This window comes from Bradyrhizobium vignae (assembly GCF_900324035.1).
Taxonomy (GTDB): domain Bacteria; phylum Pseudomonadota; class Alphaproteobacteria; order Rhizobiales; family Xanthobacteraceae; genus Bradyrhizobium; species Bradyrhizobium vignae.
In genome coordinates this window covers 5869411-5926421 of record NZ_LS398110.1, presented here as the reverse complement: position 1 = coordinate 5926421, position 57011 = coordinate 5869411, and the positions used below count along the sequence as shown (strand labels likewise).

Below are 57011 nucleotides of genomic sequence, written 5' to 3'. Positions count from 1 at the left end.
TGCGCGCAGGATCAAGAAGGCCTCGCTGAAGCGTGCGAGCGTGAAGACGATTCCGACCGCCACGACACGCCAATAGATCCCTCCGAGCTGCTGCATCGCGGCGAGATTGAGCGGGTTTTCTGCAGGTTTCCGGCTCGGATCCGGCTCCGGCTCGTCCACCGCGAACGCGATCAAGCCAAAGGACAGGAATGCCGGCAGCACCGCCACCCAGAACACGAGGGCAAAATTGTCAGCCGTCCTCCACATCAGGCCGATCGCCACGAGCGGCCCGACGAACGCGCCGATGGTGTCGAGCGATTGCCGCAGGCCAAAGCTCGCACCGCGCAGGCCGACGGGGGCGATATCGGCGATCAGCGCATCGCGCGGCGCGCCGCGAATGCCCTTGCCGACACGATCGATGAAGCGCGCAGCGACCAGCCATCCGACGCTGGGCGCGAGTGGGAACAGCGGCTTGGTGAAAGCGGCAAGCCCATAGCCGAGCGCGGCGAGCAGCTTGCGGCGTCCGAGCCAGTCCGACAATGCACCGGAGAAGATTTTCGTGATCGAGGCGGTCGCCTCCGCGATGCCCTCGATGAAGCCGACGGTGAGCGTGGAAGCACCAAGCACGGTGACGAGATAGACCGGCAGCAGCGCGTGGATCATCTCGGAGGAGATGTCCATCAGCATCGAGACGAAGCCGAGCACCCAAATCCCCCTGGGCAGCGTGGCGCGTGCAGCCTTCGATGTCGTCATCGTCACGCTTTGCCTTCTCCCTCTCCTGGCCCTCGCCACCAGGCAACAAAAAACCCGCCATCGGCGGGTATGTCCATGCTCCCGCCAAAGGCAGAGGCCCAAAGATTACCTCTCCTCAAGCAGGAGTCATCAGCCCACGAGGTCATCGACCGCCGGGCGGTTGTCGGGGGACTCCATCCCCATCTGTGCAGCCAACCCTAGCATGGAAATCGTGCCGGACAAGTGGGCGGGGTGCGTGTCTCCACTGGCACCGTCATTGCGGGTTCTCGCTTTGCGAGTCCAGGAATGACAGCCCGCGAGATCGCGCGTGTTCCGGTGACGCAAGCGCGGCAACATGGCGGCAGCTTTGCGTGACGCGCGCCAATTCCTTAACTCGAATGTGAAGCGGAAGCGATCTTCGGCCTTTGCGGCAAGCCGATTGCATGTCACCATCGCGTCATACGACGGGAGACTGCGATGCGTTTGCTGTTCTCGATCGGGGCTGTGCTGGTGGCCGGCATCATAGCCGGGGGGGAAGTCGCGGGCATCGCGGCACCAGGACCCAAATTCGAATCGTCCAAGAATCAACCGCAGCGGCTTGCGGCTGACAAGGACGCGCAGACGGTCGATATCGAGCTGATCCTCGCGGTCGATGTGTCCTACTCCATGGACATGGACGAGCTCGCGATCCAGCGCGAGGGCTATGCGCAGGCAATCCAGTCGAAGGAGTTCCTGCAGGCGCTGAAGCTCGGCCCGAACGGCCGCATCGCGGTGACCTATTTCGAGTGGGCCGCCTCCAGCGACCAGAAAGTCATCATTCCCTGGCGGCTGATCGACGGACCTGAGACGGCGGATGCGGTCGCCGCCGAGATCATGAAGACGCCGATCCGGCGCGCGTCGCGCACCTCGATCTCCGGCGCAATCGCCTTCGCGATGCCGCTCTTCGACGAAGATCCCTATCGGGGCTTGCGCCGTGTCATCGACATTTCCGGCGACGGTCCCAACAACAATGGCGGTCCGGTCACCGTGGCGCGCGATGCCGCGCTCGAGAAGGGCATTATCATCAACGGCCTGCCGATCATGGTCAAGGAACCGTCCTATTCGACGATGGATATCGACAATCTCGATTTCTATTACGAAGACTGCGTCATCGGAGGTCCCGGCTCCTTCGTCATCCCGATCAAGGACCGCGACAAGTTCAAGGAAGCGATCCGCACCAAGCTGCTGATGGAAGTCGCCGGCCGCACGCCGGAGCGTCCCGTGATGCGCGTTGCCGACAAGGAGCCGCGCGTCAACTGCCTGATTGGCGAGAAGATCTGGTCGGATCGCTGGGGACGTTAGCGCAACCCGTTGGGACGTTTCGCCTCATCTCGCCCGGCGGTTGAATTTAACCGCTCGTTAACCGGTACATGGCCCTAATCCGGTCGATTCAGTTCGTTTCCGATCGCTGTTTTGACTTTGCTGTCGGACGCGCGAATGAGAGCGGGGTCATCGCACCCGTCCACCGAGCAATCCAATGGCCATCGTCACCTCGAGCACCAGCCAGATTTCTCCCGCCAACGAGCGGCTGTATCACCAGAGCGCGCTGATCGGTGACTGGAAGGGCAATTGGGTGGGCAACAACCAGCCCGTCGGCTTCAAGGTCGTGAACATCCGCGGGGCCCGGGCGCAGGTCGAGTACACCCATAACGGCCACACCGAACGCGGCTTTGGCGAGGTCAAGGGGACGCTCATCACCTTTGGCGGGGTCACGGTCGGCACCAAGGACGGCAAGAACATGGTGCTGCTGTTCTCGTTCGGGGGCGCTGGCAAGCAGGCCGCCAATCTCGAGAAGCAGGACCCGCCGGCTTCTGACAGCCGCCTCATGGGAAGCTGGGGCGGCTATTCCCCCGACAACGGCAAGAGCGCCAGCTTCAAGGTGCTCTCGGTCAACGGCAAGGAAGCGCAGGTCAGCGTCACCACCGACGGTGTCACCCGCCAGGGCACCGGCATCGTCTACAAGAACGTCATCATGTTCGGGCAGACGCAGATCGCAACCGACGACGGACAGAACGGCAAGGTCATCTATCAGGTCGGCTCGAAATCATTCATGGTCCCGGTGACGAAATATCCGCCGGCGGATTCGTCGTCCTCCGTCGACAAGACCGCCTGAGGCTGCCGTCCTCACCATTTCGGCGGCCGCTTCTCCACGAACGCCTTCAGGCCCTCCTGCGCCTCGTCCGACGTCGCGACATTGCAGAAATCATCCACCGCGCTTGCAATGCTGCGCCGGTAATCGAGATCGATCTGGCGCATGAAGGCGGCCCGGCCCATCCGCAGCACGGCGGCCGATTTTTCTGCGAACTGTGCGGCGAGCTTCACCACCTCGGGCTCGAGCTCCGCATCGCCGACGACGCGGTTCACCACACCGAGCTCGCGCGCTTCCATGGCGCTGAAGACGCGGCCGGTGAACAGCAGCTCGAAGGCGCGGTGACGTCCGACGATGCGCGGCAGATGCGCATAGTGGATCGCCGGGATGATGCGGGCGATGTTGCCTGCGCGCTCGTAAGTGACGGGACTATCGGATGTCACCGGGTTCTCCATGCTTTCAAGCTGTCAGCAGCTTCAACTGCCGGTCGATCCTGCGCAAGATCTCGCAGGCCGGCGCCAAGGCGCCGGTGCCGATCAGCCGCCAGACCTCGTTGGTCTGCTGTGCCAGATGCGGGATCGTCAACGGCAGGCGGGCGGCCTCCTGAAGCGCGCCCTTTTCGTTGATGAGATAGCGTTGGTTTAGTGCGAACAGGACCTGTGCGATGCAGGCGAGCGACCTGTAGAGGCATCCCGCGACATGAGTCTGCTCGCCGCGCGCCGCCGCAAGCTCCGCATTCTCGACACCGAACGAGATTTCCCACTGGAAGCGCCGGATCAACGCCGCACGCAGCGCCGGCGGATAGGGCAGCGCGATTGATTTGAGCCGAGCGATCACGCCGTTCGGATCGTGCAGAGGCTGACAATACGCGATCTCGCCCATCCAGATCGCCGAGCAGAAGCCGTGCGGATGGCCGGGCTGGTAGTCCATGGTGACCACCGCGGCGCAGCAGGATTCCATGACGGCCTCGACCGCGTCGGCGTCACGGTAGAGCAGGTCGACCTTGCGGCCCTCCACCGAAAGCCAGGCGCCGCCGACGATCCACTGACCCCATTCTCCGACCGGCGTCACGGTCGTAGTGGCGGGATCGTCAGCAATGTCCTTCGCGGCGGCCAGCACCCGTTCGGTATCGAGCGGAATCGCCGTCTTGAAATAGAGGCCGATATCGTAGTCCGACGCAGCGTGTGCACTGCCCCGCGCGCGCGAGCCGCCGAGCACGACAGCCTGAACGCCCGGTACGTCGGCAAGAGCGAATGTCAGGCGGGTGAGCAAGGGATCAGGCGGCATCAGATGCGGTTCCCCGGAAGACCTGCGGCCGCGACGCCGGCACGGTCACTCTGCTGGCTTTGATGATGGTCGAGGAGTATAATTTGCGAAATTCTCGACGGTCATCTGAATGTTCAACCTTGCACGTTCATCTCTCCTTGCAGCTCTCGCGGTGCTCTGTCTCGGCGGAGAGCTGGTTCATGCGCAAGTCGCGCCGCTGAGATATTGGATACCCGGCGGGCCCTTCGGCCTCGGTGGAGGCGCCGGCCAGAGCTCCGATTTCCACTATGGCAATTTTCCGAGCTTCAACGCCGGCGATGCGGCTTGGCGTACCAGCTATGCGAACGGTTTCTTCGTCGGCAGCGAGCGCGGCAATTTTGGCTCGAGCGGCTTCAATCAGGCCGGTTCGGCCGGCAATTTCAGCGCGCTGTCCTATGACAGCACGCAGTTCGGCTACAACATCAAGACGGCCGGCGGCATGCCCGTCACGTTCTTCGCCGGTTTCGAGACACTGAAGTTCGGCAACGGCATCGGCAGCTCACTGGCGCCGCTCACCTCCAGCGCTTCGCCCGGCTATGGCGGGTTTGCGGGTGTCGAATTCAAGCCGACCTCCAACCTCAGCCTGTCGTTCGGGGTCGGCTATACCCAGCAGCAATCGGGCCGCATGGACAGCGACATCAACTCCTCGATGCTGCCCGGCGAGTCTCCGGCGCTGGGCGGCTTGCGGCGCTAGAGCATGATCCGGAAAGTGTGAAGCAGTTTTCCAAAAAGGTCGTGCTCCGAAAAAGACCTAGAGCGCGCGCGAGCGCCTCCGCCTCGTTGAAGCGGATCCAGCTGACGAGCTCGCGCATGAATGCTTTGTCGCGCATTTGCGCCGAGTTGCCTTCGAGCACATAGTTGGCGACCCCAGCGATCGCGGCGCGTTCGGTTATCAGGATCGCCGCGACGTTCGGCTCATGACAGCGTGCCGGGTAATTTCGGTTTGAGCATCACGACACGCCCGCCACCAGCGGGCGTTGCAAGTGCCTGGCCATCAGGTCCGCCGCCTCGGCGTAGCGTCGGGTTTCCAGAACGTCGAGCAGGCGCAGATGCTCGCGCACATGGCGCCGCATGCCGTCGCGATCGGCGAAGCTGCGATAGGCGAACAGGCGCCTGATCGAGTTCACGCGCTTGAGCGCTTCGAGGAAGAATGGATTGCCGGCGCCACGGACGATCTCTTCATGGAATTCGCAGCCGGAGTGAAAGATCTCGCCGATCGTCATCTTCTCGAGTTCGCCGTCGAAGACGCGCTGTTGGCGTTCGCGCAAGCGAATGATCACCTCCTGCGGCAGCGCAAAGCCGGGCTGCAAGATCGCCGCCGGCTCGATCACCGCGCGAAAGGCCTTGGCCTGCGCTTGAGCTTCGGGACTCGAGACCGTCTCCGCGAAGCGCCAGCCGTAGCCGGGCAGGCGTGCGATCCAGCCCTCGGCGGCGATGCGGTCGAGCAGCCGCTGCAGCTCGGCCCGGCTCAGACCGTAGCGGCGCATCAGCTCAGCCTCCGTGACGTTGGCCGGGAGTCGGCTCGCGAGCACATCGCCTGCAATGGTCGCATATACCTGCTCGTTGCGCCTGACGGCCGCGAGCGCCGGCTGGGCGGCGCCGCTGGTGGGATTCTTGGCCAGCACGAAGCCGCGATGCGGTTCGCCGCGCGCCAGCCCCGCCGCTTCCAGGGCCTTCAGGCCGAGCCGGATCGGCGCGCGTGAAAGGTCCAGCGCGTCCGCAAGCCGTTGTTCGATCAGGCGGTCGCCGGCTTTCATGCCCTCGCGGCGGGCGAGCGCCATGATCAGGCCGGCGAGATGTTCGGCGCGCTCGGAACCGTTCTTCTCGTTGCGCTGTCGGGAACCGTCGGATGCGATCATTGCAGTGCACGCAAGCTTTAGGGCTTGACAGACTGTCCCACGGATTGTTCTTTTATGCAATAATATACAATCTATCAGGGGAGAGCCCAGATGGCGAGCACGCCCGATGTCCACATTTGCGAGGTCGCTCCCCGCGATGGTCTCCAGAACCTGGACACCTTCGTTCCGACCGAAGCCAAATGCGCGCTGATCGACACGATCGCCGCTGCGGGCGTACGCGAGATCGATGCCGGCTCCTTTGTCCCGGCGAAGGTCGTGCCGCAATTCGCCGACGTCGACGTGGTGATGGCGCATGCGCTCACGCACAAATCGGCGACCATCGGCGCGCTGGTGCCGAACCAGAAGGGCGCCGAGCGCGCCATCGCGGCCGGCGTCAACGCCGTCTATTTCGTCATCTCGGCGAGCGAAACGCACAATCGCGCCAACGTACGCCGCACGATAGAAGAGCAGATCGAGGGATTTCGCGCGGTCCGCGCCGCGATCGACGCCCGGCCAGCGGATCAGCGGCCGTTCTTGATGGGTGCGATCTCCACCTCCTTCGGTTGCTCGCTGGAAGGTGAGGTGAGCGAATCGGCCGTATGCCGTGTGGCACGCGGTTTTGCCGAAGCCCAAGCCGATGAGATCGGGCTTGCCGACACCGTAGGCTATGCGACGCCCAAATCGATCCGGCAGATCGTTGCTGGCGTGCAGCGCGAGGTCGGGTCACAAATGACGCTGCGGCTGCATCTGCACGATACGCTCGGGGCCGGCCTTGCCAATGCCGTCGCCGGCCTCGAAGCGGGCATTCGCCGCTTCGATGCCGCAGTGTCCGGCCTCGGTGGCTGTCCCTTTGCTCCCGGCGCGCGCGGCAACATCGTCACCGAGGATCTGGTGTTCATGCTGGAGCGCATGGGACTTTCGACCGGCATCGACCTCGATCGCCTGATGCAGACGCGCGAGATGCTCGCCCGCCATATCCCGGCAAAACATTTGACCGGGCATCTGCACGAGGCCGGTGTTCCCAAGGTCCTGCGGAGCGCGGCATGACCATGGCTGCGCGTGAGACCGCATCGGAGCTTCGTCCGCTGGCGGGCATTCGGGTGATCGAGTTCAGCCAGATGGTGATGGGGCCGAGCTGCGGCCTGATCCTCGCCGATCTCGGCGCCGACGTGATCAAGGTCGAGCCGCCCAAGGGGGACCGCACCCGCACCTTCAAAGGGCCCGCCGCCGGCTTCTTTGCGACCTACAGCCGCAACAAGCGCAGCATCGCGCTGGATACGTCGACTGCGGAAGGTCAGGACGTGGCGCGCAGGCTGATCGAGAACAGCGACGTCCTGATCGAGAACTTCCGGCCGGGCCTGTTGAAGCGGATCGGCCTCGACTACGAGAGTGTCGCGGCCTTTGCACCACGCCTGATCTATTGCTCGCTCAAGGGCTATCTGCCCGGCCCGTACGAGAACCGCCTGGCGCTCGACGAAGTCGTGCAGATGATGGGCGGCCTCGCCTATATGACCGGCTTGCCCGACCGTCCCATGCGCGCCGGCGCCTCGGTCAACGATGTCATGGGCGGAATGTTCGGCGTGATCGCGATCCAGGCCGCGCTGGCCGAGCGGCAGCGCACCGGCCGCGGCCGCTACATCCAGAGTGCGCTGTACGAGAACAACGTGTTCCTGATGGCGCAGGCCATGATGTGCGAGGTGGTCAGCGGTCAGCCCTCGATCCCGTATTCGATCAAGGATAGCCCGTGGCCGGTCTACGATCTCTTCGACACCCGGGACGGCTCTAAACTGTTCGTCACCATCGTCGGTGAAGAGCAATGGGAAGCGTTCTGCCGCGCCTTCGATCGCGAAGCCTGGCTCTCTGATCCGCGCTTTGCGACGAGCAACGACCGCGTCGATCATCGCAGCTGGCTGATCCCCGAGATCGCGAAGATTTTCGAGCAATGGGACAAGGCCGATCTCGCCACGCGCCTCGAGCAGCTCGATCTGCCTTATGCACCGGTGAACAAGCCCGGCGATCTCTTCGAGGATCCGCATCTCAACCGTTCGGGTGGCCTGACCGACATTCGGCTTCCCGACGGTCGCGAGGCCAAGACGCCGCTATTGCCGATTTCCATGGATGGAAGGCGCCTTGCCAACCGCTACGATCCTCCCGGGATTGGCGAACATAGCGGTGAGATCCTGAGCGAGATCGGCATGTCGCCGAATGAGATCGAAGCACTGCGACAAGCAGGGACGGTCAAGGTCGCGCCGCCCTGACCGATCGGCGCGATCGAGCAGAACCAAGGGAGGAGGAGCACATGAGCATGACAAGGCGCCAGGCGCTGATCGCGGGCTCAGCATGGGCCGGCGCATCGCTGCTGCCGGGGCAGCTGCGCGCCGAGGCCAAGCAGGTCTCGCTCGCCTTCGGGCCGGTGTCGCCGGTCTATGCCATCGGCATGATCGCGGAGCTGAAGGGGTACTTCAAGGACGAAGGGCTCGATTCCAAGCTCGTTACCGGCAATGCCGGCACATTCGGCCGCCAGACGTTGGCGGCAGGGCAGGCGCTGTTCGCCCACGGTGACGCCAGCCATCCACTTCAGCTCGGTGCGCGCGGGAAGCCGTGCAAGATCCTGCTCGCGACCGAGATGGTATGCTCCTACGCCAACATCATGGTCCGGCAGGACCTCTATGACAGCGGCATCAATTCGGTCGAGAAGCTCGCGGACTATAAGCGCGCGGATGGCGCCAAGCCGATCGTCGCCGCGACCGCCATCGGATCCGGCACCTGGGTGTTCGGCACTTATGTGTTCGAGGCGCGCGGGCTGAGCAGCAAGGTGAACTGGGTCGCAGGCGGCGGGCCCAACACGATGTTCCCTTCGCTGCAGACCAAGCAGTTCGACGCCATCATGGCGCCGCCGAGCTGGATCGTCGAGGTCGAGAAAAAGGGCTTTGGCAAAACGATCTACGACACGTCCAAGCCGGGCGTGTTTGAAAAGGATTTCGGCGGGACGCTGCCCGTGCTGGTGATCTACACGCTCCAGGACACGGTCGAGCAGGACAAGGCGATGGTGCAGGCCTATGTCAACGCGATCTATCGCGCCATGGCCTTTGTGAAGGCAACGCCGCTCGCGGAGGTGCAGGCGCTGGTCACGCCGAAATATTTCTCAGGGATAGATCCGGACGCGGTCAGCGCCGAGCTCGGATTCGACAAGTCGACCTGGGCCTATGATGGCGTCATCGACAAGGCTTCGTTCGAACGCGGCGCCAAGCCCTGGTACCGCAAGGGGACCGACATTCCCGAGACCAGGTACGAGGATGTCGTCGACATGAGCTTCCTTCAGACGGCCAGGGCGAAATACAAATGATCGCCCCGCCAGGCCAGGGCCTCGCGCTCGCGCGCGGCGACGTTCCAGCAGCGGCGGCGCGCACGCGCATTGCCGTGCAGGGGCTTGCCAAGCGCTTCAACGCGTCCGGACGCGAGTTCGTCGCGGTGGATGACGTGTCCTTCGAGGTCAAGCAGGGCGAATTCGTCGCGCTGCTCGGTCCATCCGGCTGCGGCAAGAGCACCATCCTCAACATGGTCGCGGGGCTGCTGCCGCGCTCGGGCGGGCGCATCCTGATCGACGAGGACACGGTGGAGACCGGCAAGGTCAACCCCAGGGTGGGTTATGTCTTCCAGCGCGATACGCTGTTCCCGTGGCGAACCGTGGAGCAGAACATCGGTTATGGGCTGGAGATCGCGGGACTGCCGAAGACCGAGCGAGCGGGCCGCGTTGCTTCGGCCGTCGAGAAAGCCGGCCTCTCGGGCTTTGCGCAGAGCTTTCCGCGCATGCTGTCCGGCGGCATGCGCCAGCGCGTCGCCTTGATGCGCACGCTGATCCTGGAGCCCGAGATCCTGCTCATGGACGAGCCGTTCGGTGCGCTCGATACCCACACCAAGCTCGAGATGCACAAGACGCTGCTGGAGATCTGGGAGCGCGAGCGGCAGACCGTGCTGTTCGTGACGCACGATCTCGGCGAAGCGTTGACGCTGGCGAGCCGCATCATCCTGCTGTCGGCGCGGCCCGGGCGTCTCAAGGAAGATTTCGACGTCGCCATCCAGCGCCCGCGCGATCCCGTGGCCGTGCGCGAGACCGCCGAGTTCGGCCGCCTCTATTCCCACATCTGGCATTCCCTCGGCGAAGAATTCCGCCGCACCAGGGCCGACTGATCATGTCCAACAGCCGCACCGTCATCCTGCTCTGGCAACTGGCCATTCTCGCAGCCATTCTCGTCATCTGGCAGTGGGGCTTCGAATGGAGCAGGGCGCTGCTGCCGAAGGCCTACGTGCCGAAGATCCTCGATCCCTATTTCGTCGCCAAGCCATCGCTGATCTGGCAAAGTTTTCTGCGGCTTGGCTGCTTCTCCGACGCGGCCGGCTTTTCCGCCTGCATCACGGGCAGCGACAACAATCTGTGGCTTGCGACGCTCGTCACCCTGAAGAACACCTGGTGGGGCTTTCTGTTCGGCTCGGCGAGCGGCATCGCGGCCGGCCTGGTCCTCGGCCGTTCGGACTTCCTTGCCCGCGTGTTCGGACCCTACATCGTGGCGCTCAACTCGATACCGCGCATCGCGCTGGTGCCCCTCGTCATCCTGATCTTCGGCCTCGGCGATCTCTCCAAGATCGCGACGGCATGGCTCGTCGTGTTCTTCGTGGTGTTCTTCAACACCTTCGAGGGAACGCGTGCGGTCGACCGCGATCAGATCGCCGCCGCCCGTCTGCTCGGCGCCAGCGAATTCACGGTGCTGCGCACGGTCGTGATTCCCTCCGCGCTCGCCTGGGTGTTTGCGTCGCTGCTGCCGGCGGTGTCGTTTGCGCTGATCGGCGTCATCGTCGGAGAATTCATCGGCGCCGAACGCGGGCTCGGCAAGCTCATCATCGAGGCCGAGGCCCGCGCCAATGCGAGCGAGATGATGGTCGCCATCTTCGTCATGATGTTCGTCGGGATCCTGCTGGCGATTGCGGTGCGCTCGCTGCAGTCCTACCTGTTGCGATGGCAGCCGCAATTCGAGCCGTCGGCGTAGAGCATGATCCGGATAAGTGTGCAGCGGTTTTCCGGAAAGATCATGCTCGAACAGTAGAGTCCGGCGTCATCGGCTGAACCGTGCCACCAGCTCCACGTGCGGCGTGTGGCGGAACTGATCGACCGGCACCACCGCTTCCAGCCGATAGCCTCCGTCCATCAGCAGCCGCGCGTCGCGGGCAAAGGTTGCGGCGTTGCAGGACACCGCGACCACGACGGGCACCTTGCTCGCGGCGAGCTTGAGCGCCTGCGCCTGCGCGCCCTGGCGCGGCGGGTCGAACACCACGGCGTCGAAGTCGCGCAGCTCCTGCGGCACAAGGGGGCGGCGGAACAGATCGCGCGGCTCGCACCTGATCGGCTTCAGGCCCGGTGTGCGCGCGGCTTTCGTGAGGGCCGCGATGGCACCGGCGTCGCTGTCATAGGCGGTGACGCGGGCCTTCTCGGCGAGCCGCAGAGCGAAGGGGCCGACGCCGCAGAAGAGATCGGCGACCTCCTTGGCTTTGCCGATGCGCTCAGTGACGAGCGCCGCAAGCGTCTCCTCGCCCGCCACCGTCGCCTGCAGGAATGAACCTGGCGGCAGCGTCACCTCCGCGCGGCCCATCTTCACCGTCGGTGGCAGGCGCTGCAGCACCAGCTCGCCGTGCCGCGTCAGTCGTGCCAGGCGATGCTGCTCGGCGACGCGCGACAGCGCCGCGACCAGCGGCGTGGGCAGCGGGCCGGAGCCGCGCACGTCGACGTCGAGGCCGTTGGCGGTCGCAGTGACCTGGATGTCGAGCGGCTTCGTCACCGGCATCTTGGAGGTCAGCGGCTCGGCCAGTGCCCAGGCGGCATCGAGCGCCCCCTCGAGTGTGGGATCGAGGATGGGACAGCGATGAATCGGAATGACGTCATGCGAGCTCGCTGCGGAGAAGCCGACCTTGAGGATGTCATGCGTGCCGAACCGGCCGTGCAGCGTGATGCGGCGGCGTCCGGCGCCGTGGGCATCGACCAGCGGCGCCACCTCGCAATCGACGCCGGCCTGCGCCAGCGTGTCCACCACGATATCGCGTTTCCAGGCGCGATACGGCTCGGCCGCCCAATGCTGGATGGCGCAGCCGCCACAGACGCCGAAATGCGGACAGAATGGCGCGATGCGTTCGGGACTTGCGACCTCCACCGCGAGCAGCTTGCGTCGGTCGGGATGGTGGCCCACGACGTGATCGACTTCGACGGTCTCACCGCCGAGCGTGTAGGGCACGTAGATTGCTTCGCCGGCGTCGAGGCTGACGCCGTCGCCGCGATGGCCGACATGATCGATGGTCAGCCGTTCAACCACGGCGCGCGCCCAGAAAGAATTCGATATTGCCGTCACCGCCGGTGATCGAGGAGGGGAACACCTCGATGTCTGTGCAGCCGAGCGAAGCGGCAAAGGCCGCGATGTCGTCGCAGATCTCCTGGTGCACGGCGGCGTTGCGGATGATGCCCTTCTTGTTGTGCTTCCGGTCCGCCTCGAATTGCGGCTTGATCAGCGCCAACAGGCTCATCGGCGCGGCCGCCAGCGACAGTGCCACCGGCAGCACCGCCTTCAGCGAGATGAAGCTGACATCGATGACGACCACGTCGGGCCGCGCCGGCAGGCGCTTGCCCTCGTAACTGCGGATGTCGGTCTCCTCCATCGAGACGATCTTGGGATGATCGCGCAGCGAGGGATGCAGCTGGCTGCTGCCGACATCGATTGCGAACACCAGGCTGGCGCCGTTCGCCAGCAGCACCTCGGTGAAGCCTCCGGTGGAGGCGCCGACGTCGAGGCAGACGTGGTCCTCGATATCAATCGGGTAGCGCTCCAGCGCTCCGGCGAGCTTGACGCCGCCGCGGGAGACGTAGGGGTGCGCGGGCTCGGCCTGGATCACCGCGTCCTCAGCGATCGTCTCCGACGGTTTCGAAACCTGCTTGTCGTCAGCCGTGACGAGCCCGGCTTCGATCGCCGCGCGTGCACGCGCCCGGCTCTCGAACAGGCCGCGCTCGACCAGCAATTGATCAGCGCGCTTGCGGGGACGGGGCATCGGATCTCCGGGGCGGTGAAACGCTAAAGCATGATCCGGAAAAGTGCGAAGCGGTTTTCCGGAAAGATCATGCGTAAACAACAAGCTAAAGCGCGATGACGATTCATCCAAATCTCATCGCGCTTTAATGTAGCGATCAATCGCGCGGCCGCCATCCGGACTCAAGCCTCGAACTCGACAGATCGTGCTGGACATCGATGGAGGCATCATGACCGGCACCACCAGCGGTTGGCTGACACGGCCGACATTTTCATGAAGCGAGAAGTGCTGGCATCGAGATCTGCGCCACGGCGCATGCTCTGCTCCCTCCCTCGCTTGCGGGGAAGGCTCAGGGAGAGGGTGTCTCCGCGAGGAAGAACTTTCTACAGGAGAAAGCCCTCACCCGAAGCTGAGCGTCACCTCTCCCGCAAGAGAAGCGGAAGAGGTGAAACCATCAGGCCAGCTTGACCGTCTCGGTCTTCACATCCTTGCCGAGCGCCTCGAACACCTTGGCGACGATGCCCTTGGCGTCGAGGCCGGCGCGGGCGTACATCGCCGCCGGCGTGTCGTGGTCCTGGAACACGTCGGGCAGCACCATCGAGCGGAACTTGACCATGCCCGTATCGAGCACGCCCTGGTCCGTCAGGAACTGCGCGACATGCGAGCCGAAGCCGCCGATCGAGCCTTCTTCGATCGTGATCAGGATCTCGTGGTCGCGCGCGAGCTTGAGCACCAGCTCGGTGTCGAGCGGCTTCATGAAGCGCGCATCGGCGATCGTGGTCGACAGGCCGTGGGCGGCAAGCTCATCAGCGGCCTTCTCGCATTCGGCGAGGCGGGTGCCGAAGGAGAGCAGGGCGATCTTGCTGCCCTGGCGGATCATGCGGCCCTTGCCGATCTCGAGCGGAATGCCGACCTCGGGCATCTCGACGCCGCGACCTTCGCCGCGCGGATAGCGCAGCGAGCTCGGACGGTCGTTGATCGCGACCTGGGTCGCCACCATGTGCACGAGCTCGGCCTCATCCGCCGCCGCCATGATCACCATGTTCGGCAGGCAGCCGAGATAGGCGTTGTCGAACGAGCCGGCATGGGTCGCGCCGTCGGCACCGACGAGGCCCGCGCGGTCGATCGCGAAGCGGACAGGCAGACTCTGGATCGCGACGTCATGCACGATCTGATCGTAGCCGCGCTGCAGGAAGGTCGAGTAGATGGCGCAGAACGGCTTGTAGCCTTCGGTCGCAAGACCGGCGGCGAACGTCACCGCGTGCTGCTCGGCGATGCCGACGTCGAAGGTGCGGTCGGGGAAGGCCTTGTTGAAGATGTCGACGCCGGTGCCCGACGGCATCGCCGCGGTGATGGCGACGATCTTGTCGTCCTTCTGCGCTTCCTTGACGAGGCTCTGGCCGAATACGTTCTGATAGGCCGGCGCGTTCGGCTTGGCCTTGGCCTGGGTGCCGGTCGCAACGTCGAACTTGACGACGGCATGGTACTTGTCCGCGGACGCTTCCGCCGGGCCGTAGCCCTTGCCCTTCTGCGTCACGACATGGACCAGGATCGGGCCGGTCTCCATGTCGCGGACGTTCTTCAGCACGGGCAGCAGATGGTCGAGATTGTGGCCATCGATCGGGCCGACATAGTAGAAGCCGAGCTCCTCGAACAGCGTGCCGCCGTCCATCATGAAGCCGCGGGAATATTCTTCGACGCGATTGGCGCGGTTGGCGAGGATCTTGGGCAGGCGCTTGTTGATCTGCTTGGCGGCATCGCGCAGCGTGCGATAGGTCTTGCCCGAGTAGAGCCGCGACAGATAGGCACTCATGGCGCCGACCGGCGGCGCGATCGACATGTCGTTGTCGTTGAGGATGACGATCAGGCGCGAGTTCATCGCACCGGCATTGTTCATGGCCTCATAGGCCATGCCGGCCGACATCGCGCCGTCACCGATCACGGCGATGACGTTGTTCTTGCCGCCGGAGAGGTCGCGCGCCACGGCCATGCCGAGGCCGGCGGAGATCGAGGTCGAGGAATGCGCCGCGCCGAACGGATCGTAGTCGCTCTCGCTGCGCTTGGTGAAGCCGGACAGGCCGCCGCCGGTGCGCAGCGTGCGAATGCGGTCGCGCCGGCCGGTGAGGATCTTGTGCGGATAGGCCTGGTGGCCCACGTCCCAGATCAGCCGATCGCGCGGCGTGTCAAAGACGTAGTGGATCGCGGTTGTGAGCTCGACCACGCCGAGGCCTGCGCCGAAGTGACCGCCGGTCACCGAGACTGCATCGATGGTCTCCTGCCGCAGCTCGTCGGCCACCTGGCGAATCTGCTCGACCTTGAGCTTGCGCAGGTCTTCCGGCGTCCGGATGGTGTCGAGAAGCGGCGTCTTACTGTATGCGTTCACGGCGATTTCCAATTTGTCAGCGCCGGAAGGTCATTCCGGTGCGCGATGGGTTTGCACAATATCGGCGCAGCGCGAGTCCTCAAACCGTCGGAGCCACCTGCACGGGGAATGCCCCGTCTTCAAGCTTAGGTAAGCTTAGGTGCGCTCCGGTTCAGTCTCTGTGATCCCTGTCACTCAGATCGGCTTCGTCCGTCCCAAGCCAATTTCATTAGCAATTTGAAGCGCTTGTCGTCGGTGATCGGTGCCCACGCAAGGCTTGCAAAAAGCCACACTCCGCGCAGCTTTACACCAAAGCTTGGGCCAAAGCCAACCCGCCGGACCGATTGTGGGTATGCAGGTGTAACTGGCGGGCCACATTGGTTAACCGTAGCCCGGGATAAGTGGCTCCGGCCCTGCTCGTTCCCTGGCAGGCTTTTTTGGCCTGAATGAGAGCTTTTTCGCCCTCAACGGCCGATTCTGGAAGGGGACGGCATCGATCCGCCGGCACGGAAACCGCGATGCTTTTCGAGAACGGCGCCGTGCAATCCTGAAAACGAAGCGGCGTCCACGCGCCCGTGAAGGCGTCTCGCGGGGGCCCTGCGTCGTCGGGCGACTGAGCGGGAAAGTCTAGGCTTCACTCCGGACGATTACTGGACGTCGAGCGGAGCAGTGCCCGTGGCCTGGCCGCTGGCATCGGTGGTGATCTTGTCGACGCGCGCCTCGGCTTGGCGCAGCAATTCCTCGCAGCGCCGCTTCAGGGCCTCGCCGCGTTCGTAGATCGTCACGGATTCCTCAAGCGGCACCTTGCCCTCTTCGAGCCGCTTCACGATCGTTTCGAGTTCCTCGATCGCGCGCTCGAAGGTGAGCCTGGAGACGTCGATTTGAGTATTTTCGGCCATATCCGTTTCCGATTGCCCGATTCGCTTTCACCTTGGAGAAAGCAGAGTTTTGCGGGCGTAATGTGGCGGGTGCGTCAAGCGCCCATCAGGGCGCTGACATGCGCCGTAACAGATTCTTTCAGTCCTTGCAGGTCATAGCCGCCCTCGAGCACCGAAACAATGCGGCCTCCGGCGGTCTTGTCGGCGAGATCCATCAGCTTGCGCGTCACCCAGGCATAATCCTCCGCGCGCAGGTTCAGCGAAGCCAGCGGATCGCGATAGTGTGCGTCGAAGCCCGCGGAGATGATCAGGAGCTCGGGGCTGAATTTTTCGAGGTGCGGCAGGATCAGATTCTCGAACGCGGAGCGGAATTCCGGGCCGCCGTCCTCGGAGGCGAGCGGCGCATTGACGATGGTGTCGTGGTCGCCGCGCTCGCTCTTCGCGCCGGTCCCTGGAAACAGCGGCATCTGGTGCGTCGAGCAGTACATCACGGTCGGGTCCGACCAGAAGATGTCCTGCGTGCCGTTGCCGTGATGCACGTCGAAATCGACGATGGCCGCCCGCTTGATGCCGTATTTGCGCTGGGCATGGCGCGCGGCGATGGCGACGTTGTCGAAGAAGCAGAAGCCCATCGGCTTGCCGATCTCGGCATGATGGCCGGGCGGGCGCACCGCGACGAATGCGTTGCGATGCTGGCCCGCCATCACCGCTTCGGTCGCCGCCACCGCGCCGCCGACGCCGCGCATCACCGCCTCCCAGGTGCCCGGCGACATCGAGGTGTCGCCGTCGATATAGACCTGCCCGCTCGTCGGGGCGATGTGGCGCAGCTCGGTGACGTAATGCTCGTTGTGGCAGAGCGTGACGAGATCGAGATCGCCCTCCGGCGCTTCCTCGCGCGCCAGGAACTGGAAGCGCTCGTGCGACAAAGCTTCTTCCACCGCGCGCAGACGATCCGGCCTCTCGGGGTGTCCCGGCGGCGTGACATGGTCGAGGCAGGCCTTGTGGGAAAGGAGAAGCGTGCTCATCAGGTCGGCCTCATGGGATGCGGGCTTTTGACGTGGTTGGCGCATCGGGCGCCAAAACGCAATGCAAAACCCAATCTAAGCGCTTGGCCGGGAATGGCAAAGGGCCGCCCGTTTGATCCGGATCAATTCACGCGCAGGATGCGGGTGGGCGGTAGCGGGCCGATCGGCCCGTGCGCCCGGAAAAACGCGAACAGCGCGTCCGCGTCGTAGCCGCCATATTGCGGCGCCGTGCCCTGCTTGGCGACGGTAAACCCGTCTCCGCCGACGGCGAGGTAGTCGTTGAGCGTGACGCGGTAACCGCTTCCAGCTTCGATCGGCCTGCCGTTGAGCGTCATGTTCTCGAGGCTGACGCGCTCGCCGAATGGCTTTGATGCATCCCAGGTATAGCTGAACCCGTTCGACACCTGGAGAATCCGCGGCCGCTTCGGGTCCAGCCATTGCTGCTCGAGCATGTCCTTGAGCTGGCTGCCCGTCAGCGTCATGGTAACGAGGCGGTTGCGGAACGGCTGGCTGGCAAAGACATCGCCGAACGTGATCGCGCCATTCTCCTTCGGAACGATGTCGGTGCGGATGCCGCCGGGATTGGTGAGCGCGATGACAGCGCTGCTATCCTTCGCATCGCGGGTTGCCAGCAATTGGGCGTCGGCAATGATATCGCCAAGCGCGCTTTCGCCGGACTCGTTCGGCACGCGCGACAGCGTCTGCGTCACCGAACCGGCCGGCCGGTTGGCGATCGGCGCAGAGAGCTTGTCGTAGGCCTCGATCAATGCGGTCTGCTCGGGATCCTTGGCCAGCGAAGCGTTGGCGACGATGACATTCTCGGCCCTGGCGCTGACGATGTCGCGCGTTGTGGGATCGAGCTTGAGGTCGATAGCGGTGACCAGCGTGCCGAATTTGTCGCCGCTGGTGACGAGCCGTCCATCGATATCGCAGACATAGGCGCGGTGGGTGTGGCCGCTGACGACGACGTCGACGGCGCGGTCGAACTTCTTGACGATATCGACGATCGGACCCGTGATGGCAGGGCATTCATTGTAGTCGCCGGCGGGTTCGCCGCCCTGATGGATCAGCACCACGATCGCTTCGACGCCGCGCGCCTTCAGCTGCGGCACGAGCGCGTTCACCGTCTCGGCCTCGTCGCGGAATTCGAGCCCGGCAATGCCCGCTGGCGAGACGATGCCGGCGGTTTCCTTCAACGTCAGCCCGATGAAGGCGACGGGGATGCCGTCGAACTCCCTGATCTCGTAGGGCGGCAGCACGCTCTTGCCGGTCGCGGTCTCGACGGTGGACGCCGCGAGGTAACGGAATCTGGCGCCCGTGAAGGGATGCGGTCCCTGGCAGCCGTCGATCGGATGGCAGCCGCCGTTCTGCATCCGCAAGAGTTCGGCCTTGCCCTCGTCGAATTCGTGATTGCCGACCGAGCTGATCGCAAGGCCCATCATCGAGAGCGACTCGATCGAGGGCTCGTCGTGGAACATCGCCGACAGGAACGGGCTCGCGCCGATCAGATCGCCGGCCGCGACGAAGATGGTGTTCTTGCGCCCCTCGCGCAGCTGCTTCACCAGTGTCGCCATGTACTCGGCGCCGCCGGCCGCCACCATCACTTTCTTGGTCTTGTCCTCAGGGTCATTGATGCGGATGCCGCCCGGCGGCGGCCGCAGATTGCCGTGGAAATCGTTGATCGCGAGAATGCGCAGCTCGACGGGGGCCGCGGTCTGGGCAGAGGCGGGAAGGACGTAGGTCAGCGCGAGTGCGGCGAGAATGGATCGGTATCGCATGGAACCGACACTAGTCGGTCCGCGCGAAGATTTCACGAAGCATTGTCGTGAACGTGCCGCACTTTCTTCCTTCTCCCCTTGTGGGAAAAGGTGGCGCGGACGAAGTCCGCGACGGATGAGGGGCCTCCTCCGAGCCCTCGATGCGGCATCGTTCGCTGGAGACATACCCCTCACCCGTCTCGCCGCTGGCCCACAAGGAGAGAGGGAGGAGGGGCCTACCGCTTCTTCCTGTTCGCGAACGCGTTGAACGCGGCAATCGCCTCATCCGACTTCAGTCGCTCGCCGAACAGATGACCTTCCTGGTCGATGCGGCGGGTCAACTCCTCTGGCGGGGCGCGCAGCAGCTTGCGCGAGGTTGCGACGGCCTCGGCCGGCAGCCGGCAGATCTCGCGCGCCACCTTGCGCGCCTCGACCTCGGTGTGTCCCGGCGAGACCACGGTGTTGACGAAGCCTGCGGCCTGCGCCTCCGCGGCGGTGAAGCTCCGGCCCATCACCAGCAGCGCGAAGGCGCGCTGGTAGCCCATCGTGCTCGGCATCAGGAGGCTGGCGGCACCGACCGGCACGAGCCCGAGATGGATATAAGGTGCGGAGAAGGTCGCAGCGTTCGAGGCCAGCACATAGTCGCAGTGGAACAACATCACGGTGCCCATCCCGATCGAGGCGCCGTCGACGGCTGCGATGATCGGCTTGGCATTGAGGGCGAGGGAATAGAGGAATTTGGCGCCGTTCGACAGCATCTCGGGGCGCGATGCGTCGGCGTGGAGAAAATCGTCGATGTCGTCCCCGGCGGTGAAGACGCCGGAGCCGCCGGTGATGATCATGCAGCGGATGTCCGGATTGTTCTGGGCGGTGTCGATCGCGCGGCTCATCTCCCGGTACATGTCCTGGGTGATCGCGTTCTTCTTGCCCGGACGGCGCAGGGTGATCACGCGCGTTCCGCGCTCTTCGGTGACGATGATGTTGCCATTCGGCATGAGAGCCCCCCTGCGCGCCGCGGCGCTTGCCGCTCGCGAGTGTCGCGAAGCAACAGCCTACATCATCTCACAGGCGTGCCAATGCGCTCGCTCAATCTTTCGGCGGCGAATTCCCATGAGTTTGATGCATGGCACCTGCCGCCGTCGCGTCTCGCAACAATTGGCTACAATGTTTCATTTGAAAAACCGGTGGTTGTGGGGCACGATCCGGCGCCCGTTCCATTCGATGGACTGCCCGATTTGACGATTGCGGCAACCCATATTGACGAATCCTCGCTGCACTACCGCGGCTGGCGCGTCGTGCTGGCCTGCTTCCTGATGGCCTTCTTCATGTTCGGTTTCGGGCTCTACGGCCAGGGGGTCTATCTCGCCGAGCTGCAGCGTGCCCATGGCTGGCCGGGCACGCTGGTTTCCGCGGCCAGCACCTTCTCGTTTCTCCTGACCTCCGTGCTGGTCGTCTTCACCGATGGTCTGCTCGAGCGAATCGGGTTGCGCTCGCTGATCCTGTGCGGCCTGGTGGCGCTCGGCGCCTCGACGGTGCTGCTGGCGCTGATGCAGACGCCATGGCAGCTCTATCTCGCTTATGCGCTGATGTCGGTCGGTTGGACCGGTATGGGCACCGTTGTGATTGCGATCCTGCTGAATTCCTGGTTCGAGCGCCGGCGCGGGCTAGCGCTCAGCCTCGCCTTCAACGGCGCGACCTGCGGCGGCATCATCCTCGCGCCGCTGCTGCTGTCGCTGACCGGCAGCATCGGCTTCCGTTCCGCGATGCTGGCGGCCACGCTCGCGATGATGGTGCTGGTGCTGCCGGTGGTCGTGACCTGCATCGGCTGGCCCACCGGGATGTCGCTGGCATCGGGCGGGCGCCCGCGCGCCGGCGGTGCGGCCGCACCAAGCCATCCCCGCAAAGCGTTGCTCGCCAATGCGGCGTTCTGGACCATGGTGCTGCCGATCGCGATCGCGCTGCTGGCGCAGATGGGATTCATCATCCACCAGGTGACGTTTCTGGAGCCGTTGATCGGGCGCGCCAGTGCCGGCCTCGCCGTGACCATCATGGCGGCGATGGCGATCGTCGGCCGCCTGTCGCTTGGCCTGTTCGTCGACCGGCTCGATCCGCGGCTCGCCTGTGCGGCGTCGATGACGAGCCAGGCGGCGGCACTGTTCGTGCTTCTCCAAAGCACGAGTCCGACCGTTCTGCTGGCCTGCTGTGCCGTTTACGGCTTTTCAATCGGCAACATGATCACGTTCCCGCCCTTGATCATCCAGCGCGAGATCGGCGCTGCCGCCTTCGCCGCCGCAATGGGACTGGGCACCTCGATCAGCGGCATCGTCAGCGCCTTCGGCCCTGGCATCGTCGGTCTCGTGCGCAGCCTCACGGGCAATTACACGACGGCGTTTGCGATGTGCGTCGTGCTCGATCTCGTGGCGGCCGGAGTCGTGCTGTGGCGGCCGGGGAGAAGGGCGGAGGAAACGCCAAATTTATCCACGTCGCCCTGAGGTGGCCGCTTCTTGCGGCCCTCGAAGGGCGACGGCCCAGCTGCATCCCGGCCGTTCATCCTTCGAGGCTCGCGATGCGTTCGCATCCCGAGCCTCGCACCTCAGGATGACGGATCAAGAGCGACGCGCCCACTTACCCCAGCAGCACCGCGTCCGCCGCCGCGACCGACTCCGCGCTCTCCGTCACGGTGCGCTCGAGCGCTCCCGCCTGCACCGCGATGTTCTCGGCAAAGAAGCGCGCGAGCGCGACGTAGCGTGCAGCGTCCGTATTGGCTTCGGCCTTGGCGGCGAGCGCCTCGGAGGCGAGCAGGCAGCCGCCGAGCGTCGCGCCGAACTGTTGCAAGTAGGGCGTCGCACCCGCAAGCGCCTCGTTTGGTGCGGAGGCAACGCGCTCCAGCAGCCATTTGCTGGTGCGCGTGACTGCCTCCAGCGCCTCGCGCAGCTTCGCACCCGTGGTGCCGAAACCGGGATCGTTGGAGGCCTCGACCTGCTTGACGGTCGCGGAGAGTTCGTCGAGCAGCGCCCACACCGCCGCGCCGCCATTGGCCGCGAGCTTGCGCGTGACGAGATCGATCGCCTGGATGCCGTTGGTGCCCTCGTAGATCGCGGTGATCCGGGCATCGCGGTAGTGCTGGGCCGCGCCGGTCTCCTCGATGAAGCCCATGCCGCCATGCACCTGCACGCCGAGATAGGCGACCTCGTTGCCGATATCGGTGGAATAGGCCTTGGCCATCGGCGTCAGCAGCGCCGCGCGTGCCGCCGCATCGGCGCGCACCTTCGCGTCCTTGGCGCGCGTCGAGACGTCGATGGCGACTGCGGTCGCATAGCAGATGGTGCGCGCGGCCGCAGTCTGCGCCCGCATCCGCATCAGCATGCGTTTGACGTCGGGATGCACGAAGATCGCATCCGAGCCGTCGCCCGTCTTGCCGACCGCGCGGCCCTGCTTGCGCTCCTGCGCATACGACAACGCCTGCTGGTAAGCGCGGTCGGCAACGCCGACGCCTTCCAGGCCGACGCCGAGGCGGGCCTGGTTCATCATCGTGAACATGCAGCGCATGCCCTGGTTCTCTTCGCCGATCAGGAAGCCGATGGCGCCGCCATGATCGCCCATGGTCATGGTGCAGGTCGGCGAAGCATGCATGCCCAGCTTGTGCTCGACACCGCTCGCGTAGATGTCGTTGCGCTGCCCGAGCGAGCCGTCCTTATTGACCATGAACTTGGGCACGAGGAACAGCGAGATGCCCTTGGTGCCGGCGGGCGCATCGGGCAGACGCGCCAGCACGAAATGCACGATGTTGTCGGTCATGTCGTGCTCGCCATAGGTGATGAAGATCTTCGTCCCCTTGATGCGATAGGTGCCGTCGGGCTGCTTTTCGGCGCGGGTGCGCAGCGCGCCGACGTCGGAGCCGGCCTGCGGCTCGGTCAGCTGCATCGTGCCGGTCCATTCGCCGGAGACGAGCTTTTCGAGATAGATCTTCTTCAGCTCGTCGCTGCCATGCGCGTCCAGCGCCTCGATCGCCGATGCCGTCAGCAGCGGGCAGAGGCCGAAGGCGACATTGGCCGCGCTCCAGATCTCGGTGCAGGCGGCGTTGATCGCGAGCGGCAGGCCCTGGCCGCCGAAATCTTCGGGGCCGGACACCGCGTTCCAGCCGCCCTCGGTCCAGCGCTTGTAGGCGTCAGGCCAGCCCGGCGCGGTCGTCACCTTGCCGCCCTCGAGCTTGATGCCGTGCTCGTCGCCGACCTTGTTGAGCGGCGCCAGGACGTCGGATGCGAACTTGCCGGCTTCCTCAAGCACGGCGGCCGCGAGGTCGGCGTCGAAATCGCCATAATGGCCGGCCTCCACGGCGGCCTTGAGGCCCGCGCCATGGTTGAGCGACAGCAGCATGTCAGAAATCGGCGCGCGGTAGGTCATGGCTCACTCCCGAGGACAATTGTTGGCGCCGTATTCCCATGAAACGGGGGCGGTCTCAACTGGGTGGACGTCGGGAACGGGGCGGCCGTTGGGCTCGGAATAGTGTGTGGGCCGCCAGCGGACTGGGCCAGGGGTATTTTGCCCCTCCAGACGGTTGAAATGACGCGCCGCTCCCTATAGACCGGCTGCGACCGACGGGAATCTGCGGTAGCCGGTTCTACCCCGTTCGCCGTCTGTTGGGGCGTAGCCAAGCGGTAAGGCAGCGGATTTTGATTCCGCCATTCGGAGGTTCGATCCCTCCCGCCCCAGCCAGAGAGCCCTCCGCGCCTGAAAATCCTGATGAATTCGGCCTGGCTGGGGAGCTGAGGCACAGCTCTGCGACACATTCCTGCTGCACAGGGTGTCGCTCGAACCATGGCTTTCCACATCTTTCGCCGCGAAGCGGTCTACTACTGGCGGCGCCGGACCCCTCGTGCGCTTGCCATTCGCTTCGGCCGCCCGCATCTTTCCATGAGCCTTCGGACGACGAGCCGCCTTGCCGCCCGTCGCCTGGCCACCCAACTCAACCTGACCTTGGACGACATCGCGATGTTTGCCGACGGCGCCGACCCGCATCTGACGCGATCTCAAATCGAGACAATGCTCCATGCCGTCGTCGACCGGCATCTGGCCAAGCTCGACCGGGTGGCCCTTGCAGCCAAGAGCGGGCCCGGCTTCGACGTCGCCCAGGCGAAAGCCTACGACAAAAGGGCTTATTGGGCTTATGCGCTGTTGGACGCCCAGGGCGTCACGGCCGTCGTACGCGACGAGGATCGCGAGCGCATGGCCGCCGACGGGCTCTCCGAGCTCGACATCGAGGCGGTCCAGGACCACCTGGCCATGCTCCGCGTCAACGAACTCGTCCCGACGAAGCACTACATCCTGCGGGGCATGATCGAGGGCGTCGCGGCAAAGCCGACCGCCATGAATCTCGCCGTGGCCCAGGGGACCTATCTTCGCGGGATGAAGCTGGCGCTGGCCCAGTCCGACCGGCGCTACGGTGGAGCGAGGATCGAGGACGACGGGCTGGTGGATCGCATGATGCTCGCCGAGAGCGATCCACCGACGCCGGCTTCATCGATTGTGAATCGTTCGGTGGATCGCCCCGCCGATCCACCGAAGGTCGACGCTCCCACGATCCCGCAGTTCATTCCGATGGCCGACTTCGCCCAATTTGCTGACCGCGTCGTCCAGCAGAATGACGCGGACGAGCACTGGGACGAAAAAACCCAGCAGCAGGCGAAGAGCATCGCAAACCTGTTCGTCAAGTTCATGGTCCAGGATCAGCGCATTCTCGATCTCGGCCTGCTGCGTCAGCAACACGTCGGCAAGTTCGTCGATTTCTTGCGTTTCGACATCTACAAGCACTACGGCAAGTCGACGCGGGACGAGCAACTGACGATCGAGCAGCTTCGCGAGAAGGGGCGATCCGTCGTGCAGGCCAAGCGTGGGATCGGTGGCGGCACGCTCAATCGCCATGCGACCTTCCTCGGCCAGATCTTCGACCACGCCATCGCGCGCGGTGTGAAGAGCCTGGAAAGCATCGATCTGACCAAACTGCGCGCAAAGAGCCGCAGCAAGAACAAGCGCGCCCGCGACGAGAGGCGCAAGCTCCCCATCGACAGCGCGAAGGCGATCTTTCAGACGCCGCCGTTCATCAACTGCGCCGGCTGGGACGATCTCGGGAAGTGGGGCGAGCAGGGTGGGGCTCTGATCTTCCATTGCGCGCTCTACTTCGTTCCGATCCTCATCTACTACTCCGGTGCGCGGCGCGAGGAGCTTTGCGGTGCGATGGTGGACGACATCATCTTCGATCGCGAGGGGTGCATACCGTACATCCACATCGGGGCCAATGAGCAGCGGCGCATCAAGAACGCCCAATCGAAGCGAAACATCCCCCTCCATCCGGAGCTGATCCGGTTGGGCTTCCTCGATTATGTCAGCAAGATCAAGGCGCTCGGATACAAGCTCCTCTTCCCCGATCTATACTCTCCCAGCACCCGGTCGCCACTCGGCAATCGCTTCTACAAGCTGTTCAAGCCGATCCTCACGGCAGCTAAAATCACCGAAGAGGGGCTGGGCGCGCATGCCGTGCGCCATCTCTTCGGCGCCCAGCTGAAGAAGAAGCTGCTGTCAAAGGAGGACCGCGCGGACCTTCTCGGGCATGGCGGCGACAGCGAGACCAGCGAGCGCTACTGCGAGCCCCATGAGCTCGACACCCTGTTCGAGTTCATCATGAAACTCGACGTGGTCACCGACCATCTCGAACCGCAGGCCGTGAACTTGATACCGTGGGTCGAAAGCATGCAGGTCGCGCCGTTCTCCCAGCCATCGCGTGCTAAAAAGCCGCTGGTTAGAGCACGGGGATCATAATCCTGGGGTCGGGGGTTCGAGTCCCTCCCCCGCTACCAGATCCAGCGTGTCCGGCCCGGAGACATGGGTAACGAAACGTACCTAAGAGATGGGTGACAACCTCGTGCCGATCGGGTTGTCGCGGGGTTTCAAAGTCATCTGCTCCAAGTTCGCTTCAAATTGAGATGGCCTGCAATCTGCTGCATTTCAGCGTGACGCATTCATGGCACGGCTATTTTTGCTCGGCTCGCGCTATCGCCGTCAACCCCGCGCGTGCCGCGCCCCTTCGGGCTTCGGGGGTTGACCGCGACAGCGGAGCCAAGCAAGTGGCCTTCCATGCCAAGAATGCACAAGAGCGCGTCTCCGTCAGGGCGCCGTGGTCGTGGCGGGGACATCGGTGATGGGCCTCGGACCGAACGGGTTGTCGAGAGGTTGCAAGGTCTTCTGTTCGAGATCGAAATAGCCGAGATCGTAATGCATGAAGCTGACGAGCCAGATGCCCTCGTCGACCTCCTTGATGCCGAGCTTCTGGCCAGCCAGGACGGTTGAGATGTTGATCCTCTTGCGATGCAGGCAGAGGCGGCCGCAGGCAGTGACGACGACGTCGCGGTCGTGGAAGGGATAGCTCAACTCCGGCAGGCCGGCATAGGCCCGCGCTGAGGCCGTGTAGACCTCGGCAGGGCACTTCATGCCGAGCGCCTCGTGGGGGCGCTCGGTATTGAACTCGTGCACGAAGGCATCGAAGCGCTCCTGCTGTTGCAGGCTGTTGAAGCCAGGCGGCCTGGTGGCCTCCTTCTTGAGGGTGAGGTGCATGCGCTCGTGCCGGCCATTTTGTTGCGGATGACCTGGCTTGATGCGCTCGATGGCGATACCGAGGCGGAGCCACCATACCGAGAGCTTGGAAAGATTGAACAAGGCATTGGGACTGGCAAACGGCACGCCATTGTCGGACCGAATGGCAAGCGGCAGGCCGCGCTCGCGGAACAGGCGCTCGAAGGCGGTCATGGCAGGCTCCTCGCGCGTGGAGTCGAGCGCCTCGCACAGCAGCAGGAAGCGCGCGGCATGATCGCTGACGGTCAGCGGGAAGCAGTAATGGCTGTTGCCAAGCTTGAACTCGCCTTTGAAGTCGGCGCACCAGACATCGTTCGGGGCAGTCCCTTGCGATAGCGACGTGCCGCGCGCGCGATGGCGCGGCCCGCCGCCCCGCCTGACCAGGCCGTGGCGATCGAGCACCGCATGAATGGTGCTTTTGGCCGGCACCCGGACATCGCCGTCGAGCCGTCGCACCAGGAGTTCGCGGATCTTGCGGGCCCCCCAATGCGGCTTCTCGGCCTTGAGCTGGACAATCAGCGTCTCGATCTGGGCCGGCAGTTGATTGGCGTAGCGAACCGGCCGCCTGGAGCGGTCGCTCAGCGCCTCCAGGCCATGTTCCTTGTAGCGATCGAAAATCTTGTAGCCGGTCTTACGGGAGATGCCGAACTCCCGGCAGACATCCGTCATGGCTTCCCCGTCCAACAGGCGGGCGACAAAGCGAAGGCGCTCCTCCATTACCGAACTCGCTTTCCACGGCATCCACACCTCCCGCAGAACAAAAGCGGAAAGTGTAACCCATGTGCCCGGTACGTTCTGTCACCTATGTCTCGGGCCGCTCACCCCCGACATAGCCATGTTCGGAAACAGGGCCGGATTGTCGCACAGAGCGGCCAGTCGGCCCTTGACGTCGATGCGAACGCGACGATCATCCTCAACGCTGGCCTTGGACCCTGCGCCCCCCGGCCGGCTCGGACTGGCATGCACGATGATCGCGGTCACCAGTTCACGGATCGTTGCAAACTCGGTTGCGCTGCCACGCTTGAACTCTTCGGCCAACTCCCGGACTGCGCGTTTGTAGCGGTCGAGAGCCTTAGGATGAAGCGTGATGACGTTGTCGGCTTCGTTGGTCTCCTCAAGTTGCGCGGCGAGCGCCTTGCGATCGGCCTCCAGTTCATTCATTCGCGGGATGAGCGCGTCGGTAGCCATCCCTTTCACGATGAAATCCACGATGCGCTTGATCTCGCGCTCGATCTCGCCCAGGCGTCCCTCGATCCGGGTGCGTTCGGTGCTCGCCTCTTGTTAATCAGGTCAATCAGCCCGGTCTTGGGGGACGGGAACTGCGTGGCGGTTCTGCGTAAGAAGTCGGGTGATCGGGCCAAACTCGCTCCCCGCAGTCATCAGAACAGGTCTGATGTCTGGCCGATCCCTAATACCCAATGACCCAAACGGAAAGGAAACCGACGCGACAAGGGCGGAGCGCACACGCCGCACGCCAAGCCAACCGACGCCGCAATGGCGGAGCGCAAGCCGCACGCGGGGGGGGGGGAGCAAAAATGTTGCGCCGCGGCGGCCCCCGCGACCGCACCGGCCGGTCGTACGCAATGGGATTAAATTCCTAAAGGGGGGTTGCGCATTTTGACGACGTTTAGCCCAGGAGGTCCACCATGGAAACCGCGGCGAAGGGGCTTTCACCGATTGGCCGCCGCCCAGCGCATGCGGGAACACCGCGCGCGCCAGGCGAGATACGCCGGCGAGTTGGAGCAAAGCTTGGGCGATGATGGAGCGGCCGTCCGCGATCTTGCACTAACTCGCCGATCATGGCTCTACGGTAATCGACGACGTCAACGATCGTAAGGCACGGGGGATGTAACCGGCCTGATGATCTTGAAAGGCCCCGGCGGAGTGAGCACGCCGGGGCATTTCTTTTGACAGTCTATGGGCGCGCGGCTCCCGCCTAGCGCTGATGGCCCAAACCAATTCCAAGGCTGAGAGCCTTCTGCCTCAACGAGCCCTCGGAGCGCTTCATCAGCTTCGAGAGTTTGGCAACGGGGGTGCGGGCCTTGGAATGCGCCTTGAGCAGCTTCACGTCGTCTTTGGTGTACTCTTTGCGCTTGCTCTTCGTCTTTTTTGCCACGTGATGTTCTCCGGCCCTTCACGCGATATATCGATGCCGTGTACTACGATGTCGCCATGACGCTGTCCACCGTGTCGCGCATTTAAGCGTACCCTGGATGGTCGCAGAGATCGATCAGATTATCTTGGGCGTGGAGACACACAAGGCGTTAACGATGGAGCGCGCACGCCGGAAGCGGTGGCAGCGCGCTGTTGAGGCCGGCTCCGCGCAAGTCGAAATCATCAATGCTTGCCTACCAACAAACTTGAGCTGTCAGTTCGTTGCCGGCTAACCAACATCAGCCAACGGTTGCCTAGCAACAGGAAACATCAATCTGACGTTGGTTGGCAACGTAATCGATCTGAGTTGATGTTTAGTGAGCGTAGCAGTCGATCCTCTTTCAAAAAATTTTAGTCGCCGAGATCAATCGGTTGCATCGGTAAAGCCCTACTTACACGCGGCGTTCGCAGGGTAGCTCGCTCTTCGATTGATCGACGAGTGCGGTGCTTTGAGCCTATCATTCGCTCAGGTTGATCGAGTGGGTTTTCGCACCATCCAGCGCCGATATAGACCAGTGCCATCACTTGACGGGCGTCACGCTCGTCCATAACGGCCAGCGTCTGCAAGGCCAGTGTAAAGCGAGCGTCAACCGAATGCGCGCCCCGCAATGTTTGCGGGGCGCGCATTGCATCTGAAGAGGTCAGGATAAGAAGATTGTTCGCAACGCGGGAGGACGACGATGGTGACCAAGCTGGAGCACGCTCGCGCTCTCAAACAGATGAAAATACCGCTCAACACTCCTGTCGAGCAACGCACGTTCAGCGCGGAATACACGCGCAATTGGGTTCACCTTATGGCGGCCCATCGCGAGTTTACGCAGGCGGTGACTCAGTACACGACGGGCACGCGCGCTGGATCACCCGGCAAGTGGAAGCTCATGCGGTGCAAGCTGATCGCGCTCGACCGGGCATTCAGCCGGTGCGGAGTGTTGCTCGGCAAGTTGGGCGGTGACGTGCTGCCGCCCGAGTTCAGGACTGAACAAGACGAACACGAACACGCTATCCTCGGCCATTTCCTCACCGAACACGCGGCGCCTTTCATTCAATTTTGGAAGGATGCCATCGATGCTGTCGATGCTGGAGCGTCCTTGACGATCAAGCCGAGCGACATCCCGCCATGGCCGTGAACGGTGAGCTTCAGACCGCACGGTTAAGTGTTCCAGCGCGTGAACATTACAAATACTTATTCTGGTCACAATGACACAGCGATATCGCCGACGTGCCTCGAAAAGATAAGAGCAAGGGCCTCCTTGATCTGTTTTTGTGACATGTCGGCGTCGACCTCGGAGGTATCGAACTTTTGTTTGCCGCATCAAACGCGCCGCGCCGCCGTTGACAGACGACGATAACCGACACTGTCCACGAGATGCGGTGCGACCGTTCGAATTTGATCCAGAGCATCCGTCAAGTCGTAGGGAATGACTGCGCCCTCCGACGTTCCAATAGTATGGTCCAGCAACCGCAGCAAAGCGTTTGCCTTGACCTCATCATCGATCATTGAAAGCTTCTTACTTTCCCCCTCATCACCATAAAGGCCGTAGTCGAGCATCGACCAACATTCGAAGGGCACCAAAAATCGTTCAATCACTTCAACTGCGTCGGCGAACGCCTCACGTGACGTAGCTGGAAGATCGGCGAGAGCCTTGCTCACGCCGGGCGTCGCGAGCGAACGCTCCTGCGGCCACACACCGCGAAAAAATGGCATTGCGGCGGTTCGGAACAGAGCAGCAGCAGAAGGCGGCTCACCACCCCGTGGGGCCTGTGAGGAAAGGTCTTTGACAAACTGCTGAACGGCGTTTGCAGCGGTTGCCCGGACTTCGTCGTCCAAAGTTCGCACCATCTGCTGAACGCGCGCATTTGGAACAGCAGGTTCGCGGTTCTCGCGAAGCGCGTGGAGTGCTTCAACAATGAGGCTAAACACCAAACGTCCGCGCACTTCTCTTCCTAACCTTCGATCTGTTGCTTTTTCTGCCATCGCGTTGCCGATGAACTTGAGCACATCGGTGAAACGAGTTGCCCGCGCAACAGCGCGCCAAAGGGTGAGCGAGGCTCCATCTCCCTTTTGGAGAGGCGTGACGAGGTTCTCCTCCGTCCAAGCGCGATCTGCACGCAGGAAGTAGGGTAGCCCTTCGATAAGACGGTGCCGGGTGATCAATCCGCTAAGGCCATCAGCGGTGATAAGGACATCCCTCATCTGGCGTGCGGCTGCTCCAGCCTCGAACGGACTCGGAACTTGGTTGAGTGAAGGACAAGCAGCGAGGAAAACACCGACGAGTTTGCCGACTGGCGTGTTGAGCGTATCAATGTCCGTTGGCTCTCGATCATTGTCCACAATCGTAGCTGCCACGCTAAGATTGGCACCGTCTTCACTCTCGGCCTGGTTGTTTGTGGCCGTTACAGCCAACGGCCAAACCTTCAGCCATACAGCAAGCCCATCTGCGGAGACCACCACATGCTTTCGCCAATGGTCTAACCAACTGCTAATGCCCTCAATGGCGATCGATAGGGTCCTCTCGGATAGCTGCGCAAGCAGCGCCAATACGCGATCGGCTTCATTTTGAAAGTCCTGTGCGGAAGCATCTACCGGTTCCGGCCGCGTGGGCGAGTGTGCCCATCCGAAACGGTTCCATACTCTTGGGAATTCGTCTCCGCCACGTTCCGCCTGCTCCAGGTCATTTAGTATCAGCGCGACCTTCGTGGGCTGCCTAAGCCAATCATCCGCACGTCCTGCGGGATCGTCGCTCCATCTCTCGCCAGCACTTGCAAGAGCAGTTTCGAGCGCTCGCAGCCGCGCTAGGCCTTCCAGAGCGTCATATCGATCATCTGGGCTAGAAACGACATCTTTGACCGTCACTCCCTCCGGAAGGCCCTCGTCGGCACTCATACCTATCAAGTCAGGGAATTTTCCGATCTCAGCATCAAGCCATGCCTTAACATTTTGTGGCAGGTTGCCATTGGCCAGATCAATGCGCTTCAATTCTCGAAGCGCCCAATACAGCCGGCCAATCTTGACCTTTTCCGGTTCTGCCTTCTTTGGCCAAAAACTCCGGGGTGGACCTTTCCGGAGACGAGCAGTTAGTGTTGCTTGCGCCTCCGCACCGAGTTCGCCAAATCGCGCTGCTCTAAGCTCGGCGATTTCAGGGTACCCATGCAAATCCCAAAATCTGCTATCATCAAGCGCAAGCATGAACGCACTAAATTCCGCAGCAGATGCCACCTTAGGATTGCGTGCGGCGGCGGCCCAAAGTCGAATGTGAACCGGCGTGTTCGTCAACTTCCACCGTCGAACAAAAGACAACTCCTGCTCGCGGATCAGTTCACCAATCCTAGTGACGACCTCGTATAGGAGCTTGACTGCAGGTGCGATGCCATGATGGTAAGCATCGGGGTCGTCCTGTCCATCGACCGTTCTTCGGCTGCGAACAACGTAATTGACACGGCTCAAATCGCCCAATTGCCAGAGGCGATGTTGTCCGTCCCAACCGATGCGACGTCCGATATCAAGACCATGATCAACTGCCCGGTCTAAAGCATTGGCCAACGCTGTTAGAAATGGAACATCGTCGAGTTTTTCTAGCTCGAGAACGTCCAAGTCCACAACCTCGCCGCTCGTCAATCCTGCTGAAACCAATTGCCGGAAAGTCTTTGGTCGTCGGGGCACCTTGGCGAACTGCCTGAAGGAGGAAGTTAGGGCCTCAACTTTCAGGCGTGGAGCAACTAAATCGACAATCGCCGAAACGATTGCGCCGGAGCGATCGCCGGAGCGCAGTCGTCTCTGGATTTCGTAGATTGCGGTTGAAGCACCGCTCTCAACAGGTCTCTCCGACCAACTCTCTTCAATCAAACGCCAGGTCGTCGCCCACGGTTCATTAGCCACGTCGGCACGTTGACTACTCAACAGGTTCTCGATCGCAGCACGCTCGATCCGCCTATCGCGCCCCAACCGCACAGCCCAGTCGATAGTGCTTGGCTCTGCGAGACGATTGTCTAGGAATGCGAGAGCCGCTCGGAACACCGATCGATCGTTCTCGTCGAGATATGCCCATGAGGGGATCATGTGCGGTGGACCCGTTCTCTTTCGGTGCCAATCTTCATTATCGCGTCTAGCCAACCGAGATCGGCGCTTGCAGCAGAAGCCAGCCCAGCAAGCCGGACGCGTTCGCTGGCGTTGCTCCTTCTGATCAAATGGTCAAATAAATCGCGATCCTCATCCGAGGCTACGGCTCTCCCTCTCTTTACGATCCGCCGGATCGCCGCATCAATCGTTTTTCTATTGCCATTGATTGCCGAGAGATCCGCCCATCTCTCTAGCGTCATTCGCAGCGCACTATGTCCTCCATTCGCATCGTAGTGAATAGGAGTGATCCCACGGGCGTTCCAATCTTCCAACGCCACCGGATCGGGCGCGTTGGTGCCGAAGAATGTGAACCGCTCCTTTAGATCATCGAAACGCGAGCCGTCGGCCGCTACTGCGTTCAAGAGATATCGCATTGGCGGATCATTCGCGCTGTAACCGACTAGCACCAAGTGAAACAAGCGAGCCGCATCATAAATGAAATCGGGTACCACGCGCCGCCTAAGATAGTATTCGCCAAAGTCTCGATCCGATAAGACAAGTTCGGAAAAGCGTTCCGGGCTGCGGTCGAGCGCTCCATGAATGTGCAGGACACCCGAAAATTCACTTTGTCTACTTGGCCGAGGGATCGACCCGAGCGAGTAGGTGCTAGGACGTAGTTTCTTGACAGCCATTTCAAGGAGCAGATCGAAATTGGTGGTGACGATCGTGGTCATTCCACCTCGATCTGCGAGACGCATTAGCGTACGATGAATAGATGCCGGACGACTATCCCCTTGGCGCAGGCGCTTGGCGACTTCTCGTCGAACGTGGCTATCGCCTCGGGTCTGATTGTCCAAACGTCGTTCAAGCATTCCGAGAACGAGGTCGTAGTCACCTGCGATAAACCGCTTTACTTCCGCAGCCTGCCGCTCGCTCAACTCCTTGCAGTCAGCCGCCCATTGATTGCACGCCGATGAAGGCAAATCCTTTAGAACAGCATGAACCGCTGCATCGAGGACTTTATAGACGTCGATCACTAGTTCTCGAAAGTCCGGCAGGTTTGCGGGCCGCGAGATGCCAGCGCCGCAAACAAACAGTACTTCCCCACGCGCGTGCGCCAGCATTAGCCTTTCTGGAATTGCCGCCAAACCTGGACCGAGAGAAATTACTCGATCCTCCACAGATGCTTCGGTTCTCATTCATACCCCGCCCACACCAATCGCTGTGAAATTGATCGGCGCATGTCCTGTTGGTTGCATCAACTGCAACAGAGAACTGTTGGTCAACCCCTTCCGTCGGATTACTGGACGCAAACTTGAGATGGGGCTCCGGGAGCCGGACCAGCGACCGATCAGGCGGCGATCCGGTCCTCTTTGTCCGCCCCGCGCGCAACTATCTGTAGGGCATCGTCTGCCAACGGTCGTTGCAACGCCTTGGCCTCGTCCCACGGCGCACGCATCCACACGTCCCGCTCTTCGTCGGTCAGCAGGATCACGGGCATTGCCTTCGGGGTGGATCGGCTCGACCACGGCATTCGGTGTGGTCGTCAGAAAGCCATAGACCTGATGCGGTCCCGGCACCGGCTTGGACTTTGTGCCGCGATCCCCGTTGAACGTTGTCCAGATGCCAGCGAACGCTATCAGCGGCCTCTCATCGTTGAGGGCAAACCAGACCACGTCCTTCTTCTTCGTCTCCGGGTTCGGCTCCGGCGCGTACTCGGCAAAGCCGCCGAAATCTTCGTCTGTCGCAGCACGACCAGACAATTGAATTTGTGCAGCCGCTTTTTGGGGTTTCGTGCGGATTACGTCATCTCCCCTCAGGTTCCCAGCGCAGCTTCTTGCCATCGAAGTGATTGGGTATTTCGACAAAGCCGAAACATGCAAAACGCTCAGCCTTCGAACTTTTGTTGTCTGGCCGGACGTTCGTCTCAATCGGCATGCCGCTTTCTTTTAGCTTCGAGACAAGAACTCTAGAGATGTGCTGATTCCGCGCCGTTTTGGAAACGCCCAGATAGTCTAGATAGATCGTGCTGTCGTGGCCATAAGCGAGCGCGTAGCCCACGATCTGGTCGTCAGCATCTACCGCTACCCAAGACAGACCCGTCGCGACTGAGCCTTCTATCCTTCCCAAGGTTTCGGGATAAACTCTTGTTGGGACCTCAGGTGCGACCTCCGCGAAAACCAAGAGAATGCCGACCTCATCGCCAGGAGCAGCAACTCGATAGGCCATATTTCCAATCGCCATTGTGGCGACGGGACCAACTTCAGTGAGTTCTAACATCCCGACGATCGCCGCGCGCTCACCTTCAACAACGAGGTGGGCGATCACGCCGCCTCCCGTTAGAGAATCCTGGCGTTGGTAGACGATGGTGCCGCCCAGCCCTTCGATAGCTGCCTTGGCTGTCTCGAGACTTTCCAGTGCGATTTTAGCCGCCCGTAACATTACTCGCATTCGTTATCGCTCCCCCGGCCACCACGTTGATGGCGGATCGCTCGCCGAAATCTTCGTCGGCCGCAGCGCAACCAGATGGCTGCGCTTGTATGGATAGGGCGGCCTTCAAGTGGAAGCCACGCAGGTATGTCTCATGCTCGGAGCCACTTTGGTGCCTGTCCGCGGATCCAATCGGCTGACAAAACAAACTCTGTCGTAAATGACCGCATAACCGGCGCGGCTAGTTCTGCAACAATCTCTGGCCATGCATCGGTCAGGCTTGTCACTGGCCATGATCCAGTCGCAACCCGGTGACTGCTGTGTGAAGTCCAATTATTCATCCAAAGCCCAAAGGGGTCTCGAACAGTTCGATCCTTTAGACCATGCCACTCGACGCGAAAGGTTACAGTGGTTGGACTGTCAAACCGCTCGGCCATTCCACGTGCGTGGCGCACGAATTCGGCTAGAGCCCTGGTAAGCAAATTCGGACTGAGCCACGTTCCGCTTTGCCATCCCAAGGACTTATTCCAATCAGCACCATCTTCCCAATAGTTGCGGATGAGGGTTGCGTTTCCCGCCAAAGGTCTGGAAACAACGGTCTAAAATCACGATCTCGCGTATCTCTCAGTAACGTGCATTCGAGGAAATCGTTCTCCTCCAATCCGCTCGCTGCATCCGTGTGCCACGAAGGCCTAATCTCTGGCACGTCGAAAATATAAAACATGCTCCATCCCGTTTTGACGAGATCACGGACCTCGGAATTGATTTCACGCAATGTCTGCAACAGATTTTGGCGCGACAGTTGCTGCTCGTCGGAGCGATCAATTGAATAGCTCAATTGCCAATGCGATTGAGCGACTTCCTCGCAGCCGTCACGATTAGAAATCTCTTTGAGAAACGCAACGTGGGCAGCGTCGTGCCACCTTCTTATTGCATCTTGGGTGTTAGATGGAGCGGGTTGCGCGCCACGTAGTGCGGCGTCCAATGCACCAAGAATAGATGCCCTTTCGTGCATGGCACATCGTCGTATAACCGGAGCCCATTCGGCTGCTGTCAGGATGGACGCGCTTTCTGGACCCGTCTTACGCAGGTAGTACTGACCTTGAACTATCCCTTGAATTTTTTTGCCATCCATTGGCCCGTTTACTTTGGCGCAGATAGGTGAAGCTCCATGAGCAGGAACGATTACAATAGGGTGTTCATTCCCAGCGCTGGACCGGACGAATGAAACATCACATTGAAATGTAGGCTCCAAGTATTTTTTCACGATTGACGAGATGACATCTCGGTCGATCTTATCGGCATATGGACTGGGGACGTATTGAAGGGTCGTGTCGTCAAACCCAAACACGATACAGCCACCGCCGTGGTTTGCGATAGCAGCAATATGCCGTGCTATGTCCGCTCGCGCCTCATGACTATTCAGGTCCAGCCAAGACTTATATTCGACCCCAAGCGTTTCGTTCGGGGTGTCCACCAGTTCTTGCAATTCCGCAAAAGCCATAACTCTGCTAACCTTTTCATCTGCGAGAAGCCTGCCCGCCCTATGCCGCTCGATCATCGCTTCAGGCCGCCGCCAAGCGACTGCGCTCTAGCAGCCTACCGAGCAGGCCCAAGCCCCGAAATGCCCAAGGGAAACGAGTTTCACGTGGCCCCGCAGGGCAGCCATTGAAACCGAAGCCGGGAGCACGCGCAAGATGTATTGATGTCATAGAACTACTGGATGACCAGCCCCAACCCCTACGCCTAAGACCTGGGGATCATCAAGCCCAGTCACCAAGCCAAGATCAATCCGAACATTTAGCGGGTGCCATGCTGCCATCCACACCCGAAGAGACACAGGCGATTGTGGACTACATGAACTGGCAAGCACCCGACCTAACCGTCGAGTTCTCGCAGAAAGTCTATGCCGAAACCATCCTGAACCAGCAGCATGTCGTGTGGGACGTTCACACCAACGTTGACCGTTGGTGGGTGATAACTAATCCGACCAACCTGTACTCCCAGGTCCAATTCCCAAACATGGATTTGGCAGTCACCTTTCACGTCGGTCTGTGCCTTCGTGTGCCGCGTGGCCAGAGAGCAAGGCTGTCAGAACTTCCGGTGGAGCCGCTTGCCGCTTGCTTTCGCCATATGTCCGATGCCTCGGACGCGTTGGCGAGCGCGCAGGAGGTCAGCGACTTCCAAACGGTCGGCGTCCGCTGCCGTGAGGCGCTACTCGCCTTCACCAGCGCAGCGCAGACCGTGATGCCGTGGGCAGTGGACCTGGCGAACAAGCCGAAGCAGGCCGACTTCAAGGCTTGGGTGGATCATGTATGTCTCACGAGTCTTGCCGGTCACACGCATGAGCACCGTCGCCATCTGCTCAAGACGCTGCTTGATGAAGCGTGGCGTTTTGCCAACTGGCTTACACACGCCAAAGCCTCCACATGGTACGATGCAGAAGCCGCGACTACGACGGTTGAGCACGCGCTTGGCTTAGCGGCGTCTCAGGTCATTCGACACATCCGGGCCGCACCTGAAAGCTGCCCTGCTTGCGGCTCTTATCGGCTCTCGCCGCAACGCGGTTATCACTCTAGTGCTCCCGAACTGGAATGGGAGCGGCCGACCTGCGATAAATGCGGTTGGGTCGGTGATCCGGTGCCGATCCTTAGCAGCCCTCAGGACTATGCTAACGATGAAGTCCCGACGCCGGAAGGGGATTGCGTGATTCCCACTGTCCCGCTGCGAGAACTACACAAGCCCAGACGGAAGGATTAGCGTTTCGCATCCTCGGCATTGGCCTTGGTTCCGGCCCCGCTCGGTGGCTCGGGCTCGCATGCACGATGGTCGCGGTCCCTAGGTCGCGGATGGTCGCAAACTCCGCTGGGCTGCCGCGCTTCAATGATCGGCTAACTCAAGAATAGTACGGCCGGTACGGTGTATGTAGGAGTGTATGTAAAACCGATACGCTTCTACAATCCCCTATTTTTTGTCGTAAAAATTGATCAAATTGGCGGACACTCTCTCCGCCACCTATCTTTGGGAGCGAAAAAATCCTTCGAAATCCACCGCGACCCGTTCGAAGGCGCGCTTGCATTCCTTGAGGACTTATGCGCCGCTTCGTTTGAGCTGTCGCGTGCCCTGGTGCTGATGTTGTTGGCGGACCATGCAGGCAGGCTCAAAGGACCAGGCGAGAGACCCCGAGCCGGCGCAAGGTGCTGTTCGGCTTTTTGAAAGCTGCTTCGCCCCACCGCGCGTCCTCAACTGGTTCGGTCGGCAGGACGAGTAGATGCTCCGTCGGCCGGCCTGACCAGCAGGGGCTGCTCGGCATCGCGACTTGTGTGGCGCTCGTCGTCTCCACCGCCGGCGCATCACGACCGCCTGCGCGCCGGCTACGCTACGACCGCCGCTCCGGCAGGGCGTAGGCGCGGACGTAGTCGCCGAGCTTGGTGCCGAACGAGCCGTGGCCGCCGTCGACCGTGACCACATATTGCTTGCCTCCGACCTCATAGGTCATTGGTGTCGATTGACCGCCAGCCGGAAGCCGGTTCTGCCAGAGCTCTTTGCCGTCGCGCACGTCGAAAGCCCTGATGTAATAATCCATCGTTCCCGTAATGAAGGCGACGCCGCCTGCCGTGACGATCGGTCCGCCCAGCATGGGCACGCCCAGCTTGAACGGCAGCGGGATCGGGGCCTCGTCCTGATCGTGCCGATGCGATGCTGCCAGACAATCTTGTGAGACTTGAGATCAATCGCTGCGATGTTGCCCCAGGGTGGGGCCAGGCAGGGAATGCCGAGCGGCGACAGGAAAATGCCGAGATCGACGCCGTAGGGGGCGCCGTACATCGGCTGCACGCCGAGCTCGGTGCCGGGCGGATGCGCCGCGTTCGGCGCTGCCGGATTGTCCTTGCCGCGCGGCACCAGGCGCGAGACGAACGGAATCGATTGCGGATTCGCAATCGCGATCTGGCGCTTAGGATCGACGGCGATGCCGCCCCACTCAAACATGCCGAAATCGCCGGGAAACACCAGCGTGCCCTGTTCCGAAGGCGGCGTGAACGGCCCCTCATAGCGCAGGCGCTTGAACTTGATGCGGCAGGCGAGCTGGTCGAACATCGTGCTGCCCCACATCTGCGCACCCGTCAGCATGCCCGGCGGCCGGAAGCTCAGTTGCGAGAAGGGCTGGGTCGCGGAGAGGCGGTCGCCGGGCGCAGGCCCTTGCGGCACCGGCTTCTCCGGCGCGGGCACCAGCTGATGCCCGTCGCGGCGGTCGAGCACGAAGATGTCGCCGGTTTTGGCGGGGATGTAGATCGCCGGCGTTACGCCGTCATTCGTGCGCAGGTCGACAAGGCTGGGCTGCGAGGGCATGTCCATGTCCCAGAGGTCGTGATGCACGTTCTGGAAGGACCAGCGCAGCTTCCCGGTGTTGATGTCGAGCGCGACCAGCGCGGAATCGTAGCGCTCCTTCTCGGACGAGCGGCCACCGCCCCAGATATCGGGAGAGCTCGATCCGAGCGGGACATAGACGAGCCCGAGATTCTCGTCGACCGCGGAGATGCTCCAGGAATTGGGCGAGCCCGCAGTGAAATGATGCGAGGCCGAGGGCATCTCGTTCGGATCGGGATTGCCGGCATCGAACGCCCAGATCAATTTGCCGGAGTAGATGTCGAAGCCGCGGATCACGCCCGAGGGCACGCGATCGGAGTAATTGTCGATCACCGCGCCGCCAACGATCAGGATCTTCTCGGTCACGACCGGCGGCGAGGTGCCCTCGTAGAAACCGGGCGTTTGGATCTCGGTGCCTTGCTTGAGGTCGATCTGGCCGTGATCGCCAAAGCCTTCGCAGGGGGTGCCGCTCTGCGCATCCAGCGCAAACATGCGTCCGTCATTGGTCGGGATGAAGACGCGTGCCGGACACTCAGCGGGAGCGCGCGCGCCGTCGGCGGTCACGCCACCAGGCTTGGTGACGTGATAGGCTACGCCGCGGCAGGTCATGTGCTGGAAGTTCTTGTTGTGCTGGACCTGCGGGTCGAATTTCCAGCGCAGTTTACCCGTTGGGGCCTCCAGCGCGAACACGATCTGGTGCTGCGAACAGGTGTAGAGCAGGTCGCCGACCTTGAGCGGCGTCGCCTGGTTGGTGATCTCGTCGGGATCGTCAGGGCCCTTGTGGTCGCCCGTGCGGAATTCCCACGCGAGCTTGAGATCCTTCACATTGTCCGGGGTGATCTGGTTGAGCGAGGAATAGCGCGTGCCGAAGCCGCTGCCGCCATACGCGGTCCAGTCCTCTCCGGCCCCAGGCACCATCGATGCGGCAGCCGCGGCGGCGCGCGTCGTCCCGCTCTCCGGCAGCGTGCCGGCGAGGTCGTGGCGATCGCGCGACAGCGAGACGGCGAGCACGCCGGCGGCGATGGCAAGCACGAGCCCCAGCGCCCATCGTGCGGCCCGCAAGCCCGGCACGAGGCGCGATGCGATGAACGGCAGCAACAGCCAGACGCCCAGCGGAACGAGCACGTCGCCGCGCGGCGCCAGCGACCAGAAATCGAGCCCGACTTCCCAGACCGCCCAAATCATCGTGCCGAGCAGCAGCGCAGCGTAGATCCACAGTGCCTCGGCGCGGCGTCGTGCCAGGAGCCAGCTGGTGAGCAGCAGCGCGAGGCCGGAAATCAGGTAATAGAAGGACCCGCCGAGCACAGCGAGCCAGATGCCTCCGGCGGTGAGGCCCAATCCCATGATGGCAACAATCAGGATGGTGATGACCAGCAGCGGCGCGGCGCGGAACAAGGTCCCCAGGCTAGATATCGGTCTCATGGGATTACTTCAGCGTATAGAGAAACGCCGCGATGTCGCGCGCGTCCTTCTGCGGGATGCCTATTGTGGGCATGGCGTTACCCGGTAACGCCTTCTGTGGATCTTCGATCCACGCCGCCATATTGTCGGGCGAATTTTGGATGTAGCCGGCGATGTAGGTGCGCGTGCCGATCCGATGCAGGGGCGGTCCGACATTGCCTTCGGCGCCGGCGATGCCGGGAATGTCGTGACAGCCGCCGCAATGGTAGTTTTTGACGAGGTCGGCGCCCCGCGTGGCGTCGCCGTTGAAATTGTCGGGGCCCGCAGCGTTTGCGTCGCTGCAGCCAATCACAGCCAACCCCAACAACGAGGCGATCAGCAACCGTGCGGCAGGATGGGCGTCCATTCGCCGCTCCGCTCAAGGCTTCTGGCCAAAATTGAATTTTTTGGTCGCCGACCACGGATCGGTGGTCGACACTTGCTCGGTCGGGACCTGCTCGACCTCCGGCGACAGCGGGTTCGCCGAGAAGGTGCGGCCCCATTGGTGGCTCGGCTCGTTGCTGATCTTGCCGATATAGGTGACGAGGTCCCAGATCACGCTGTCGGGCAGCACGCCGCCCCAGGCCGGCATGCCGTTCGGCCGTCCCTGGTAGATCGAGAGGAAGATGTTCTCGGGCTGCGAGCCGTAGATGAAGGTGCTGTTGCTCAGCGCCGGTCCCATGCCGCCGCCACCATTCGGCGCGTGACAGCCGACGCAGTTGAAATTGACGTAATACGTCATCCCCCGCTGCTCCGCGTTGGGATCGCCCTGCACGGGATTCTTGATCTGCGGCGGGTCGGGCTGCGCGCCCGGGTGCAGAGGACTGACTGGAACCTGCATGAACACGCCGGGCCGGCCGTTGCCGACGCTGCCGCCGAAATTCGGCCGCGGCGACAGCGTCGGCATCTGTGCCTCCTGCGATTGCGGCAGGCTCTGCTGGGCAAGCACGGCACTTTGCGGCGCTATCGCCAGTAGCAATGATAGGGCGCTCGCGCGCAATATTGGAGCTGACATCACTCATGTCCTCCCGATGCGGTGACGGGCTGCTCGACCAGCGGCACGCCATAGCTGCGCAGCAGTGACCCTATTTCGGATCGATGCCCGTCGATGAACGCGTTCAGCCGGTCGCGCAAGGCGTGGTCACCCTTGCGCACGCCCATCGCGATGGCGAATTGGAATTGCTGGGGCGCGAAGGCCTCGGTGTCCGTGATCGACGTGACCGTCAGCGGCACCGCCGAGCGCTGGGCGAAATAGCCGGCCAGCGGTCCCCACGCGGCGGCAACGTCGATCTCGCCGCTCGCGACCGCCTCGATCAGGCGGGCCGGTGGATTGGCCTGGCGATAATCACCGTAGATCGAATAGCCACGGACGTTGTCGACGATGCCCTCCTCGCCAAGCGCCTGGGCCGGCGGCGGATTGTTGCCGTCATCGCCGATCAGATGCACGCCGATCGCAAGATGATGCAGGCGCGGATCGCGCAGCGACGACAAATCGAGCTTGCGGTCCTGCCGGCTGACGAAAACGTAGGTCGAGCGGTAATAGGGCTTTGTGGTCTCGACGAGATCATAGCCTTTGGGCACGCCCATCACCACATCGCATTGGCCTGCTTTCAGCGTGCTCCGGATGAAGCCGCGGCGCTGCGCCCACCAGGTGTAGGCGATGGTCTCGCCGAAATGCTCGGCGACCATGGCGGCGAGCCTGTTCTCGAATCCGGCTTCGGCGCTGTTCGAGAACGGCAGGTTGTTCGGATCGGCGCAGACGCGCAGCGCGCCGTCCGATGCGGCCGCTGCGGTGGACGCGAGCCCGATCACGAGGGCAACCGCGATTGCGCTATTTCGAAGGCGCATGGCTGGTGTCCTCACCATTGGCTCCGCCGAGCTTGAACACCAGCAGCTCGCTTCCGCCGGCCGTATAGAACGGCAGATCCTGCGTCGCGCCGGTAAAGCCGAGCGCGGCATTGCGTACGCGTTGATCGACCTCGGCATTGGCGACGACGCCGGGCCAGCCGCCGACGCCCGAGAGGATCGCGATGTATTGCTGTCCATCGGCGCCGCCATAGGAGACCGGCTGGCCGATGAAGCCGGAGCCGGCGCGGAATTGCCAGAGCACACGTCCGTCCTTGGCGTCGACCGCCTTGAACAGGCGATCCATGGTGCCGTAGAACGCGACGTCCCCGGCGGTGACCAGCGCACCGCTCCAGACCGGCAGCTTCTCGTGGATCTCCCACACCTTCTTGCGCGCGACCGGATCCCAGGCCATGAACTCGCCGCGATGGCCGCCGGGGCCGGCATACATGTCGACATCGGCGCCAACGTAAGGCGTGCCGGCGACATAGCCGACCTGCGAGGCCTTGAAGTCCATGCAGAGATGCTGATGCGGCACGTAGAGCAGCTTGGTGCGCGGTGACCACGCGCTCGGTTGCCAGTCCTTGGCGCCGGGCGCGCTCGGGCAGATATTCTCCACGGTCTTGCCGACCAGCGGCGTCTTCTCCTCGTTCGGGATGATCTTGCCGGTCTTGAGATCGACGCCCTTGTAGCTGTTCACGAACTCATAGGCGTCCGCCGAGATCACCTCGCCGGTGGCGCGGTCCATCACGTACATGTAGCCGTTGCGGCCGGGATGGATCAGCACCTTGCGCGTCTGACCATTGAGCTCGAGATCGACCAGCAAGTTCTCGTTGATCTCGTCATGGTCGAACAGGTCGTGCGGATTGACTTGGTAGGCCCATTTGGCGCGACCGGTGTCGGGGTCGCGCGCGAAGATCGTGGTGCTCCAGAGATTATCGCCGCTGCGCTGGTTCGCATTCCACGGACTGGGATTGGCGGTGCCGTAATAGATCAGGTTGAGGTCGGGATCGTAGGAGATCCAGCCCCACATGGTGGCGCCGCCGACCTGCCAGCGGTCGGCCGGCCAGGTCTTCACGCCGAGATCCTTGCCTTTCAGACTGTCGTAGAACGGCTTGAAGTCGTCACCGATCAAGACGTCCTTGTCGGGCCCGGTCGAATATGCGCGCCAGGCGATCGCGCCGGTGTTCTCGTCCAGCGCGGTGACCCAGCCGCGCACGCCCATCTCGCCGCCGCTGTTGCCGACCAGAATCTTGCCCTTCACCACGACTGGCGCCATGGTGATGGTCTCGCCCTTGTTGATCTCGCCGAGTTTTGTGTGCCAGAGCTCCTTGCCGGTCTTGGCATCGAGCGCGACGGTGTGATTGTCGAGCGTGTTGAGGAAGACCTTGCCGTTGTCGAAGCCGAGGCCGCGGTTGACGACGTCGCAGCAGGCGACGCCGGCGGCCGCCGGCTCCGGCTTTGGCGCGTAGGACCATTTCAGTTCGCCGCTGGTCGCATCGAGCGCGAACACGCGGTTGGGGTAGGGGCCGGCATAGGGACCGACCACATACATGGTGCCGTCTACCACCAGCGGCGCCGCCTCCTGGCCGCGATCGGCGCCGATCGAGAACGTCCATGCCAGCTGCAGGCGCGAGGCATTGCCGGCGTTGATCTGGTCGAGCTCGCTATAGCGCGTGTTGGCGTAATCGCGCGCTGCCATCGGCCATTGGCCGGGGTCCTTCATGCGGCTGGCGAGATCGATCTGTGCCGAAGCGGTTGCGAGCGGCGCAACGACCGCACAAAGCACGCTCGCTACCAGCGTGAAACCACGCACTAACATAGATCAAGATCTCCATGGCGATGACGAGGCCGTGCCGCGTTGCAGGCCGGAACGTGCACGTACAAACCTTGCGCTTCGGCTTGGTTCCAAAACCGATTGCCGAGCTATCTCACGACGTTCCCGGACACGCCGGCGCCGAGATCGACCGCGATCTGGTCCTCCTTGCCGTTGCACTTGGGATGGCCGAAACCGGACGGGCTTTTGCCGTCGGGACCGATGTCGTAGATGATCGTGTCCTTCATGTTGGGGCTGACGCCGGCGGGCACGCGATCGAGCCCGAGCTGGTGGCGCACGCGCCAGGCAACATTGTGATCGGCGCAGGAGCTGTCGCCGCTGACGCCGAGCGCACCCGCAATGCCGTTGCCATCGTAGAGCGCCAGTCCGCCGCCGAACACGATCACGCCGCCGACGGGCTTGCCGACCATCGGATCATGAGACGTGCCGAAATCGTCGGGGCTGCCGGCGTAGAGCGTTTCGGGCGAGGGCGGATTGCTGAGCGCCGCGCCGAACAGGAATCCGCCGGGCTGCGCGCCCGCGTAGAGATTGGCTGACGCCATCGCCTTGTCCTTCAGGCTGAACGCGTTCGCGGTGTTGGCCTTCTCCGCCGCGATCGCCCGGCTGCCCGGCCATTGATCGTCTGCCTTGCTGCCGCTGTAGGCGACGGCGCAGACGACGCCTTGTCGGTTCACGACCGCGGCCCATTCATTGTTGTCGAGCCCGCCATTGCTCGGGCCGCCGCCCGGCTTGACGCTCTTCTTCAGGATATCGGCAAGCTGATCATGGTCGACCGGACATGACATCGCGGGACGCGGCCGGTCCTGCGCGTTCAGCGCCTGAGGCATTGACAGTGCAGCCAGGATCGCAGCTGTCACGATGACAATTCGCTCGCCCATGTGATCTCCCTTCGGTCTCGCGCCTGCAGGCGAACGTTCGAACGGAAGTTGCAGTTCCTATGCGAAGGCGCTCATCCCGGATGCCTGACCGGCGCGAGCGGCGCCTCGCTTTCGTTCACGGTCAGCCAGCGATGCGCGAAGACCAGCGCCGCGCCGGTATAGAGGATGCCCATAGGCACCCACATCAAGACGCCCGCGAGCTGCTGGTCTTCGAGCGGAGTGAGGCCGAGTTCGCCGGCGAGCGCGCCCTGGCCGGGAATCCAAAGCCGCGGCGATATCGTCAGCAGCGCGCCGAGCACGCCGGAATGCAGGATCGTGATGAACAGGCACGCAATGGCGATGCCGTCGCGCACGCGGCTGCTGCGGCCCTGTCCGCGGCCATGCAGCAGCACCCACCAGAACAAAAGGGCGGTCGCGAAGAAGCTGATGTGCTGGAGCCGGTGCACCGCAGGGTTCGCCAGCGCCCATGCATAGAGCGGCGGCGCGTGCCAGGCCCAGAGCGCTGCGCCATGCAGCGCGGTCGCGCTCACGGGATGGCTGATGAAGCCCCAGGCGCCCGCCACCGGCGGCAGATTGAGCAAGCGTCCGGCCGCCGGGCGCAGCGACGCCGGCAGGCTCCACAGCATCGGACCGTTGATCCGCGCATAGGCCATCAGTGGCGCGGCGACCACCATCAGCAGCTCGTGCTCGGTCATATGCGCGGTGAACAGCCGCTCGCCGAGCCAGTGCAGCGGCGATGTCACCGCCAGCGCCGTGATCAGCCAGCCGGTCCAGAACGCCGCGACCTGGCCGAAGCTGACGCCGCGGCCACCGCCGGCGTGCCGCCACAGCCGCTGTGTGCCGATATAGAAGCCGATACCGACGAGATAGAGCGGGGTCAGCAGCCAGGGATCGTAGCTCCAGAGCGATCGGGCATCGACATCGGAAAGCCCGTGCGCGAAGGCAGGCTGCGTCAGCAGCACAAGGAGAAGCGCTGCGAAGCTCAGCGCAGGCATGGGCTGATTAACAGCGAGGCGGCAAGCTGGTTGGCGATCACGAGCGCGAACAGCACGCCCATGCGGACGCCTATCCAGGCCATGAAGGAGCGGGGCCCGCCGCCTCGGGCGTCGCTCCATTCCGCCCCGGCGCTGCGCCGCACCGCGCGCGCCGAGATGAAGGTGCCGACGAGGGCGACGATTGCCAGGACGCCGCTCAGGATCGCCCCGCTCATCCTGGTCCCTTCGCAGGAGAAATGCGCGAGCACGTACACGCCTTGCAAATTGAGGCCCCACGCGATTGGACCGAGCGCGACACCGGCCCAATACAGGAGTCGTGAACGTTCGGCAGCTTCGGTCATAGCCGTGGCACCCAATCGAGCAGGACATAGAGCGGCAGCCAGGCCAGCACGACGAAATTCCAATAGAACACGTTGTCGGTGACGTCGCTGAAACGCCGCGGCTTGGCATGGCGCGTGAACATCAACACCGCCAGCACGACGGTGTCGCCGACATCGGTGGCAAGGTGGGTGGTGTGGAGCCCGAGGATCAGCCATACGATCGAGCCGTAGGCGGAATTGTCCCAGCGCGTGTTGAGATGAGCGAACTCGAAGCCGCGCAAGATCAACAGAGCGATGCCGATCAACGCCATTACGATCAGCATGAGGCGGGTCTTCCGGAGGTCCTGCCGGTGCGCCACGCGGCTGGTATATTCATTCGGGATGACGCTGAGCAGATAGAGCACGGTCTCGACCGTGCCGGGCCAGAGATCGGGCGGCGCCGCGCTGATCGGCCAGGTCGGGTTGACGGCATAGAGATAGAGATAGGCGCCGATGGCGATGGCAAAGCCCATGCCTTCCAGCGCCATGAATCCCATGGCGCCCCACCAGGGGCCGCTGCGCGGACCATAGCCGTAGGTCGGCAGGTCCGAGACGTCGCGGACGATGGTCTGTCTCACTCTTCGTCCTCCTTGGCGCCGGAGGGCCAGAACCAGCCGATCAGGGTCACTGCCATCGGCGGCGTGCCCCAGAGCACCGCCCAGGGCGTAAAGATCGAGCCGATGAAGAAGATTGTGGTCGCGATCGCGGTGAGCAGCGGCCAGAGGCTAGGCTCGGGCGAAGCCTCGCGGATTTGCGGCTCGGCCTCGGCCAGCGAGGTCAGCAGCACCTCGCGCTTGTCAGCGCTGAGGCCGCCGACGACGGGCAGGCTCTCGTTGTCGGCCCACAGCGGATCGCGGTGCTTGACGACGGGAATACGGTCGAAGTTCTGCGGCGGCGGCGGAGAAGTGGTCGCCCATTCCAGCGTCGAGGCGTCCCAGGGATTGTCCCCGGCGAGTGCGCCCTTGCGCAGGCTATAGATCGCATTGACCAGGAGCAGCGCGAAGCTGAGCGCGAACACCAGCGCGCCGGCGCTGGACAGCAGATTCAGATGCGCCCAGTCCATGTCGGCAGTGTAGGTGTAGACCCGCCGCGGCATGCCGATCAGCCCGAGGATATGCATCGGGAAGAACGCGACGTTGAAGCCGATGAAGGCGAGCCAGAAATTCCAGCGCCCCAGCTTTTCGCTCAGCATGCGCCCCGTGATCTTGGGAAACCAGTAATAGACGGCGCCGATCAGCGGGAAAACCGCGCCGCCGATCAGCACGTAGTGGAAGTGCGCGACGACGAAATAGGTGTCGTGCACCTGGGTGTCGATCGGCACCGAGGCCACCATGACGCCGGAGAGGCCGCCGATCACGAAGATCACGATGAAGCCGATCACGAACAACAGCGGCGTGCGGTACACCGGCCGCCCGTCCCACAGCGTCGCGATCCAGCAGAAGATCTGCAGTCCGCTCGGCACCGCGATCAGCATGCTGGAGGCCGTGAACAGGCCGGCGCCGAGCTGCGGCAGGCCGGTGACGAACATGTGGTGGACCCAGAGGCCGAACGACAGCAGCCCCGTCGCGATCAGCGAGAGGATGACGATGGGATAGCCGATCACCGGCCGCCGCGCGAACGTGCCGAGGATCGCCGAGACCATGCCGGTGCCGGGAATGAAGATGATGTAGACCTCGGGATGGCCGAAGAACCAGAACAGGTGCTGCCAGAGCAGGGGATGTCCGCCCGACGACGGGTCGTAGAAGCGCGTGTTGACGAGCCGGTCCAGGATCAGCGAGGTCGAGGCCACCATGATCGAGGGCATCGCGAACATGACGAGGAAGCTCGTGACCAGCATCGCCCAGACGAACAGCGGAATGCGATCGAGCGTCATGCCCGGCGCGCGCAACTTGAACACGGTCACGACGACCTCCACCGATACGGCGAGGGCGGCGACCTCGGTGAAGGTGATCATCTGCGCCCAGACATCGGGGCGTTTGGTCGGCGTGTATTGCAGCGAGGACAGCGGCACATAGGCGAACCAGCCGACGTCAGGCCCCACATTGACGGCGAATGAGATCCAGAGGAAGCAGCCGCCGAACAGAAACATCCAATAGCTGAAGGCGTTCAGGCGCGGGAAGGCGATGTTGCGCGTGCCGACCATGAGCGGCACGAGGTAGACCGCGAACGCCTCCATCACCGGCACGGCGAACAGGAACATCATGGTCGAGCCGTGCATCGTGAAGATCTGGTTGTACTTGTCTGCCGAGAGGAACGTGCTCTCGGGCTGCGCAAGCTGAATGCGCATCAGCACCGCAAGAACGCCGCCGAGCAGCAGGAAGGCGAATGCGGTGATGATGTAACGGCGGCCGATGATCTTGTGGTCGACCGACATCAGCGCGCCGAGGAAACCGGAGGGTGTGCGCCAGACGCTCTCAAGCTGCCTGGACAGCTGAAAGCCATTGAGGACGTCGTCGCGCAATTCGCGCTGTTCCGCGGCCAGGCTCACTTGAGCTGCTCCAGGTAATGAAGGATCGCGATCATCTCGTCCGATTGCAGCGGCATCTTCGGCATCAGATTGCCGGGCTTGATGTGCTGGGGATCGGAGATCCAGGCGCCTAGCGTTGCCGGTGTGTTCGGCAACGTTCCGGCCGCGATCATGGTGCGGCTGCCGATATGGGTCAGATCCGGGCCGAGCTGTCCGCCGGCGAGTGTGCCGCTGATGTTGTGGCACAGGGCGCAGCCGCGCGAGCGGAACAGCGCCTCGCCTTGCTTGCCGAGCGGATCGGTCGGGCTCGCTGCGCTCTGGTTTTCATGGTCGCGCCAGCGGCCGAATTCGTCCGGCGCCAGCGCGATTACCGCGAAGGCCATGTGGGCGTGCTGGAGCCCGCAGAACTCGGCGCATTGCCCGCGATAGATCCCGGCATTCTTCGCCGTGAATTGCAGCTCGTTCTTCTGTCCGGTGATGAGGTCCATCTTGCCGGTCAGGCTCGGCACCCAGAAGCTGTGGATCACATCGGCGGATTCCAGCTCGAGCTTCACCGGCTGGCCGGTCGGAATGCGGATCTCGTTCGCCGTCACGAAGCTCTGGTCGGGGCTGTCCGCCTCATAACGCACCTCCCACCACCATTGATGTCCGATGATCTTCAGCGTGAGGGCGTGCTCGTCCTTGGCGAAGACGGTGCGCTGTCCGGCATAGCTGACGAGGGAGAGCCCGAGCACGATGATCGTGGTCGCGATGCCCAGGATGAGGATGACGCGCCCGCTGCGGTCTTCGAACCCGTCATGCAGGTCGAGCGGCCGGTCGGCCGCGCGTTTTGAGCGCAACATTCCGATGCCGAGCACGAGGACGACGGCGATCCAGACGATGGCGGCGACAGCGAGGAAGACGAACAGCGTCCAGCGGATCTGCTCGGACTGGAGGCCCTGCGGATCGAGCACCGATTGACGGCCGGCGCACGCGGTCAACAGCCAGCTCGTGCACAGCACCAGAACTCTTCGAACCCAGACTGGCATGACGCTTCGCCGTGCTCCCCTTCAAAGGCGGAACCGGCCAATTCTACAAAGGTTCCTATCCGCTAATCGGAGCGGTTGGCCGCGTTCGATCCGCCAAGCTCCGGGATGTCGGCGAGCGCCGAAGCCTCGGATCCAAGCTGCCTGATGACGCTGAAGGTACCGTCGGCCTCGAGGACCACGGCGCCGACATCCTCCAGGCGATCGATACCGTGCTGGCGCACGGCGGCGCGGACATCCGCCTCGGCGACCCTCTGGCTGCGCATCGCGTCGCGAACGAGTTTGCCCTGATGAACCAACAGCGTCGGCTGCGGATTGACGATGATGCGGAGCGGGCTCCAGTGCGCCACGGCAAAGGCGATGATGAATTGTAGCCCGATCAGGATCACGAAGCCCACCAGGGACTGTGCCACGCTGATGTCGCCCGACAGGACGCTGTTGGCGAAGGTCGAGCCGAGGGCGACGGTGACGATCAGGTCGAAGGCGTACCACTTTGCGAGGGTTCGAGGACCTGCGAGGCGGAGCAGGACGACCAGCGCGATATAGGTGATGGTGGTGCCGATCGCGGTGCGGAGCAGCGGCGCCCAACCCTGGAAGATGATATGTCCGACGTCGACCATGGACGGCGACTAGAACGGCCAGCCCTTGGTGGCGATCAGGATCGCGACATCCCCGGCAGCCATCAGCAGCAGGACGATGAGGACGGCCACGATCGCTCCGGGCTGGGCAATCGCACGCAGGTCTTCGTGCATGTCTGGCTCCGAGATGAACACTTATGCCTGCAATGTTTCCGCCAACGGGATGTTCCTGCATGGCGGGCCGAGCGACCTCCGCGCAACGGAACGAAGCTTCTCAACCGCGCGTTCCCAAGCAGAAACTTGAGGAATGGACGTGCCGCGCTATCATTTCGATCTGGTGTATTCCAGGACCTTTGCCGACGAAGGAGGCGCTGAATTGCCTGAGGATATCGAAGACGTGGATGTCGGGGACGAGGTCTCGCTTGCCTGCCGAAGGAGCGTCCCGAGCAATGAAAAGCCCGCCAATCGTGACGCGAAGCAGCAAAACGGCACAGGTTGGGCAGCTTCTGACCACGGACATGGCCCTCAACCCGGGACGGCGGCACCGAATAATTGCGCTCGCTTTCGATTTTCTGCGACAGAAGTCGCTTTCGCTCGACCTGTAGCGCGAGTCTTTCAACATACCCATGTGCGAGCGTAAAGCTCCGCTCGCCCAAGCCTCACGAAATGCCCTATGTGCAAGCTCGTAGGTTTGGTTGGTGTGGGTAAGGGCGGTAGCGCACCTCTCACGGGAAGTCTGCCGTGCCAAGACAGAGTTTGGTCGAGGGAAAGCGGGATGCGCGGCAGGTGCTGCGCGACGAATATCGGAAATGGAAAATCCGGTTCCAGCCTCCGAACGATGTCAATGAGTGCCGGAATGCCCCCTGCGGAGGCCACGATGGCGACCGCTCCGAGACAGGAACCACCACCGACTGCGCTGATTGGGACAGAGACCATATGTCACAGATGACCTACCTTTAGTCCCGAGCCCGAGGAGTTCGCAATGGATAACAGGCTCCTCGCGAAGCTGCCCGCCCGGGAACTGAAGCTCGTTCAGCCTCATCTGCAAGCCGTCGAGTTGCGTTACACGCAGGTACTGGCGGAGCCCGACGAGCCTATCACCCACATGTATTTCCCCACCGGAGGGGTGCTCTCGATGGTGAATGAGCCGGAAGACGGGGACATCGTCGAGTTTGCCACGGTTGGGAATGAGGGAATGGTTGGCGTTCCCCTTCTGCTTGGCGCGTTGACTATGCCAAGCCGCGTTTTCGTCCAGGTCGAAGGTGCGGGTTTCCGCGCTGCTGCGAAAGACATGCTCGAAGTCCTGAGACAGACACCGACGTTCCATGGCCGGCTGATGCGCTACGTCATGGCGTTGCTCAACCAGATCGCGCAGGGGACCTCATGCAATCGCCTGCACGAAGTGCAGGAGCCTTGCGCCCGGTGGCTCCTGCACACTCACGACAGGTCAATGGCGAGAGCTTCATGCCGACGCAAGAGTTCCTGAGCCAGATGCTGGGAGTGCACCGTCCAACTGTAACGATCGCTGCGCGCATGCTCCAGCAGGCCGGCCTCATCCGGTATAGTCGGGACCATATCGAAGTCATCGACCGGCCCGGTCTCGAAGCTGCGGCATGCCCCTGCTACCGCCTCATCACGGACCAATACGCACGCTTGCTGGAGCCGACTTGAGGTGCTCGAGCGACGATCGCAGGACGTCGTAAGCCGTTGCCGCGGCGAGCCATGATGACTTCGGCAACGGATCCCCGTTTCGCTCTGCGGCCATGATGCAATGCATTTGCAAACGGCGAAGCCGTGGCGTTTCATTTAGGACTCTTTCGGCGGCTCTAGGTCCGAATTGATCCATGCTTTCTCCCGCTCAATCCAAGATGATCGCTCTTCCGCCGGTTCAAGCTGCAATTGGTCTTCAGGCTTGATCAGCCGTGCGAATTTTCGGCACCAGTAAAGAAAGTGGTTCATGCGCGATTAGTTATCGGCAAACCGAGCTGCTGTCGGTCATGTACCCAACATACGTGGATGCGCGGGCGTGCCGATGTTGGGCGATGTCAGATGGCGCATGCCTTCCCAAGAGTGCTCTCGCTCCTGTGCGGGCTGGAGTGAGATGTGCGAAATGCTGACGAATCTTTGCAAAGGATAAGGCGCACATTCCGGCGGTGTGATTGAAAGAAGGGCATCACTTCAAACGCATGGAAACGAGATGCTCGGATCAAAGGTATTTTCACCTGAGGACCTGTCGCTGCTAGGAGCGATTTACGATCTCGTCGTGGATTCGCTTCCAATCCCAATGCGCACGCATCGAAATCGGCTCCAGGTCGCTCGCAACCTGTTTTATTTGAAACTGCGTGGCGAACGCGATCCGCTAAACCTGGAGCTTGGCGCTGCGGCTGGTTTGATTTGCTGACCGCAAGCTGTCTTACTTTGGGATGTCTCCTAGTGACCCATCCGGACAAATCTGGTCCAGTGCCTTGACCTCGACAATGAGGGGCAAGCCGGACGCCGGTTTGATGGGGTCGGACTAACGCTTTTCCCTGGCTGTGTGAAAACGCTGCGCCCGATGTGATTCGCGCGATATGATTCCCGCACGATTTGCGGGGGGCTTGGATGAAGCGCTCCGTTACGGAGGCGGATCGTGGACAGTCGACCGTTATTGCCCGAATGCCTCGACGATTCTATTAACGAGAGCAACCCTGTTCGCGTGATCGACGTGTTTGTCGATGCGCTCGATTTGGCTGAACTTTGAACGATGGAACCGGCGGCGACCGGTCGGCCATCAGACCACTGGCGCGTCGGCGAAGTTGCGCCTCGGTTGTACGTGCCCGTTACGCCATTTCCCTGAGATTGCTCAGGATGGCGAGATGTCGCTGGATGACCGGAAGAGACATCTGCGCGACCTGCTGCTCCTGCGGGTTACCGCCCGTCCGCAGGTAGGAATTGTTTAGCGCCAGCAATTCGCGATGGCCCCGAATCTGTCCTTGCACATACATCCTGTCGAAGGGGCCCGAGGGCGTGACCTGAAGCCGTTGCAGCATCGTCGCATGGTCTGGCCGCAGGGGTACCGAGCCTGGAGCGGCACCGAGCGCACTTGCCACCTGCACCTGTTCGGCGATCTCGGCGTTCGCGAAATTTACCACGTCAGGATTGCCGGTGCGGGTGAGCGCGAGCTGACTGGTCCGCATCGCGAATGCGCCGCCCATGAGGTCGGCCGTCTTGAAATCCCTCTGCGAATTTGTCCGGGCCTGAACGGCTAAGGTCGAAAGCCCAAGCCCTCCGAGGGCAAGCAAGAATGATCTTCTCAGCATGTGCATCTCCAACTGTGAGCGACCGACGCTTCGCTGCGTTGAACGTTCCTATCGATCGATCAAGTTGAAGGCGCGGCGTTGGCCCTGAGCGCGGAACACCCCTCAATTAAACGCATCCAATCGTCTGCGGGACGCAAGTGGCTCGCCATAGGAACGGCGGACTGCAAAACGCCTTGTCTCGTTTTCATATCGCGCCACACACGAGTTCAGATGCTACAAAGCAGACCCGCCAACTTTCCCACATCCGCAGGCGTCCTTCTCGGGCTTGGCCTCGGCGCGTTCTTCGATGGCATCGTCTTTCATCAGCTGCTGCAATGGCATCATATGTTAAGCGGCTGGTATCCCCTCAATTCCATCGACAACATCACCCTCAACACGACCTGGGACGGCATCTTTCACAGCGTCGCCTACGTCCTCGTGCTCGCCGGGTTTTATGTGTTGTGGCAGTGGGCGCGCCGAAGCGAGCTGCGATGGTCTCGCTCGCAGTGTCTCGGGACCATCCTGATCGGATGGGGCATCTTCAATCTCGTCGAAGGCGTGGTCGATCACCAGATCCTGAGATTGCATCAGGTGAACGAGACCGTGCCCGACAGCCAGCGCATCTTCTGGGATATCGGCTTCCTGCTGTGGGGAGCAGCGATGATCGTCATGGGCGTTGCCATGGCACGGGCGGGCGCGCAGGAGGGAGTGCATGCGAAAGGCAGTCTACAGGTTCGTTAGAAAGACGCCGCCGCCTCTGGTCTACGCGATCTTTCTGCTGCTGCTCGTGCTCGCGACGGCACCGGCGTTTCGACCAGTCCTTTTCGGCGTCTCGGTCGATGATCTTTTGCAGCTGCGCTGCTTTTCGCCGGTCCGACAGCAGAGGTAATCATGGTCGAGTTCAGGCTTCCAATAAACTCCCGCATCGAGCAGGGGACCGTCTGGCCAAAGCCGACCGGCGAGAGCTTGCGCGAATTTCAGGTATATCGCTGGAATCCTGAGGATGGCCGCAATCCCAGGCTGGACACCTATTTCGTGGACCAGAACAATTGCGGGCCAATGGTGCTGGACGGGCTGATCTGGATCAAGAACAACGTCGACTCAACCCTGACCTTCAGGCGGTCCTGCCGGGAAGGCGTTTGCGGCTCCTGCTCGATGAACATCGCCGGCCAGAACACGCTGGCCTGCACCAAGTCGATGAACGAGGACGTTCCGGAAGGCGAGCCGCTGCGCGTGCTTCCCTTGCCGCATCAGCCGGTGGTGAAGGATTTGGTGCCGGATCTGACGAACTTCTACGCGCAGCTCGCGCTGATCGAGCCGTGGCTGCAGACCACGTCGCCCACGCCGCAGACGGAATGGCGGCAAAGTCACGAGGACCGGGCCAAGCTCGACGGATTGTACGAGTGTATCCTCTGCGCGTGCTGCTCGACGTCGTGCCCGAGCTATTGGTGGAATTCCGAGCGTTTCCTCGGGCCGGCAGCTCTGATCCAGGCGGCTCGCTGGATCAATGACAGCCGGGACGAAGCCACGGGCGAACGCCTCGACATGCTGGAGGATCCCTTCAGGATCTATCGCTGCCACACCATTCTGAATTGCGCGAAGGCATGTCCAAAAGGCCTCAATCCCGGAGAAGCCATTTCGGCCCTGCGGCTCAAGATGGTCCAGCGGAAGTTCTGATCGTGGGTAAGGCGCCAAGTCGCAAACAGGAACCATGGCTGCGGCGCTCGCTTATCAAACGCGCGTTGGAGGCGTTTGATGGGAAAGAAGCAATTTGCCGCTCTGCCGTTTCGTCTGGACAAGTCCGAGCTGCGGGTGATGCTGATCACGACCAGGCGCAAGCGCAGGTGGAGCGTCCCCAAGGGATCGCCGATGCGCAACAGGGAGCCGCATTTGACGGCAGCGCTCGAGGCCTATGAGGAGGCGGGCTTGGTCGGTGTCGTGGCAACGCGCGCCTTGGGCAGCTTCAAGCACGGCAAGCGAAAAGGCGATCGCAAGCGGACCATGAACGTTGCCGTCTTCCCCATGAAGGTGCACGGGCGCGAGCGCTGGTGGCCCGAGAAGGGAGAGCGCGAAGCCATCTGGGTCTCGCCCAAGACGGCGGCGCGCCTGGTGCACAAGGCGCAGCTCCGGCGCCTGATCGCCCGCTTCGCGGCGCAGGCGGTGCGAGACGCATCCTCCCCGCTGGGCAGGTGAGCGGGCGGCCCAGCTTTAGGAACGCCTCGCGCGCCCGGTCATTCAAGCCTGATGGACCAACAAACGACAGGGCTCATATCCGAGGAGCGGCCGCCTCATGAAGTCCTCGCAGCGGCGATCGAGCGACGCCGCGCGGTCCTTTTCGTGGGCGCCGGCGTCTCGATGGCGGTCGGCTTGCCGTCCTGGCAGTCCCTGATCGATCATCTCCTGGACGATCTCGGCCTCGAACGCAACGTCATCGACGGAATGCACGGCGGCTATCAGATGCTCGCGGAATATTATCGGATCAAGCGCGGCGGAATCGGCCCGCTGCGCAGCTGGCTCGACCGAAATTGGCGTGTCGACCCCGAGAAGATCGCCGCTTCAGAGCTGCACCGGATGATCGTCGAGCTGGATTTTCCGGTCATCTACA

At 62.7% G+C, this 57011-nt stretch carries 52 protein-coding genes, 1 tRNA gene, 2 pseudogenes and 1 riboswitch (2 of these 56 only partly in view); of the genes and pseudogenes, 20 read left to right on the top strand and 35 right to left on the bottom strand.

Features of this window, described 5'->3' with window-relative positions:
- Window positions 1-732, bottom strand: partial view of an MFS transporter gene (locus tag BRAD3257_RS28810; RefSeq protein WP_162500625.1) — the 5' portion only. It extends 471 nt beyond the left edge of the window; 732 of the gene's 1203 nt are visible here — the first part of the coding sequence; it begins with the start codon at window positions 730-732; its stop codon lies off the left edge, out of view.
- 113 nt (window positions 733-845) lie between these two features.
- Window positions 846-922, bottom strand: a riboswitch (Fluoride riboswitch).
- A 266-nt stretch (window positions 923-1188) separates the two neighbouring features.
- Between BRAD3257_RS28810 and BRAD3257_RS28800 the strand changes: the two genes are divergently transcribed.
- Both BRAD3257_RS28800 and BRAD3257_RS28795 read left to right on the top strand, forming a co-directional pair.
- The gene (locus BRAD3257_RS28800; RefSeq protein WP_122404682.1) at window positions 1189-2052 is read left to right on the top strand and encodes a DUF1194 domain-containing protein; all 864 of its coding nucleotides are present in this window, start codon (window positions 1189-1191) and stop codon (window positions 2050-2052) included.
- Window positions 2053-2227: 175 nt separating this feature from the next.
- A complete protein-coding gene (locus BRAD3257_RS28795) occupies window positions 2228-2863 on the top strand; it encodes a hypothetical protein (RefSeq protein WP_122404681.1) in 636 nt (211 codons plus the stop codon).
- A gap of 11 nt (window positions 2864-2874) precedes the next feature.
- Here the strand turns inward: BRAD3257_RS28795 and BRAD3257_RS28790 are convergent, their stop codons facing one another.
- The gene (locus BRAD3257_RS28790; protein WP_244607731.1) at window positions 2875-3282 is read right to left on the bottom strand and encodes an enoyl-CoA hydratase/isomerase family protein; all 408 of its coding nucleotides are present in this window, start codon (window positions 3280-3282) and stop codon (window positions 2875-2877) included.
- Between the two features lie 16 nt (window positions 3283-3298).
- On the bottom strand, window positions 3299-4126 hold the full coding sequence (locus BRAD3257_RS28785) for a nucleotidyltransferase domain-containing protein (RefSeq protein WP_122404680.1): 828 nt from the start codon (window positions 4124-4126) through the stop codon (window positions 3299-3301).
- A 109-nt stretch (window positions 4127-4235) separates the two neighbouring features.
- Here BRAD3257_RS28785 and BRAD3257_RS28780 point away from each other — a divergent pair, with 109 nt between their 5' ends.
- Entirely contained in the window at window positions 4236-4838 is a 603-nt protein-coding gene (locus BRAD3257_RS28780; protein ID WP_122404679.1) for a hypothetical protein, read from the top strand.
- Window positions 4839-5094: 256 nt separating this feature from the next.
- Here the strand turns inward: BRAD3257_RS28780 and BRAD3257_RS28770 are convergent, their stop codons facing one another.
- Entirely contained in the window at window positions 5095-6117 is a 1023-nt protein-coding gene (locus tag BRAD3257_RS28770) for a GntR family transcriptional regulator (RefSeq protein WP_244607730.1), read from the bottom strand.
- On the opposite strand from BRAD3257_RS28770, the gene BRAD3257_RS28765 reads away from it, so the two are divergent.
- From BRAD3257_RS28765 to BRAD3257_RS28745, 5 genes are read left to right on the top strand one after another with little or no spacing between them, the layout of a single operon-like run.
- Window positions 6094-7029, top strand: a complete 936-nt coding sequence (locus BRAD3257_RS28765) for a hydroxymethylglutaryl-CoA lyase (RefSeq protein ID WP_122404678.1) — start codon at window positions 6094-6096, stop codon at window positions 7027-7029. The two genes, BRAD3257_RS28770 and BRAD3257_RS28765, sit on opposite strands and share 24 nt — an antisense overlap.
- A complete protein-coding gene (locus BRAD3257_RS28760; RefSeq protein ID WP_122404677.1) occupies window positions 7026-8240 on the top strand; it encodes a CaiB/BaiF CoA transferase family protein in 1215 nt (404 codons plus the stop codon). The genes BRAD3257_RS28765 and BRAD3257_RS28760 overlap by 4 nt, the downstream gene beginning before the upstream one ends.
- A 41-nt stretch (window positions 8241-8281) precedes the next feature.
- Window positions 8282-9328: an ABC transporter substrate-binding protein gene (locus tag BRAD3257_RS28755; protein ID WP_122404676.1), complete on the top strand. Its 1047-nt coding sequence runs from the start codon at window positions 8282-8284 to the stop codon at window positions 9326-9328.
- Window positions 9325-10173, top strand: a complete 849-nt coding sequence (locus BRAD3257_RS28750; RefSeq protein ID WP_122404675.1) for an ABC transporter ATP-binding protein — start codon at window positions 9325-9327, stop codon at window positions 10171-10173. The genes BRAD3257_RS28755 and BRAD3257_RS28750 overlap by 4 nt, the downstream gene beginning before the upstream one ends.
- Before the next feature lie 2 nt (window positions 10174-10175).
- Complete coding sequence (locus BRAD3257_RS28745; RefSeq protein WP_122404674.1) at window positions 10176-11027, top strand: ABC transporter permease; 852 nt, start codon at window positions 10176-10178, stop codon at window positions 11025-11027.
- A 66-nt stretch (window positions 11028-11093) separates the two neighbouring features.
- Here BRAD3257_RS28745 and BRAD3257_RS28740 read toward each other — a convergent pair whose 3' ends face one another.
- The 7 genes from BRAD3257_RS28740 to BRAD3257_RS28710 all read right to left on the bottom strand — a co-directional run bounded on the left by BRAD3257_RS28740 (window position 11094) and on the right by BRAD3257_RS28710 (window position 20064).
- The gene (locus BRAD3257_RS28740) at window positions 11094-12341 is read right to left on the bottom strand and encodes a class I SAM-dependent RNA methyltransferase (protein WP_122404673.1); all 1248 of its coding nucleotides are present in this window, start codon (window positions 12339-12341) and stop codon (window positions 11094-11096) included.
- Entirely contained in the window at window positions 12334-13068 is a 735-nt protein-coding gene (locus BRAD3257_RS28735) for a TlyA family RNA methyltransferase (protein WP_122404672.1), read from the bottom strand. The genes BRAD3257_RS28740 and BRAD3257_RS28735 overlap by 8 nt, the downstream gene beginning before the upstream one ends.
- Window positions 13069-13501: 433 nt before the next feature.
- On the bottom strand, window positions 13502-15430 hold the full coding sequence (dxs, locus tag BRAD3257_RS28730) for a 1-deoxy-D-xylulose-5-phosphate synthase (RefSeq protein ID WP_122406805.1): 1929 nt from the start codon (window positions 15428-15430) through the stop codon (window positions 13502-13504).
- A 626-nt stretch (window positions 15431-16056) separates the two neighbouring features.
- Window positions 16057-16308, bottom strand: a complete 252-nt coding sequence (locus BRAD3257_RS28725; protein ID WP_122404671.1) for an exodeoxyribonuclease VII small subunit — start codon at window positions 16306-16308, stop codon at window positions 16057-16059.
- A gap of 74 nt (window positions 16309-16382) precedes the next feature.
- Complete coding sequence (locus BRAD3257_RS28720) at window positions 16383-17312, bottom strand: histone deacetylase family protein (protein WP_122404670.1); 930 nt, start codon at window positions 17310-17312, stop codon at window positions 16383-16385.
- A gap of 122 nt (window positions 17313-17434) precedes the next feature.
- The gene (locus BRAD3257_RS28715) at window positions 17435-19090 is read right to left on the bottom strand and encodes a bifunctional metallophosphatase/5'-nucleotidase (RefSeq protein WP_122404669.1); all 1656 of its coding nucleotides are present in this window, start codon (window positions 19088-19090) and stop codon (window positions 17435-17437) included.
- Window positions 19091-19305: 215 nt separating this feature from the next.
- Window positions 19306-20064, bottom strand: a complete 759-nt coding sequence (locus tag BRAD3257_RS28710; protein WP_122404668.1) for an enoyl-CoA hydratase-related protein — start codon at window positions 20062-20064, stop codon at window positions 19306-19308.
- 189 nt (window positions 20065-20253) lie between these two features.
- On the opposite strand from BRAD3257_RS28710, the gene BRAD3257_RS28705 reads away from it, so the two are divergent.
- Window positions 20254-21561, top strand: coding sequence for an MFS transporter (locus BRAD3257_RS28705; protein WP_244607729.1), 1308 nt, complete (start codon window positions 20254-20256; stop codon window positions 21559-21561).
- Window positions 21562-21694: 133 nt separating this feature from the next.
- On the opposite strand, the gene BRAD3257_RS28700 is transcribed toward BRAD3257_RS28705, so the two are convergent.
- Complete coding sequence (locus BRAD3257_RS28700) at window positions 21695-23473, bottom strand: acyl-CoA dehydrogenase family protein (RefSeq protein WP_122404667.1); 1779 nt, start codon at window positions 23471-23473, stop codon at window positions 21695-21697.
- Window positions 23474-23710: 237 nt separating this feature from the next.
- On the opposite strand from BRAD3257_RS28700, the gene BRAD3257_RS28695 reads away from it, so the two are divergent.
- Both BRAD3257_RS28695 and BRAD3257_RS28690 read left to right on the top strand, forming a co-directional pair.
- Window positions 23711-23785 (top strand) — tRNA-Gln (locus BRAD3257_RS28695).
- A gap of 102 nt (window positions 23786-23887) precedes the next feature.
- Window positions 23888-25885 carry a DUF6538 domain-containing protein gene (locus BRAD3257_RS28690; protein ID WP_122404666.1) on the top strand — a complete coding sequence of 666 codons (1998 nt, stop codon included), beginning with the start codon at window positions 23888-23890 and terminating at the stop codon, window positions 25883-25885.
- A gap of 345 nt (window positions 25886-26230) precedes the next feature.
- Here BRAD3257_RS28690 and BRAD3257_RS28685 read toward each other — a convergent pair whose 3' ends face one another.
- The 3 genes from BRAD3257_RS28685 to BRAD3257_RS28675 form a co-directional block, all read right to left on the bottom strand.
- Window positions 26231-27436 (bottom strand): integrase core domain-containing protein, encoded by a 1206-nt coding sequence (locus BRAD3257_RS28685; protein ID WP_122400437.1) that lies wholly within the window; start codon window positions 27434-27436, stop codon window positions 26231-26233.
- Between the two features lie 57 nt (window positions 27437-27493).
- Window positions 27494-27904 (bottom strand): hypothetical protein, encoded by a 411-nt coding sequence (locus tag BRAD3257_RS28680; protein WP_181956126.1) that lies wholly within the window; start codon window positions 27902-27904, stop codon window positions 27494-27496.
- A 727-nt stretch (window positions 27905-28631) separates the two neighbouring features.
- A complete protein-coding gene (locus BRAD3257_RS28675) occupies window positions 28632-28811 on the bottom strand; it encodes a hypothetical protein (protein WP_122404665.1) in 180 nt (59 codons plus the stop codon).
- A gap of 718 nt (window positions 28812-29529) precedes the next feature.
- Between BRAD3257_RS28675 and BRAD3257_RS28670 the strand changes: the two genes are divergently transcribed.
- Window positions 29530-29976, top strand: a complete 447-nt coding sequence (locus BRAD3257_RS28670; RefSeq protein ID WP_122404664.1) for a hypothetical protein — start codon at window positions 29530-29532, stop codon at window positions 29974-29976.
- Window positions 29977-30161: 185 nt separating this feature from the next.
- On the opposite strand, the gene BRAD3257_RS28665 is transcribed toward BRAD3257_RS28670, so the two are convergent.
- The 5 genes and pseudogenes from BRAD3257_RS28665 to BRAD3257_RS28650 all read right to left on the bottom strand — a co-directional run bounded on the left by BRAD3257_RS28665 (window position 30162) and on the right by BRAD3257_RS28650 (window position 36897).
- Entirely contained in the window at window positions 30162-32906 is a 2745-nt protein-coding gene (locus tag BRAD3257_RS28665; protein WP_122404663.1) for a hypothetical protein, read from the bottom strand.
- Window positions 32903-34105, bottom strand: a complete 1203-nt coding sequence (locus BRAD3257_RS28660) for an SIR2 family protein (protein WP_122404662.1) — start codon at window positions 34103-34105, stop codon at window positions 32903-32905. Before BRAD3257_RS28660 ends, BRAD3257_RS28665 begins: the two co-directional genes overlap by 4 nt.
- 152 nt (window positions 34106-34257) lie before the next feature.
- Window positions 34258-34630, bottom strand: a pseudogene (locus BRAD3257_RS41280) (SOS response-associated peptidase family protein); the annotation flags it as partial.
- 82 nt (window positions 34631-34712) lie between these two features.
- Window positions 34713-35357, bottom strand: coding sequence for a GNAT family N-acetyltransferase (locus BRAD3257_RS28655; RefSeq protein WP_122404661.1), 645 nt, complete (start codon window positions 35355-35357; stop codon window positions 34713-34715).
- A gap of 442 nt (window positions 35358-35799) precedes the next feature.
- Entirely contained in the window at window positions 35800-36897 is a 1098-nt protein-coding gene (locus tag BRAD3257_RS28650) for an AlbA family DNA-binding domain-containing protein (RefSeq protein ID WP_122404660.1), read from the bottom strand.
- A 251-nt stretch (window positions 36898-37148) separates the two neighbouring features.
- On the opposite strand from BRAD3257_RS28650, the gene BRAD3257_RS28645 reads away from it, so the two are divergent.
- Window positions 37149-38096 carry a hypothetical protein gene (locus BRAD3257_RS28645; protein ID WP_122404659.1) on the top strand — a complete coding sequence of 316 codons (948 nt, stop codon included), beginning with the start codon at window positions 37149-37151 and terminating at the stop codon, window positions 38094-38096.
- Between the two features lie 619 nt (window positions 38097-38715).
- On the opposite strand, the pseudogene BRAD3257_RS28640 reads toward BRAD3257_RS28645, so the two are convergent.
- The 14 genes and pseudogenes from BRAD3257_RS28640 to BRAD3257_RS42285 all read right to left on the bottom strand — a co-directional run bounded on the left by BRAD3257_RS28640 (window position 38716) and on the right by BRAD3257_RS42285 (window position 52064).
- Window positions 38716-41126 (bottom strand): annotated as a pseudogene (locus BRAD3257_RS28640) (glucose/quinate/shikimate family membrane-bound PQQ-dependent dehydrogenase).
- Window positions 41127-41130: 4 nt separating this feature from the next.
- Window positions 41131-41511 (bottom strand): c-type cytochrome, encoded by a 381-nt coding sequence (locus tag BRAD3257_RS28635; protein ID WP_122404658.1) that lies wholly within the window; start codon window positions 41509-41511, stop codon window positions 41131-41133.
- A 12-nt stretch (window positions 41512-41523) separates the two neighbouring features.
- On the bottom strand, window positions 41524-42159 hold the full coding sequence (locus tag BRAD3257_RS28630; protein ID WP_122404657.1) for a c-type cytochrome: 636 nt from the start codon (window positions 42157-42159) through the stop codon (window positions 41524-41526).
- On the bottom strand, window positions 42159-43007 hold the full coding sequence (locus tag BRAD3257_RS28625) for a substrate-binding domain-containing protein (RefSeq protein ID WP_376707317.1): 849 nt from the start codon (window positions 43005-43007) through the stop codon (window positions 42159-42161). The genes BRAD3257_RS28630 and BRAD3257_RS28625 overlap by 1 nt, the downstream gene beginning before the upstream one ends.
- On the bottom strand, window positions 42976-44811 hold the full coding sequence (locus BRAD3257_RS28620; RefSeq protein WP_122404655.1) for a methanol/ethanol family PQQ-dependent dehydrogenase: 1836 nt from the start codon (window positions 44809-44811) through the stop codon (window positions 42976-42978). Before BRAD3257_RS28620 ends, BRAD3257_RS28625 begins: the two co-directional genes overlap by 32 nt.
- Window positions 44812-44915: 104 nt before the next feature.
- Window positions 44916-45704 (bottom strand): heme-binding protein, encoded by a 789-nt coding sequence (locus tag BRAD3257_RS28615; RefSeq protein ID WP_244607728.1) that lies wholly within the window; start codon window positions 45702-45704, stop codon window positions 44916-44918.
- Window positions 45705-45775: 71 nt separating this feature from the next.
- Window positions 45776-46699, bottom strand: coding sequence for a cytochrome c oxidase assembly protein (locus BRAD3257_RS28610; RefSeq protein WP_122404654.1), 924 nt, complete (start codon window positions 46697-46699; stop codon window positions 45776-45778).
- The gene (locus BRAD3257_RS28605; RefSeq protein ID WP_122404653.1) at window positions 46687-47040 is read right to left on the bottom strand and encodes a hypothetical protein; all 354 of its coding nucleotides are present in this window, start codon (window positions 47038-47040) and stop codon (window positions 46687-46689) included. The genes BRAD3257_RS28610 and BRAD3257_RS28605 overlap by 13 nt, the downstream gene beginning before the upstream one ends.
- Complete coding sequence (locus BRAD3257_RS28600) at window positions 47037-47636, bottom strand: cytochrome c oxidase subunit 3 (RefSeq protein ID WP_122404652.1); 600 nt, start codon at window positions 47634-47636, stop codon at window positions 47037-47039. The genes BRAD3257_RS28605 and BRAD3257_RS28600 overlap by 4 nt, the downstream gene beginning before the upstream one ends.
- The gene (gene ctaD / locus BRAD3257_RS28595; RefSeq protein ID WP_122404651.1) at window positions 47633-49546 is read right to left on the bottom strand and encodes a cytochrome c oxidase subunit I; all 1914 of its coding nucleotides are present in this window, start codon (window positions 49544-49546) and stop codon (window positions 47633-47635) included. Before ctaD ends, BRAD3257_RS28600 begins: the two co-directional genes overlap by 4 nt.
- Window positions 49543-50553, bottom strand: a complete 1011-nt coding sequence (gene coxB, locus BRAD3257_RS28590) for a cytochrome c oxidase subunit II (RefSeq protein ID WP_122404650.1) — start codon at window positions 50551-50553, stop codon at window positions 49543-49545. The genes ctaD and coxB overlap by 4 nt, the downstream gene beginning before the upstream one ends.
- Before the next feature lie 62 nt (window positions 50554-50615).
- Window positions 50616-51170: a DUF421 domain-containing protein gene (locus BRAD3257_RS28585; RefSeq protein ID WP_122404649.1), complete on the bottom strand. Its 555-nt coding sequence runs from the start codon at window positions 51168-51170 to the stop codon at window positions 50616-50618.
- A 9-nt stretch (window positions 51171-51179) separates the two neighbouring features.
- Window positions 51180-51302 (bottom strand): hypothetical protein, encoded by a 123-nt coding sequence (locus BRAD3257_RS41805; protein WP_283809901.1) that lies wholly within the window; start codon window positions 51300-51302, stop codon window positions 51180-51182.
- A gap of 441 nt (window positions 51303-51743) precedes the next feature.
- The gene (locus tag BRAD3257_RS42285; RefSeq protein WP_122404647.1) at window positions 51744-52064 is read right to left on the bottom strand and encodes a chemotaxis protein CheB; all 321 of its coding nucleotides are present in this window, start codon (window positions 52062-52064) and stop codon (window positions 51744-51746) included.
- A gap of 46 nt (window positions 52065-52110) precedes the next feature.
- Between BRAD3257_RS42285 and BRAD3257_RS39390 the strand changes: the two genes are divergently transcribed.
- From BRAD3257_RS39390 to BRAD3257_RS39385, 3 genes are all read left to right on the top strand, one after another.
- Window positions 52111-52614 carry a Crp/Fnr family transcriptional regulator gene (locus tag BRAD3257_RS39390; protein ID WP_145987040.1) on the top strand — a complete coding sequence of 168 codons (504 nt, stop codon included), beginning with the start codon at window positions 52111-52113 and terminating at the stop codon, window positions 52612-52614.
- The gene (locus BRAD3257_RS42280) at window positions 52512-52799 is read left to right on the top strand and encodes a helix-turn-helix domain-containing protein (protein ID WP_122404646.1); all 288 of its coding nucleotides are present in this window, start codon (window positions 52512-52514) and stop codon (window positions 52797-52799) included. Before BRAD3257_RS39390 ends, BRAD3257_RS42280 begins: the two co-directional genes overlap by 103 nt.
- A gap of 526 nt (window positions 52800-53325) precedes the next feature.
- Window positions 53326-53529, top strand: coding sequence for a hypothetical protein (locus BRAD3257_RS39385; protein ID WP_145987039.1), 204 nt, complete (start codon window positions 53326-53328; stop codon window positions 53527-53529).
- Between the two features lie 418 nt (window positions 53530-53947).
- Here BRAD3257_RS39385 and BRAD3257_RS28565 read toward each other — a convergent pair whose 3' ends face one another.
- Window positions 53948-54409: a DUF4142 domain-containing protein gene (locus BRAD3257_RS28565; protein ID WP_160118866.1), complete on the bottom strand. Its 462-nt coding sequence runs from the start codon at window positions 54407-54409 to the stop codon at window positions 53948-53950.
- 96 nt (window positions 54410-54505) lie between these two features.
- On the opposite strand from BRAD3257_RS28565, the gene BRAD3257_RS28560 reads away from it, so the two are divergent.
- The 4 genes from BRAD3257_RS28560 to BRAD3257_RS28545 all read left to right on the top strand — a co-directional run.
- Window positions 54506-55147, top strand: coding sequence for a DUF2243 domain-containing protein (locus tag BRAD3257_RS28560; RefSeq protein ID WP_347338405.1), 642 nt, complete (start codon window positions 54506-54508; stop codon window positions 55145-55147).
- A gap of 150 nt (window positions 55148-55297) precedes the next feature.
- Entirely contained in the window at window positions 55298-56083 is a 786-nt protein-coding gene (locus tag BRAD3257_RS28555; protein ID WP_122404643.1) for a succinate dehydrogenase iron-sulfur subunit, read from the top strand.
- Window positions 56084-56161: 78 nt separating this feature from the next.
- The gene (locus BRAD3257_RS28550; protein WP_122404642.1) at window positions 56162-56599 is read left to right on the top strand and encodes an NUDIX hydrolase; all 438 of its coding nucleotides are present in this window, start codon (window positions 56162-56164) and stop codon (window positions 56597-56599) included.
- Between the two features lie 51 nt (window positions 56600-56650).
- On the top strand, window positions 56651-57011 hold the start of the coding sequence (locus BRAD3257_RS28545; RefSeq protein WP_122404641.1) for an SIR2 family NAD-dependent protein deacylase. 560 nt of this gene lie beyond the right edge of the window; only the first 361 of its 921 coding nucleotides appear in the window; the start codon lies at window positions 56651-56653; the stop codon falls past the right edge of the window.

Coding starts and splice junctions, on each gene's coding strand:
- BRAD3257_RS28690 (WP_122404666.1), top strand. CDS start 23,888: ATGGCTTTCCACATCTTTCGCCGCGAAGCGGTCTACTACTGGCGGCGC.
- BRAD3257_RS28605 (WP_122404653.1), bottom strand. CDS start 47,040: ATGACCGAAGCTGCCGAACGTTCACGACTCCTGTATTGGGCCGGTGTC.
- BRAD3257_RS28630 (WP_122404657.1), bottom strand. CDS start 42,159: ATGTCAGCTCCAATATTGCGCGCGAGCGCCCTATCATTGCTACTGGCG.
- BRAD3257_RS39385 (WP_145987039.1), top strand. CDS start 53,326: ATGCTCGGATCAAAGGTATTTTCACCTGAGGACCTGTCGCTGCTAGGA.
- BRAD3257_RS28720 (WP_122404670.1), bottom strand. CDS start 17,312: ATGAGCACGCTTCTCCTTTCCCACAAGGCCTGCCTCGACCATGTCACG.
- BRAD3257_RS28795 (WP_122404681.1), top strand. CDS start 2,228: ATGGCCATCGTCACCTCGAGCACCAGCCAGATTTCTCCCGCCAACGAG.
- BRAD3257_RS28660 (WP_122404662.1), bottom strand. CDS start 34,105: ATGAGAACCGAAGCATCTGTGGAGGATCGAGTAATTTCTCTCGGTCCA.
- BRAD3257_RS28765 (WP_122404678.1), top strand. CDS start 6,094: ATGGCGAGCACGCCCGATGTCCACATTTGCGAGGTCGCTCCCCGCGAT.
- BRAD3257_RS28800 (WP_122404682.1), top strand. CDS start 1,189: ATGCGTTTGCTGTTCTCGATCGGGGCTGTGCTGGTGGCCGGCATCATA.
- BRAD3257_RS28645 (WP_122404659.1), top strand. CDS start 37,149: ATGCTGCCATCCACACCCGAAGAGACACAGGCGATTGTGGACTACATG.
- BRAD3257_RS28615 (WP_244607728.1), bottom strand. CDS start 45,704: ATGGGCGAGCGAATTGTCATCGTGACAGCTGCGATCCTGGCTGCACTG.
- BRAD3257_RS28685 (WP_122400437.1), bottom strand. CDS start 27,436: ATGCCGTGGAAAGCGAGTTCGGTAATGGAGGAGCGCCTTCGCTTTGTC.
- BRAD3257_RS42280 (WP_122404646.1), top strand. CDS start 52,512: ATGCAATCGCCTGCACGAAGTGCAGGAGCCTTGCGCCCGGTGGCTCCT.
- BRAD3257_RS28785 (WP_122404680.1), bottom strand. CDS start 4,126: ATGCCGCCTGATCCCTTGCTCACCCGCCTGACATTCGCTCTTGCCGAC.
- BRAD3257_RS28620 (WP_122404655.1), bottom strand. CDS start 44,811: ATGTTAGTGCGTGGTTTCACGCTGGTAGCGAGCGTGCTTTGTGCGGTC.
- BRAD3257_RS28650 (WP_122404660.1), bottom strand. CDS start 36,897: ATGATCGAGCGGCATAGGGCGGGCAGGCTTCTCGCAGATGAAAAGGTT.
- BRAD3257_RS28755 (WP_122404676.1), top strand. CDS start 8,282: ATGAGCATGACAAGGCGCCAGGCGCTGATCGCGGGCTCAGCATGGGCC.
- BRAD3257_RS28665 (WP_122404663.1), bottom strand. CDS start 32,906: ATGATCCCCTCATGGGCATATCTCGACGAGAACGATCGATCGGTGTTC.
- BRAD3257_RS28585 (WP_122404649.1), bottom strand. CDS start 51,170: ATGGTCGACGTCGGACATATCATCTTCCAGGGTTGGGCGCCGCTGCTC.
- BRAD3257_RS28750 (WP_122404675.1), top strand. CDS start 9,325: ATGATCGCCCCGCCAGGCCAGGGCCTCGCGCTCGCGCGCGGCGACGTT.
- BRAD3257_RS28760 (WP_122404677.1), top strand. CDS start 7,026: ATGACCATGGCTGCGCGTGAGACCGCATCGGAGCTTCGTCCGCTGGCG.
- BRAD3257_RS28715 (WP_122404669.1), bottom strand. CDS start 19,090: ATGCGATACCGATCCATTCTCGCCGCACTCGCGCTGACCTACGTCCTT.
- BRAD3257_RS41805 (WP_283809901.1), bottom strand. CDS start 51,302: ATGCACGAAGACCTGCGTGCGATTGCCCAGCCCGGAGCGATCGTGGCC.
- BRAD3257_RS28610 (WP_122404654.1), bottom strand. CDS start 46,699: ATGCCTGCGCTGAGCTTCGCAGCGCTTCTCCTTGTGCTGCTGACGCAG.
- BRAD3257_RS28745 (WP_122404674.1), top strand. CDS start 10,176: ATGTCCAACAGCCGCACCGTCATCCTGCTCTGGCAACTGGCCATTCTC.
- BRAD3257_RS28725 (WP_122404671.1), bottom strand. CDS start 16,308: ATGGCCGAAAATACTCAAATCGACGTCTCCAGGCTCACCTTCGAGCGC.
- BRAD3257_RS28550 (WP_122404642.1), top strand. CDS start 56,162: ATGGGAAAGAAGCAATTTGCCGCTCTGCCGTTTCGTCTGGACAAGTCC.
- BRAD3257_RS28635 (WP_122404658.1), bottom strand. CDS start 41,511: ATGGACGCCCATCCTGCCGCACGGTTGCTGATCGCCTCGTTGTTGGGG.
- BRAD3257_RS28655 (WP_122404661.1), bottom strand. CDS start 35,357: ATGCGAGTAATGTTACGGGCGGCTAAAATCGCACTGGAAAGTCTCGAG.
- BRAD3257_RS42285 (WP_122404647.1), bottom strand. CDS start 52,064: ATGGTCTCTGTCCCAATCAGCGCAGTCGGTGGTGGTTCCTGTCTCGGA.
- BRAD3257_RS28670 (WP_122404664.1), top strand. CDS start 29,530: ATGGTGACCAAGCTGGAGCACGCTCGCGCTCTCAAACAGATGAAAATA.
- BRAD3257_RS28780 (WP_122404679.1), top strand. CDS start 4,236: ATGTTCAACCTTGCACGTTCATCTCTCCTTGCAGCTCTCGCGGTGCTC.
- BRAD3257_RS28710 (WP_122404668.1), bottom strand. CDS start 20,064: ATGCCGAATGGCAACATCATCGTCACCGAAGAGCGCGGAACGCGCGTG.
- BRAD3257_RS28700 (WP_122404667.1), bottom strand. CDS start 23,473: ATGACCTACCGCGCGCCGATTTCTGACATGCTGCTGTCGCTCAACCAT.
- coxB (WP_122404650.1), bottom strand. CDS start 50,553: ATGCCAGTCTGGGTTCGAAGAGTTCTGGTGCTGTGCACGAGCTGGCTG.
- BRAD3257_RS28735 (WP_122404672.1), bottom strand. CDS start 13,068: ATGCCCCGTCCCCGCAAGCGCGCTGATCAATTGCTGGTCGAGCGCGGC.
- BRAD3257_RS39390 (WP_145987040.1), top strand. CDS start 52,111: ATGGATAACAGGCTCCTCGCGAAGCTGCCCGCCCGGGAACTGAAGCTC.
- BRAD3257_RS28555 (WP_122404643.1), top strand. CDS start 55,298: ATGGTCGAGTTCAGGCTTCCAATAAACTCCCGCATCGAGCAGGGGACC.